Annotated in this window: 53 protein-coding genes and 8 pseudogenes (2 of these 61 only partly in view); 19 read left to right on the plus strand and 42 right to left on the minus strand. The window is 63.5% G+C overall.

All coding sequences use genetic code 11. The features are described from left to right. The 5 genes in view from OMK73_RS14460 to bcsB are tightly spaced (at most 46 nt apart) and all read right to left on the minus strand, a layout consistent with a single transcriptional unit that may run on beyond the window. A protein-coding gene (locus OMK73_RS14460) for a cellulose biosynthesis protein BcsC (protein ID WP_267606378.1) crosses the window boundary here: on the minus strand, positions 1 to 1,168 show its 5' portion. 1,502 nt of this gene lie to the left of the window's left edge; the window shows 1,168 of its 2,670 coding nt (coding positions 1-1,168); it begins with the start codon at positions 1,166 to 1,168; its stop codon lies off the left edge, out of view. After that, entirely contained in the window at positions 1,099 to 2,328 is a 1,230-nt protein-coding gene (locus OMK73_RS14465; RefSeq protein WP_267602660.1) for a tetratricopeptide repeat protein, read from the minus strand. Before OMK73_RS14465 ends, OMK73_RS14460 begins: the two co-directional genes overlap by 70 nt. After that, positions 2,307 to 3,428: a cellulose synthase complex periplasmic endoglucanase BcsZ gene (bcsZ, locus tag OMK73_RS14470; RefSeq protein WP_267602661.1), complete on the minus strand. Its 1,122-nt coding sequence runs from the start codon at positions 3,426 to 3,428 to the stop codon at positions 2,307 to 2,309. The genes OMK73_RS14465 and bcsZ overlap by 22 nt, the downstream gene beginning before the upstream one ends. Positions 3,429 to 3,474: 46 nt before the next feature. Further along, on the minus strand, positions 3,475 to 4,272 hold the full coding sequence (locus OMK73_RS14475) for a cellulose biosynthesis cyclic di-GMP-binding regulatory protein BcsB (protein ID WP_267606379.1): 798 nt from the start codon (positions 4,270 to 4,272) through the stop codon (positions 3,475 to 3,477). Further along, complete coding sequence (gene bcsB / locus OMK73_RS14480) at positions 4,161 to 5,756, minus strand: cellulose biosynthesis cyclic di-GMP-binding regulatory protein BcsB (RefSeq protein WP_267602662.1); 1,596 nt, start codon at positions 5,754 to 5,756, stop codon at positions 4,161 to 4,163. Before bcsB ends, OMK73_RS14475 begins: the two co-directional genes overlap by 112 nt. A 371-nt stretch (positions 5,757 to 6,127) precedes the next feature. Between bcsB and OMK73_RS14485 the strand changes: the two are divergent. From OMK73_RS14485 to OMK73_RS14520, 7 genes and pseudogenes are all read left to right on the plus strand, one after another. Next, positions 6,128 to 6,699: pseudogene (locus OMK73_RS14485) on the plus strand (DUF4337 domain-containing protein). 385 nt (positions 6,700 to 7,084) lie between these two features. After that, on the plus strand, positions 7,085 to 7,831 hold the full coding sequence (locus tag OMK73_RS14495) for an SDR family oxidoreductase (protein ID WP_267606380.1): 747 nt from the start codon (positions 7,085 to 7,087) through the stop codon (positions 7,829 to 7,831). A 47-nt stretch (positions 7,832 to 7,878) separates the two neighbouring features. After that, a complete protein-coding gene (locus tag OMK73_RS14500; RefSeq protein WP_267602663.1) occupies positions 7,879 to 8,223 on the plus strand; it encodes a TetR/AcrR family transcriptional regulator in 345 nt (114 codons plus the stop codon). Then, a complete protein-coding gene (locus OMK73_RS14505) occupies positions 8,147 to 8,452 on the plus strand; it encodes a TetR family transcriptional regulator C-terminal domain-containing protein (RefSeq protein WP_267602664.1) in 306 nt (101 codons plus the stop codon). The genes OMK73_RS14500 and OMK73_RS14505 overlap by 77 nt, the downstream gene beginning before the upstream one ends. 83 nt (positions 8,453 to 8,535) lie before the next feature. Then, on the plus strand, positions 8,536 to 9,369 hold the full coding sequence (locus OMK73_RS14510; RefSeq protein ID WP_267602665.1) for an MFS transporter: 834 nt from the start codon (positions 8,536 to 8,538) through the stop codon (positions 9,367 to 9,369). Further along, the gene (locus OMK73_RS14515; RefSeq protein ID WP_267602666.1) at positions 9,366 to 9,770 is read left to right on the plus strand and encodes a hypothetical protein; all 405 of its coding nucleotides are present in this window, start codon (positions 9,366 to 9,368) and stop codon (positions 9,768 to 9,770) included. The genes OMK73_RS14510 and OMK73_RS14515 overlap by 4 nt, the downstream gene beginning before the upstream one ends. Positions 9,771 to 10,401: 631 nt before the next feature. Then, the gene (locus tag OMK73_RS14520) at positions 10,402 to 11,427 is read left to right on the plus strand and encodes an AraC family transcriptional regulator (protein WP_267602667.1); all 1,026 of its coding nucleotides are present in this window, start codon (positions 10,402 to 10,404) and stop codon (positions 11,425 to 11,427) included. A 19-nt stretch (positions 11,428 to 11,446) separates the two neighbouring features. On the opposite strand, the gene OMK73_RS14525 is transcribed toward OMK73_RS14520, so the two are convergent. The 7 genes from OMK73_RS14525 to OMK73_RS14555 form a co-directional block, all read right to left on the minus strand. Continuing rightward, positions 11,447 to 12,328: a 3-hydroxyacyl-CoA dehydrogenase gene (locus tag OMK73_RS14525; RefSeq protein ID WP_267602668.1), complete on the minus strand. Its 882-nt coding sequence runs from the start codon at positions 12,326 to 12,328 to the stop codon at positions 11,447 to 11,449. 169 nt (positions 12,329 to 12,497) lie between these two features. Further along, positions 12,498 to 13,004, minus strand: a complete 507-nt coding sequence (locus tag OMK73_RS14530) for a 2,4'-dihydroxyacetophenone dioxygenase family protein (protein ID WP_267602669.1) — start codon at positions 13,002 to 13,004, stop codon at positions 12,498 to 12,500. A 154-nt stretch (positions 13,005 to 13,158) separates the two neighbouring features. Beyond that, a complete protein-coding gene (locus OMK73_RS14535; RefSeq protein ID WP_267602670.1) occupies positions 13,159 to 13,758 on the minus strand; it encodes a hypothetical protein in 600 nt (199 codons plus the stop codon). A 124-nt stretch (positions 13,759 to 13,882) separates the two neighbouring features. Continuing rightward, positions 13,883 to 16,051, minus strand: coding sequence for a molybdopterin cofactor-binding domain-containing protein (locus OMK73_RS14540; RefSeq protein WP_267602671.1), 2,169 nt, complete (start codon positions 16,049 to 16,051; stop codon positions 13,883 to 13,885). Position 16,052: 1 nt separating this feature from the next. After that, a complete protein-coding gene (locus OMK73_RS14545; protein WP_324291812.1) occupies positions 16,053 to 16,553 on the minus strand; it encodes a (2Fe-2S)-binding protein in 501 nt (166 codons plus the stop codon). 83 nt (positions 16,554 to 16,636) lie between these two features. Continuing rightward, positions 16,637 to 18,052, minus strand: a complete 1,416-nt coding sequence (locus OMK73_RS14550; RefSeq protein ID WP_267602672.1) for an aldehyde dehydrogenase family protein — start codon at positions 18,050 to 18,052, stop codon at positions 16,637 to 16,639. A 227-nt stretch (positions 18,053 to 18,279) separates the two neighbouring features. Further along, a complete protein-coding gene (locus OMK73_RS14555; RefSeq protein WP_267602673.1) occupies positions 18,280 to 18,582 on the minus strand; it encodes a helix-turn-helix domain-containing protein in 303 nt (100 codons plus the stop codon). 22 nt (positions 18,583 to 18,604) lie between these two features. Between OMK73_RS14555 and OMK73_RS14560 the strand changes: the two genes are divergently transcribed. Next, positions 18,605 to 20,353: a sigma-54 interaction domain-containing protein gene (locus OMK73_RS14560; RefSeq protein WP_267606382.1), complete on the plus strand. Its 1,749-nt coding sequence runs from the start codon at positions 18,605 to 18,607 to the stop codon at positions 20,351 to 20,353. Positions 20,354 to 20,700: 347 nt separating this feature from the next. Here the strand turns inward: OMK73_RS14560 and OMK73_RS14565 are convergent, their stop codons facing one another. The 4 genes and pseudogenes from OMK73_RS14565 to OMK73_RS14575 form a co-directional block, all read right to left on the minus strand. Further along, positions 20,701 to 21,186, minus strand: coding sequence for a SixA phosphatase family protein (locus tag OMK73_RS14565; RefSeq protein ID WP_267602674.1), 486 nt, complete (start codon positions 21,184 to 21,186; stop codon positions 20,701 to 20,703). A gap of 159 nt (positions 21,187 to 21,345) precedes the next feature. Beyond that, positions 21,346 to 21,828 (minus strand): hypothetical protein, encoded by a 483-nt coding sequence (locus OMK73_RS14570; RefSeq protein WP_267602675.1) that lies wholly within the window; start codon positions 21,826 to 21,828, stop codon positions 21,346 to 21,348. 96 nt (positions 21,829 to 21,924) lie between these two features. Continuing rightward, a pseudogene (locus OMK73_RS39170) lies at positions 21,925 to 22,035 on the minus strand (H-NS family nucleoid-associated regulatory protein); the annotation flags it as partial. 758 nt (positions 22,036 to 22,793) lie between these two features. Continuing rightward, a pseudogene (locus tag OMK73_RS14575) lies at positions 22,794 to 25,204 on the minus strand (acylase). A 182-nt stretch (positions 25,205 to 25,386) separates the two neighbouring features. On the opposite strand from OMK73_RS14575, the gene OMK73_RS14580 reads away from it, so the two are divergent. The 3 genes from OMK73_RS14580 (at position 25,387) to OMK73_RS14590 (ending at position 28,382) form a co-directional block, all read left to right on the plus strand. After that, positions 25,387 to 26,403: a GlxA family transcriptional regulator gene (locus OMK73_RS14580; protein ID WP_267602676.1), complete on the plus strand. Its 1,017-nt coding sequence runs from the start codon at positions 25,387 to 25,389 to the stop codon at positions 26,401 to 26,403. Positions 26,404 to 26,899: 496 nt separating this feature from the next. Then, entirely contained in the window at positions 26,900 to 27,295 is a 396-nt protein-coding gene (locus tag OMK73_RS14585) for a hypothetical protein (RefSeq protein ID WP_267602677.1), read from the plus strand. Between the two features lie 277 nt (positions 27,296 to 27,572). Then, the gene (locus tag OMK73_RS14590) at positions 27,573 to 28,382 is read left to right on the plus strand and encodes a hypothetical protein (protein ID WP_267606383.1); all 810 of its coding nucleotides are present in this window, start codon (positions 27,573 to 27,575) and stop codon (positions 28,380 to 28,382) included. A gap of 102 nt (positions 28,383 to 28,484) precedes the next feature. Here the strand turns inward: OMK73_RS14590 and OMK73_RS14595 are convergent, their stop codons facing one another. Next, entirely contained in the window at positions 28,485 to 28,745 is a 261-nt protein-coding gene (locus tag OMK73_RS14595) for a hypothetical protein (protein WP_267602678.1), read from the minus strand. Positions 28,746 to 29,014: 269 nt separating this feature from the next. On the opposite strand from OMK73_RS14595, the gene OMK73_RS14600 reads away from it, so the two are divergent. Beyond that, positions 29,015 to 29,341: a hypothetical protein gene (locus tag OMK73_RS14600; RefSeq protein ID WP_267602679.1), complete on the plus strand. Its 327-nt coding sequence runs from the start codon at positions 29,015 to 29,017 to the stop codon at positions 29,339 to 29,341. A gap of 267 nt (positions 29,342 to 29,608) precedes the next feature. Continuing rightward, positions 29,609 to 29,757: pseudogene (locus OMK73_RS38325) on the plus strand (DOPA 4,5-dioxygenase family protein); the annotation flags it as partial. Between the two features lie 147 nt (positions 29,758 to 29,904). On the opposite strand, the gene OMK73_RS14610 reads toward OMK73_RS38325, so the two are convergent. Continuing rightward, positions 29,905 to 30,483: an elongation factor P gene (locus tag OMK73_RS14610; RefSeq protein WP_267602680.1), complete on the minus strand. Its 579-nt coding sequence runs from the start codon at positions 30,481 to 30,483 to the stop codon at positions 29,905 to 29,907. 466 nt (positions 30,484 to 30,949) lie between these two features. Here OMK73_RS14610 and OMK73_RS14615 point away from each other — a divergent pair, with 466 nt between their 5' ends. Then, positions 30,950 to 31,870, plus strand: coding sequence for a M28 family peptidase (locus tag OMK73_RS14615; protein WP_267602681.1), 921 nt, complete (start codon positions 30,950 to 30,952; stop codon positions 31,868 to 31,870). 150 nt (positions 31,871 to 32,020) lie between these two features. Here the strand turns inward: OMK73_RS14615 and OMK73_RS14620 are convergent, their stop codons facing one another. From OMK73_RS14620 to OMK73_RS14630, 3 genes are read right to left on the minus strand one after another with little or no spacing between them, the layout of a single operon-like run. Further along, a complete protein-coding gene (locus OMK73_RS14620; protein ID WP_324291813.1) occupies positions 32,021 to 32,161 on the minus strand; it encodes a hypothetical protein in 141 nt (46 codons plus the stop codon). Then, positions 32,140 to 32,583 carry an adenylyl-sulfate kinase gene (cysC, locus tag OMK73_RS14625; protein WP_267602682.1) on the minus strand — a complete coding sequence of 148 codons (444 nt, stop codon included), beginning with the start codon at positions 32,581 to 32,583 and terminating at the stop codon, positions 32,140 to 32,142. The genes OMK73_RS14620 and cysC overlap by 22 nt, the downstream gene beginning before the upstream one ends. A 38-nt stretch (positions 32,584 to 32,621) precedes the next feature. Continuing rightward, complete coding sequence (locus OMK73_RS14630) at positions 32,622 to 33,173, minus strand: hypothetical protein (RefSeq protein ID WP_267606649.1); 552 nt, start codon at positions 33,171 to 33,173, stop codon at positions 32,622 to 32,624. Between the two features lie 467 nt (positions 33,174 to 33,640). Between OMK73_RS14630 and OMK73_RS14640 the strand changes: the two genes are divergently transcribed. Beyond that, positions 33,641 to 33,901, plus strand: coding sequence for a hypothetical protein (locus OMK73_RS14640; protein WP_267602683.1), 261 nt, complete (start codon positions 33,641 to 33,643; stop codon positions 33,899 to 33,901). A gap of 97 nt (positions 33,902 to 33,998) precedes the next feature. Further along, positions 33,999 to 34,262 carry a hypothetical protein gene (locus tag OMK73_RS14645; RefSeq protein ID WP_267602684.1) on the plus strand — a complete coding sequence of 88 codons (264 nt, stop codon included), beginning with the start codon at positions 33,999 to 34,001 and terminating at the stop codon, positions 34,260 to 34,262. A gap of 534 nt (positions 34,263 to 34,796) precedes the next feature. Here OMK73_RS14645 and OMK73_RS14650 read toward each other — a convergent pair. The 7 genes from OMK73_RS14650 to OMK73_RS14680 form a co-directional block, all read right to left on the minus strand. Next, on the minus strand, positions 34,797 to 35,210 hold the full coding sequence (locus OMK73_RS14650; protein ID WP_267602685.1) for an NINE protein: 414 nt from the start codon (positions 35,208 to 35,210) through the stop codon (positions 34,797 to 34,799). Between the two features lie 209 nt (positions 35,211 to 35,419). Then, positions 35,420 to 35,938, minus strand: coding sequence for a GGDEF domain-containing protein (locus OMK73_RS14655; RefSeq protein WP_267602686.1), 519 nt, complete (start codon positions 35,936 to 35,938; stop codon positions 35,420 to 35,422). Between the two features lie 2 nt (positions 35,939 to 35,940). Further along, positions 35,941 to 36,564, minus strand: a complete 624-nt coding sequence (locus tag OMK73_RS14660; RefSeq protein WP_267602687.1) for a hypothetical protein — start codon at positions 36,562 to 36,564, stop codon at positions 35,941 to 35,943. 561 nt (positions 36,565 to 37,125) lie between these two features. Continuing rightward, positions 37,126 to 37,914, minus strand: coding sequence for an alpha/beta fold hydrolase (locus OMK73_RS14665; RefSeq protein ID WP_267602688.1), 789 nt, complete (start codon positions 37,912 to 37,914; stop codon positions 37,126 to 37,128). 48 nt (positions 37,915 to 37,962) lie between these two features. Further along, the gene (locus tag OMK73_RS14670) at positions 37,963 to 38,109 is read right to left on the minus strand and encodes a hypothetical protein (RefSeq protein ID WP_267602689.1); all 147 of its coding nucleotides are present in this window, start codon (positions 38,107 to 38,109) and stop codon (positions 37,963 to 37,965) included. Further along, positions 38,109 to 38,918 (minus strand): VOC family protein, encoded by an 810-nt coding sequence (locus tag OMK73_RS14675; RefSeq protein WP_267602690.1) that lies wholly within the window; start codon positions 38,916 to 38,918, stop codon positions 38,109 to 38,111. The genes OMK73_RS14670 and OMK73_RS14675 overlap by 1 nt, the downstream gene beginning before the upstream one ends. A gap of 153 nt (positions 38,919 to 39,071) precedes the next feature. Then, positions 39,072 to 40,022, minus strand: coding sequence for a LysR family transcriptional regulator (locus tag OMK73_RS14680; protein ID WP_267602691.1), 951 nt, complete (start codon positions 40,020 to 40,022; stop codon positions 39,072 to 39,074). Positions 40,023 to 40,274: 252 nt separating this feature from the next. On the opposite strand from OMK73_RS14680, the gene OMK73_RS14685 reads away from it, so the two are divergent. Then, positions 40,275 to 41,483: an FAD-dependent oxidoreductase gene (locus OMK73_RS14685; protein ID WP_267602692.1), complete on the plus strand. Its 1,209-nt coding sequence runs from the start codon at positions 40,275 to 40,277 to the stop codon at positions 41,481 to 41,483. A gap of 162 nt (positions 41,484 to 41,645) precedes the next feature. Here the strand turns inward: OMK73_RS14685 and OMK73_RS14690 are convergent, their stop codons facing one another. Beyond that, a complete protein-coding gene (locus OMK73_RS14690; RefSeq protein WP_267602693.1) occupies positions 41,646 to 42,737 on the minus strand; it encodes a porin in 1,092 nt (363 codons plus the stop codon). Positions 42,738 to 42,963: 226 nt separating this feature from the next. Beyond that, positions 42,964 to 44,018: pseudogene (locus OMK73_RS39175) on the minus strand (tripartite tricarboxylate transporter substrate binding protein). Between the two features lie 125 nt (positions 44,019 to 44,143). Here OMK73_RS39175 and OMK73_RS14705 point away from each other — a divergent pair. Together OMK73_RS14705 and OMK73_RS14710 are read left to right on the plus strand one after the other, a co-directional pair. Then, positions 44,144 to 44,378, plus strand: a pseudogene (locus OMK73_RS14705) (transposase); the annotation flags it as partial. 221 nt (positions 44,379 to 44,599) lie between these two features. Beyond that, positions 44,600 to 45,703 (plus strand): porin, encoded by a 1,104-nt coding sequence (locus OMK73_RS14710; protein ID WP_267602696.1) that lies wholly within the window; start codon positions 44,600 to 44,602, stop codon positions 45,701 to 45,703. A gap of 95 nt (positions 45,704 to 45,798) precedes the next feature. Here OMK73_RS14710 and OMK73_RS14715 read toward each other — a convergent pair whose 3' ends face one another. The 12 genes and pseudogenes from OMK73_RS14715 to OMK73_RS14770 form a co-directional block, all read right to left on the minus strand. Continuing rightward, a complete protein-coding gene (locus OMK73_RS14715; RefSeq protein ID WP_267602697.1) occupies positions 45,799 to 46,002 on the minus strand; it encodes a hypothetical protein in 204 nt (67 codons plus the stop codon). A gap of 370 nt (positions 46,003 to 46,372) precedes the next feature. Beyond that, positions 46,373 to 46,849 carry a putative quinol monooxygenase gene (locus OMK73_RS14720; RefSeq protein ID WP_267602698.1) on the minus strand — a complete coding sequence of 159 codons (477 nt, stop codon included), beginning with the start codon at positions 46,847 to 46,849 and terminating at the stop codon, positions 46,373 to 46,375. Positions 46,850 to 46,878: 29 nt separating this feature from the next. After that, positions 46,879 to 47,858, minus strand: a pseudogene (locus OMK73_RS14725) (NAD(P)H-dependent flavin oxidoreductase). Positions 47,859 to 47,891: 33 nt separating this feature from the next. Then, entirely contained in the window at positions 47,892 to 49,703 is a 1,812-nt protein-coding gene (locus OMK73_RS14730; protein ID WP_267602699.1) for an acyl-CoA dehydrogenase C-terminal domain-containing protein, read from the minus strand. 153 nt (positions 49,704 to 49,856) lie between these two features. Further along, on the minus strand, positions 49,857 to 51,746 hold the full coding sequence (locus tag OMK73_RS14735; RefSeq protein ID WP_267602700.1) for an acyl-CoA synthetase: 1,890 nt from the start codon (positions 51,744 to 51,746) through the stop codon (positions 49,857 to 49,859). A gap of 120 nt (positions 51,747 to 51,866) precedes the next feature. Further along, positions 51,867 to 52,325 (minus strand): MaoC family dehydratase, encoded by a 459-nt coding sequence (locus tag OMK73_RS14740; RefSeq protein WP_267602701.1) that lies wholly within the window; start codon positions 52,323 to 52,325, stop codon positions 51,867 to 51,869. 40 nt (positions 52,326 to 52,365) lie between these two features. Further along, on the minus strand, positions 52,366 to 53,154 hold the full coding sequence (locus OMK73_RS14745; RefSeq protein WP_267602702.1) for a crotonase/enoyl-CoA hydratase family protein: 789 nt from the start codon (positions 53,152 to 53,154) through the stop codon (positions 52,366 to 52,368). A gap of 49 nt (positions 53,155 to 53,203) precedes the next feature. Next, positions 53,204 to 53,986, minus strand: a complete 783-nt coding sequence (locus OMK73_RS14750; RefSeq protein WP_267606385.1) for an SDR family oxidoreductase — start codon at positions 53,984 to 53,986, stop codon at positions 53,204 to 53,206. 29 nt (positions 53,987 to 54,015) lie between these two features. After that, positions 54,016 to 54,165, minus strand: a pseudogene (locus tag OMK73_RS14755) (acetyl-CoA C-acyltransferase); the annotation flags it as partial. Positions 54,166 to 54,220: 55 nt separating this feature from the next. Further along, positions 54,221 to 54,994, minus strand: coding sequence for an enoyl-CoA hydratase (locus tag OMK73_RS14760; RefSeq protein WP_267602703.1), 774 nt, complete (start codon positions 54,992 to 54,994; stop codon positions 54,221 to 54,223). A 127-nt stretch (positions 54,995 to 55,121) separates the two neighbouring features. Then, positions 55,122 to 55,754, minus strand: coding sequence for a response regulator transcription factor (locus OMK73_RS14765; RefSeq protein WP_267602704.1), 633 nt, complete (start codon positions 55,752 to 55,754; stop codon positions 55,122 to 55,124). Further along, positions 55,751 to 55,855, minus strand: the 3' end of a protein-coding gene (locus tag OMK73_RS14770) for a PAS domain-containing sensor histidine kinase (protein WP_267602705.1). 1,074 nt of this gene lie beyond the right edge of the window; the window shows 105 of its 1,179 coding nt (coding positions 1,075-1,179); its start codon lies off the right edge, out of view; its stop codon occupies positions 55,751 to 55,753. Before OMK73_RS14770 ends, OMK73_RS14765 begins: the two co-directional genes overlap by 4 nt.

A 55,855-nucleotide genomic window follows, 5' to 3' on the forward strand; every position in this document is an offset into this window, starting at 1 on the left:
CTAAGGTAAGGCGTGCGCCTGCGTCTTGCGGTTGCGAGGCAAGCACCGTGCTTGCGGCCTTGGCGGCAGCCGCATAGTCGCCCTGCGCGTCTCGCAGGTCCGCCAGGGTCAGCAGCCAGCGGCGGTCCTCCTGCTGCCTGGCCGGCACGGCAAGCAAAGCCTGCTGGGCGTGCGCCAGTTCGCCCTGTGCGATCAGGCGATCCGCTTCGCGCAACGCAAGCCGCAGGCGTTGCCCTTCGAACGCGGCGCGATCATCTTGCGAGAGACCGGGGCGCGTGCCCGCATCGTCCAGCCATGCTGCCAGTTCGCGGTCGCGTTGAGCCGCGGCGAGCAGCTCCCCGTAGCGCAGGCGCACGCCAATGGCGGGATCTTCGGGATGGGCGGCGAGCCAGTCCTGCACGAGCCGCAGCCCAACGTCCGGCTCGCGCAGGCCGATCCATTCGCGCCCGATCGTGGCGAGCATCTGCGGATCGGCGGCGGCCGCAAGCGTCGCGCGCTGCAATAACACGCGCGCCTGTGGCTCGTATCCGCGGGCAATCAGCTGGCGCGCATCACGCAACCGCTGCTGGGCGGCCAGGCTGCCAGCGAGCCTGAGCATGCCTTCGCTGCGTTCGCCCTGCAGTATGGGTGCGAGGACTTCGCTCGCACCGTCGATATCCTCCAGTGAATTGCGAAAGAGCGCATTGGCGTAACGCATTTCCGGCGCCTGCGATACCAAGAGTCCGTCGTCCAGCACGGAGCGCCCAAGCGCGGGCAGGCCGAGGTCGCGGTAGATGCGGGCCAGGGTAAAGCGGCTCCAGGGCGAATCCGGCTTCAGGCGGATGGCTTCTTCGAGCCGGGCCATCGCCGGGCTGTTCTTGCGTTGCGCTAGCAACTGATCCGCTTGCGTCGCCAGCATGTCGGCGCGCAGCGCGTTCAACTCGGCCTGGGCCCCCGTCAGGCGCTTCTCCGTGCCAGCGATCAAGGGAGCAATCTCTTCGTTGCGCTGGTTGTCGCGCAGGAGTGTCGCTAGCCGGCGCAGCGCGCCGAGATCCGGCTCGCGAGCAGAGAGCTGGTGACGCAACAACGCTTCGGCTTCCGGCAACTTCTGCTGCGCCATCAGCGCGTCGGCGAGGACCAGTTGAGCGCCGGGATTCTCCGGCTGTTGCGCCAGCGCCCGCCGGACAATCGCCTCCGCCTCGGCCGGCCTGCCTTGCGCGTTGGCGTCGCGCGCCCGTGCCACGGAACCCCAGAAGGCAGCGGTGGCGAGCAAGCCGCGCCATTTCCCCCTTGCTCGGGATCGAGCCGCAAAGCGCGTGCAAATAGCTCGCGCGCTTCATCGTGTCGGCCCTGGCGCATGCGGACCAGTCCCAGTGCTCCGATCAGCACGGCATCGCCCGCACGGGTACGGTAGGCGTCTTGCAGTGCGTTCTCAGCCTCAATCAGGTTGCCACGTTCAAGCTGTGCAAGGCCGCGCTGGCGAGCCTGGTAGGCGGGGTCGGCGAGCATGCGCCGGTGGGCATCGAGCTTTTCGGCAAGCGTGGCCAGCGTTGCCTGCGCGACCTGGTCGTCCGGTACTTCCTTCAGATAGAGCTCGAACGCGCGATAGTAGGCGGGGTCGTCGCGAACATTGTTCAGTGCACGGCGCCACGCTTCCAGCGCGGTCTTGCGATCCGCGTCGGGCCGCTGCGCGACACCATGGAGGATGCCCAGTCCCTCTTGGCGAGTGGCCTCACGCTCGGTGAGCAGGCTACCGAGTACACGTGCCAGCCGGGTGTCGCCCGGGTCTTGCCGGGTGGCAAGCCGCAACGCCGCGATGGCTTGCAGGCGTCCGGCGGAGGTGCCTGCCAGGATGCGATAGTATTCGCCCGCCAGCTCGCCGCTTGGCGCTCCGCGGGGAAATAGCGCCTGCAATCGGGCTGACGCCTCATCGGATTTCCCGCTGCGCGCCAGCAGGCGGATGCGGGCCATTTCCGGCTTGTCACGGGTTGCAATCCGATAGCTGTCCTCCAGCCCCCGTGTCGCCGGGTTGTCCGGATTGCCCTGGCGCATCTGGCGCAGGATCAGCTCGGCCTGGGCTGGGCGATTGGAGCGAATTTCGATCAGACCGAGCAGTTGCAGCGCGTCGGGCTGCCGGGGATCGAGCAGCAAGGCCTTTTCCAGCACCTCACGCGCGAGGTCGGCGCGGCCTTTCGCTTCCCACATCCGGGCCGCGGCCAGCAGTTGCGCCATTTCAGCCGAGAGCGCCGGACCGGGCGCGACCGCGGCGCTCTGGGCTTGGGCTGGTGCGCTTGCCGTGTTGGCCAGGAGCAGCGCCAAGGCTGAGACTAGCGCGCGGCGGCAGGGCATGTGGTTTTCCAGGCAGGGACGAGGGCGCCGTCGGCATCAAAACGATACATCCGGTCCAGGTAGCCGAGACCGAAAAGGGCAAGCACCTGGCTGTAGTATCCCAGTGGCGCCTGAGCAGCCAGAGCGCGTGTGCGTTGCGCCTGTGCATGGGCCAGGCCGGGCTTGCCCAGCGCTATGAGAAGCGGTACGACGGCGGCGGAGAAGCCGGCATTGCCAGCGTTGCGTCCGGGCATGCCCGTCTGTGTGTTCAAGCGTTCTGGCGGATAGCCGTTGGTGGCCACAAAATCGGCAAGCGGCTCGAACTTACGTAGCATGGCCGGGCGCAGCGGCTCCTGCGGCGCGAGCATGCCGGCCCAGAGGTACACCCGGATCGCGTTATATGCGCTCTCGGCCTGGGTTTTCGTATCCGGCTGGAAGCCGCGGACAGCGTGATACTCGACCCAGTCGGGGGAAAAGCCGAGCGGCGCAGTGGCCATCACCTGCCTGGCCGACGTCTCGACGAGGTGCGTCCATGCCGTTTGCTCAGGCAATGCCGTAGCGAGACGGCGCATGAGTTGCAGCGGCACATAGCTTGGATTCAGCCGCCACACATCGGGCTTGAGCTGGAATCCGACGGGGCCGGGAAGAAGCGTGCGGCCGAGGGCCGGCAACTGCGCGGTTTCCTCTTGCAGGATGCGGCCGGCCAAGACGGAGCCCAGCGCCGTGAAACGACGCTCCTGCCAAAGGCGGCCGGCCTCCAAAAGCGTGTAGGCGATCCAGAGGTCGGCGTCGCTGGCTGGGTTGGCATCGATCGTGCCCCATGTTCCACCGTCGCCGCCATCTGCGCGTTTGCCCCAGATCCATGCGGGAAGATGCGCGGTCAGGTCGCCGCGCGCGAGGTTGTCTTCGGTCCAGCCGAGCAGCTTGTCGAACATGGGGCGGTCGTTGGCAACCAGCGCAAAGAACAAGCCATAGGCCTGGCCTTCCGACACAGTAACGCTCTGCTCGCTGCTCGCATCGACGACGCGCCCCTCTACGCTGATCGTATTGCGCCTGAAGTCTTCCCAATCCGGCCAGGGACAGGTCGCCGCGCCACCGGCAACGGTGGCGGCGGCCATCATGCCGGCCAGGAGCCAGCGAGCAAGGCGAGCCCGCATCCGCGCCATGTCAGCCTCCCGCACGACGGGCTGCGATGCGGCTCAGCGCCAGAAAGGCGGCGAGCGCGAAGACCAGGCCGGCCAGGATCCCGGCGACCGCCATCAAGGCCGGATACGCGGAGACCTTGACCCAGATACGTGCATACCAGGGGAATTCGCCAACGTAATAGCGCTCGCCGATTCGCAGAGATTCGATCTCTTGCTGGCGGATGATGGTCAGGTCGCCTCGTACCTGGCTTACCTTGCCAGGGTCCTCCAGAGCGTCCAGCACATCGCCGATCCGGCCGGGATCGGCCGCGGTAATCGCTACCACACTCCTGCTCTTGGCGTAGGGCGACTCGAAGCCGATGAGCGCGACGATGGGGCCGCCGGCAGTCAGGATGGCCCTGCCGGCAGGCGCTGCAGCATCCTCTTCGAGGCCGTTCCACCAGTCCGGCCAGGCGCTGGAGCGCTGGTCACGCAGTGCTATCTCGGTCCTGCCTCGCTCGATCAGCAAAGGCAGGGACTTGCCCCATTGCGCGAGCCATTGTGCGGCCGAGCCTGTGCCAATGACCAGCAGGTTGTGGTCTGTGACACTGTCGATGGCCTTTACGGGCGTCACTGTCACACGCAGTGCCGGCAACCCGGTCCATTTTCCCATGTGGCCGAGCAGGGTCAGAAGCGTTTCCTTATCGCGGGCAGTGGGCGCGTCCGGAATCACGACCGCCGTATCCGCAAGGTCGGCAAGTCGTGTGAACGGATAGCCGCTATTGGCAAAGAATGCCAGATTGGGCAAGGCTGCGTAGTGATGGAAACCGCTGAAGTCGATGGTCGAGTCCGGGTCAATGGCGGCACGCGCCACGTCGCCCCCGTCGCCGCGCAAAGCCCGGTCTTCTGCGAGTCGATATGGAAGCGGAACTGAAGCTGATTGTTGCTGCCGACGCGGAAGGCTGGAATCTGGATCTCGTTGGTCACGCTGGCATTGCTGCCCGATAACAGTGGCACGCTCACGGCGCTCTCGTCGCTCTGGCTGCTTAGCGGCTTTAGCCGGTAGGATTTGACCAGTTGATCGTTGATGTCCACGCCCAGCACCGAATCGTTGTACGCGGACGGCGCCGTGTAGCGGTACTTTACATTGAGCGGGACGCTGCGTTGATTCCAGCCATACAGATCGGCGGGCACGCGCAGGTTGATGCGAATCGGCTCCGGACTATTGCCTGCCACCTGCAGTTGCTGCGGCTCCTTGACAAGTTCCTTGAACCATACCGGTCGATCCACCGGCGCCCAGTTTGGTGCATCGTACGGCTGGCGCGGTTGGCCCGGATCTACCGACTGCACCAGTGTGGCTGCGCCGGCCATCGCCGCCTTGCCCAGCACCAGCGCGTTGGCGGCGGTCTGCAGTTCCTGCGCGTTGCGCCCGGCAATCAGAAGCAGCTTGCGGCCAGGCGTGGCGGGGTTGTCGATGACGCTGATGGATGCGCCCCCGATCGCCGGTATATCCAGGCCAGCGGGCATCTCCGCTGGTGTCGCGAAGACAATGGCGTGCCTGTCCGCTGGCGGCGTGTCGGTCACAGGAAAGCGCGCCTCGCGGTAGCTCGCGAGCGCCCCCAGCCACGAAGCGACCACGCCTGCCGCGCGCAGCGTACTGCTGCTGGCCGTATTCGGTAGCACAAAAGGCAGCGTGACGCGGCCGTTGTCGCGGCGGTCGAAGAACGGCGCGGGTATCAGCGCAAGGCTATTCGGGAGACTGACGCTGGCCTTGGATAACGTCAGGGTAGTCGTCGGACTGATATCGGCCCACAGGCTGGAATGGGTGGGGTCCTCACACTGATCCACCGTATAGTGGGCAATGAGCTGGACGCCAATGCGGTTGAAATCGGTGAAGAAGCGCGGGTCGAGATCGAGTTCCCGCGTCACCGGCTGCCCTGCGTGCTCCTTGTCCAGCGGCAGCGTGGCGACCACTTCGTCGTTCAATGTGATCTTGATATGCGACAGAGAATGGATCAGCGAGGGCGAGTAAGTGAAGTTCAACGTCAGCTTTGCCGCTGTGACAATCTCATCGAGCCGTACCCCGACGTTCAGCGTCCGGCTGGCATTGACGCCGCGAAGCGCGATCGGACCGTATTCGCCCAGTTGGCGGAGTGCCAGGGTCTGCGCCTTGAGCGGCATCGCAGGTGCCGCCACGCTTTGCGTTGCGGGTCCAGGTGGAAGCGTGTCGTGCGCATTGGGCGCCGCCTGCGAGAGCGGCGACGCAAATAGCAGCCCTGCCGCAGCCATGCAGGCGCGCCGAATGGCTGACAACGGAAAAATCATGACGGAACGCTGGTTGTTTTGTAGGCGATATTGGACGAAGACCCCACTCCGGCGCTTCGCGTCGCGCTTCTTGCGAATATTCACGCGTGCGCATCGCCGATCAGGACGTCCTATTCCTATTCTCGAAATTGTCGGGTTGTCGCTCTCGCGCTAGGCAAGAGGACAGGCTCTCTATCGGCAGAATGGCAACATTCCTTTAGCCGGCTCTGTCACGTTACTGGCGCGGTCGCGTAAGATCACGGCGCGGTAGCGCTGCGTACTGAGAATGGGGTGATGTTCGCTCCCAGCCTCAACAGGTATGCCAAGCCATCGCCATGGTGCTCATCTTGGGCGTTTGGGCCGTCAAGCGGCTCTTTTGAAGCGGAATAGCAATGTCAGAGGGATTTCACGTACACGGTGCCCACGACCACGCGCTTGAGCACGCGGCGGAAATCGGTCATGCCGACAGTTTTTCGGGTCGCATTGCGGTGATGACAGCGATCCTGTCGACGGCTGGCGCGGTTTTCGGATATCAGGGCGGGGCGACCCAAAACGAAGCGCTGCTTCTGAAGAATGAAGCCGCTATTCACAAGACCGAGGCAGCCAACCAATGGGCCTACTACCAAGCGAAGGGACAGAAGCAAGCGATTGCTGAACTGACGGCACAGCTGCCCGGAGTGGATCAAGCCGCCGCCAAACGGAAGCGCTGCGCTACGGGTCGGAGAAGGAGCAAATCCGGCAGAAGGCAGAGGCGCAAGAGCGGGCGGCCAGGGACGCTGACGAGGCCAGTGAGAATGCCGTCCACCATCATCACCGCTGGGCACAAGCCGTCGTAGCTGTTCAGGTTTCTATCGCCTTGGCGGCAATCACGCTGCTCACGCGGCGCCGATGGTTGCAGGTGGCATCGTACGGGGTAGGCGCGATTGGCGGTGTTCTGGCTGTCCTTTCAATGCTCCACATCTAGGAAAAGATGAAAACGACAATCAGCCAGTTGCCAGTTGCCGGTTGAGCGTGTCGCGCTCCGTCTGCAGCCGCGCCCGTTCCTCGGCTCCGGCCGCAGCGGCGTCTTGCGCCCTTGCCTGCACGGCCGCCAGCTCGGTGCGCAGGTCCGCCCTTCTGGCGCAGCGTGCGCTCCCGGTCGATCTCGCGCAGCGCTCTGCGCTCGGTGGCGCTGGCCCGCTCCTGCGCCGCTGCGACCTGCTCGCGGGTGCTCTCCAGCTCCGTCGACAATTGAAGGGTCGGCCGCGCAGATCCGAAAAACCACCCAATCGTCATGGTTTTTTGCGAATTAAGATGACCGGTCATATACTGCTTCCACCAAACCGGATTTCGGTGTCATGGAGCACATCATGCAACTTAGCGGCAACACCATCTTCATTACGGGCGGCGGTTCCGGAATCGGGCGCGGCCTGGCAGAAGCCCTGCACAAGCAAGGCAATCAAGTCATCATTTCCGGGCGGCGCAAGAGCCACCTGGAAGCAACCGTCCGAGCGAACCCCGGTATGGCGTCGATCGAACTCGACGTCACTGATCCGGCCAATATTGCCGCGGTCGCCAGCCAACTGACGAGCGACTTCCCGAAGCTCAACATCCTCATCAACAACGCGGGCATCATGCAGATCGACGATGCGAGCGGCGCGGTCGACGAGGAACTGCTCGTGTCGACCGTGGCGACCAACCTGCTCGGCCCCATCCGCCTCACAGGCGCGCTCATCGAGCATCTGAAGAAGCAGCCTGACGCGACCATCATCAACGTGTCGTCGGTCCTCGGCTTCGTTCCGCTCGCCGTCACCGCGGTTTACTCGTCGACCAAGGCCGCCATTCACTCGTACTCGGAGTCACTTCGCTGGCGCCTGAAGAACACTTCGGTGAAGGTCCGCGAAATCGCACCGCCCTGGGTTCAGACCGACCTACTGAACAGCAACGACGAGCCGCGCGCCATGCCGCTTGCACCGTTCATCGCGGAGACGATGCAGGTGCTCGCGACGGACGCCAACGAAGTCCTGGTCGAGAACGCCAAGCAACTCCGCGCAGCGGTCGGGCCCGACAATGGCGCGTTCTCACTGCAGTTCAACGATATCTTCGTCGCTGGCTGAGCCCATCGGGACGATCGCGTCCCTGAACCAATTTAAAGGACAGAGCCATGGGCAGACCGAGCGTTCGTCCCCTGATCGTCGATGCAGGTCTGCGCGTCTTCCTGCGTGGCGGCTTCACCGCGAGCAGCGTCCAGGACATCACCGACGAGGCCGGCGTCCCAAAGGGGTCGTTCTACAACCACTTCGAAAGCAAGGAAGCCCTGGGCGCTGAAATCGTCGACCTCTACGCAGAGGGAGGCGAGCGGCGAGCGGCGCTGAAGGACAGGTCTCGCCCCCCTGGAAAGGCTACGCGCCCACTTCACGGGGCTGACCGAGATGTACAGGGCGGCGAACTTCTCCAAAGGCTGCCTACTGGGAAATTTCAGCGCCGAGGTCTCCGAGTCCAGCCCTGAGATTCGCGAGCGCCTCGCGGTGCTGTTTGCACGTTGGACTCGCGAGATGGAAGAGGCGATTTCCGAGGCGCAGCAGCGCGGCGAGGTACCGACGCAGACCTCGGCCGCCGACCTCGCGGCATTCCTGTTGGACGCCTACGAAGGCGCGATTCTCCGCTCAAGAGTGGAGAAGAGCTCACGCGCCTTCGAACGCTTCGAGACCCTCGTGTTCGAGAAGATCCTGCGTTAAGCCAGCACGTCGAGAGACGTGCCACCAACCAACCTCAAGACGGCAGACGCATATGGCGCATCGCCGTGTAGGAGCACGCCGGTATGAATACCGCAATCGCATCCGCAACAGTCCCGAAGCCACTGTACTGGTTGGCGCTAGGCGCCTTTGCCATCGGCACGGAAGGCTTCATGATCGCACCGCTGCTGCCCAGTATTGCAGCAGACTTGGGCGTGAGCGTCTCTATGGCCGGTCAGTTGGTCACCGCATTTGCGTTGGCCTATGCACTCAGCTCGCCGATTCTAACCGTCCTGACTGGGTCAGCAAACAGGCGACGGCTTCTGATACTGTGCTTGGGCGCGTTCGCCGTTGCGAACGTCATCGCCTTCAGCTCGTCGGGCTACTGGCAACTGCTAGGTGCGCGCCTATTGCTCGCGTTCTCCGCGGGCTTGTATGTGCCGAGCGCGAATGCGGTAGCCACAGCGCTCGTCCCACCCGAGCGTCGAGGACGCGCGTTGTCCATTGTCAATGGTGGCACGAGCCTCGCAATCGCACTCGGCGTACCGTTGGGCGCCATCGTCGGGCATGCAGCCGGATGGCGGATGACCTTCGCGGGCGTCGCGGTCTTGGCTGTCATCGCCACCATCGCGCTCCAACTGGGGCTACCGAGAGCATTCGGCGCCGGCATTCCTGTGGCATCCCTCAAGGCGCGGTACGCAGTGGCACGAAACCCGCAGGTTCTGCAGGCGCTGATGGTGACGACGTTGTGGGCCATGGGAGCCTATACGGTCTACACCTACATCGCGAGCTACATCGCCGGAGCGACCGGCATCGTCGGCGCAGGTCTCAGTGTGATTCTCTTCGTCTGGGGCCTGTCTGCGGCAGCCGGCGTCTTCCTGGGGGGAATCTCACGGACAAGCTCGGGGCAGAACAGGTGATCAAGCCGGCGCTCGCCGCCCTGGCGTTTGCCTTCGGCAGCTTGTCCTTGATCGCGCTTTCGCCGGGCCACTCGCTGTCTGTCGTGCCAGTGATCGTCGCTGTGGTTGTGTGGGGACTGTCGGCGTGGGCGTTCTTCCCTGCGCAACAAGCCCGGCTCATCGGTATCGCCGGCCTTCCCGTCGCCCCAGTCGTGCTGTCCCTGAACGCATCGTTCATGTTCGCGGGCTTCTCGCTCGGAGCCGCGCTCGGTGCTTTCACGCTCAATCACGCATCGTTCGCGGACCTTGGCTGGGTAGGCGCGACTTGCGAACTCGCCGCGCTGCTGCTCTTGTGGCTCAGCTTTGCCAAAGCGTCTGCAGTCACAAACTCTCTGCCCGCCACGTCCACGGCGAATGAGTAGTCCGCCTTCAACTCGAAGCGTATGTAGCACCCGTCCAAAGTCATTCTTCAATAAGGTAACTGCAATCAGGGGGATTCGTACTATCCGTGCGAAGACTGGCGCTTCAGGCTTGTAATCTATTGGTTTCATGGCAATTGCGGATTCCTCCGCTAATTGTGCCTCGACACTGGCACGGTGGCGTCCTGCGCCCTCGCCTGCACCGCCGCCAGTTCGGTGCGCAGGTCCGCGACGGTTCTCCTGCTCGGCCACGACCACCGCGGCCCGCGCTAGGTCGCACTGGGCTTCCGCCTCGCTCGCCTGCAACCGCGCTTCAGCCCGCAAGGCGGCCAGCTCGCCGGTGGCCGCCTCGTTGGCGGCCTGCCAGATCGACTGCACGGCATTGGCGGCGATCGCCTTGAGCGCATACGTCTCCAGGCCCGCTACCGCAGTGAGGCAAAATGGTCGCGAATGAGACCCCGCGTCGGAACGTGCGTACTCTTTCATTCGCCAACGCGATACCATCGGGTAGATTCCCTTGCGCAGCGTGTTTGCGCAGAATAGCGAGATCTTCGCGTTGACGAAGATTTGCTTGCTGCCTGCGACGCGCTTCGGGGCCCGCATGTGCACTACCTCCCGCAGTGAAGTACATAGAATGCAAGGATACCTACCCAGTGTTGTGTTGACCGGAGCTGCGCCTCTGCTCGAGGTACTCGGCGTTCAACCCGAGTTGGTTGCGACCGGAGCCGAGCTGCCGGAGCTTGCGCTCCGTTCCGCCGACGTGCCGATCCGGGGTGCGCAAGTGCTTCGATTCCTTTCGCTGGCTGCTGAAGTTGCGCAATGCCGGAACTTTGGACTAAGACTCGCCGAATATCAGGGCCTGGCGGTCCTGGGGCCGATCCTTGTGATGATGCATGGCGCGCGTACCCTCGGGGAGGCAATGGATACGCTTGCCGAGTTCTACGTGCTACATACATCGATGTCTTCTGTACGCGCAGTGCGTGACGAACAGGGTATGGTCTTGACTTACGACATTGAAAACGGTTCCGGTCCCGGAGAAGTTCAGGCAGTTGAACTGGGTCTCGCCAACGGTATGCAGTACTTGCGTACCATCTGTGGTACCGCCTGGCAGCCGGCCGTTGTGCAATTCCGTCATTCGGCGCCTGCGGACTGCGCGATGCACAGGCGCACGTTCGGACCGTCCCTCAACTTCGATCAGGACAGAAACGCGATTGTCCTCGATCGCGATACGGTGACGCGTCCGGTAACGCAACTGCGCCGTAACGCGCATCGTGTGCTCGAAGCACACTTGCGGCGAGAAAGGGCTCAGGTGGAGGCGCTATGGACGGTACGCACGCAAACGATGATTCGCACGCTCTTGCCGTTCACTGACAGTTCGCTCAACGCCATAGCGCGAGCGCTCGCAACGTCCCCGCGGTCCTTGCAACGTCGCCTCGCTGAGGCCCGCACGACGTTCGAAGAACTGCGGGAACAAGTTCGTGAAGATCTCGCCCTGAAGTATGTGCAGCAGTCAAATCTGCGTCTCGCCGAGATCTCTGAACTGCTCGGCTATTCGCAGCAAAGCGCGTTTAGCCGTGCGTTCAAGCGACTGCGGGGCGTCACGCCCCGGCAGTTTCGAGCCATGCGTCATGGGGACGACCCCGGACGTCCTGCCAGGTAGCAATCGCCTGCCTTGGGTTTCACGTGGCGACGAACGTGGGATTCAGGAACTCCGGATCAGGATATTGATAGAAGCCGCGTCCCACTGACTCGCCGATACACCCGGTATCGATGAAATGCGCTTTCACGTAATCTGCAATGCACCGATGCGTCGAATCGCCCGTACGTTCCGCGAGAGCGCGCGTGACATTATAGACGGTCGTCATGCCGATTCCGTCGAGAATGCCGAATGGGCCAATCCGATCGGCCTTCGCAATCATCCACGCCTTGTCGATCGTCTGCACGTCGGCGACGCCGTTGACCAGCAGACCCAGCGCGGCGATCAGCATCGGGACGAGCATGGTATTGAGCAGGTAGCCGGGCTGCTCCTTGCGCAGCGGTAAAGGCACCATGCCAATACGGTGTGCGAACTGAACCATGCGCGCGAATACGGCGGGGTCGGTGCCCGGATGGCCCATGATTTCGGCGATGTTGTGCTTCCACACTTCGTGCGCGAAATGCAGGCTCAGCACGTGCTCGGGCCGGTCAGTGAACATGGCAAACTGGCTTGGCACCAGCGTCGACGAGTTGCTCGCAAAGATGGTGCCGGCCGGCGCTACCGCTGACAGTGAACGGTAGAAAGACTGCTTGATTACCAGATCCTCAGGGATGGCTTCGATGACGAGGTCCATGTCGGCAACGGCCGAACCGAGGTCGGTATTGCCCTTGATGCGTGCCAGCGTGGCTTCGATCTGCTCGCGAGGGGCGCCCAAGTCGGCGGCGTAGACGCGCCCTAGCGCATCAAAACGGGCGTTCGCGCGATCCAGGCAGGCGGTGTCGACGTCGTAGGCTACGACGTCGACACCGGAAAACGCGCACTGAAAGGCGATCTGCGCGCCCAGCACGCCGGTGCCGGCCACCATGACGCGTGCGATCGGCTGATTGTCGTTTAGGGAATGAGAAGGCATGAGTGACGGGTGCGGTGCGTATCGTATATCGGATCCAGGGATGGAAGCGGTGCGCAGGGTGCAAGGTGGGTCATCGGCGTGACCTCCGTGAGCCAGATGCCTGGCTCACGGAGGTTGCCGTCGCTTAGCGTCCGCCCTGGCAGCCGATCAGGTCGATCTCGGGCAACTCATTGGCTTTGCAGTAGTCCTGGTAGCGGCTCAAAGCCGTCCGCCACGTCTCGACGAACGTGACCTTGCCGTTTTCGTCGAGGAAGTGCAGCTCACCAGTCGACACCACGAGCGCCATGCCATTGTCGTCGTCGGACAGATTCGTAAACGAGTGTGACGACTCCGACGGCTCAAAAACGAAATCGCCGGCTTGCGCGATCCAATCGTGCTGGTCGTATTTCCATCGACCGCTGAGTGTGTAGACCATCACCGTGCCCGTATGGCGATGAATATGCGCGCCTTCGCCTCTGGCAGCCTTCATGAGCAATACCACTTCGCCCGTGACCGGGTTGATTTTGAAGTATTTGAGTAGAATTTTGTCGTTAATAGGGGCGAAGGGAATCCACGGCGTGGCGCTTGCGCCGATATGGACCGTGTCGATCGCGGAAACATCGTTGAGGGCTTGCGTAGCTTCTGTGTTCATGGAATGTGTCTCCGATTGAGTTGAGGGCTGGGTGTGCGCAGCGCGAACCGTGCGCAATCTCCAGTCCCTATTCAATCGCAAGTCACCCGTGGGAACTTGACCTGTGCCGCCCTAATTTGTACTTTACGCGCCAAGTGTGTTTTGCAAGCTGATCTCATTCAGGACAAGGCTGACCCGCGGCACCCCACATCGCCACATCCTGCACATGCGACTCGAATGTGCCAGGCGGTGTGCTGCGCCCCCCACCCGGATTCCAGCTCCAGGGGATAAAGCCATGCATAAAGGCATCGTGACGCGGATGCTCTGCCAACCCCGCTGCGTCCCGACCACCATTGCGCTTGGGGTCGCGCAACTGCTGACAGATCTCCGCGCCGCTCTTACCGAGCCACTGGAATTGCACAGGGGCCAATTTCCAGGCAATGCCGACATGTGGTGGCGCATGCGGTACATCGTTCGGCGCGGTCGAAGTCACATGGCAAGTTGTGCACGTTTGTCCCGGGATACCCGCGCGACCGAAGCCGGCGTTGATGTTCATACCATGCAGTCGGGTCCTGCTCTCCCCGACAACATTCCACCTCGGAACATTGTCTGCACCAACGTGGCAATTGGCGCAGCGCGGATGGGTGACAACGGCCTGGATGCGCTGCCATGCCTTCAGGCCATCGTCCTTGCTGACGCTGCCCGAAGGCGGCATGTCGCTGGCGGTCTTCTGGTGGTCGGTGGCTGAGATCGCGAACGGGGCGGCAATGGCCACGGCGGCGGCAACCAGGCATCTCAACAGAATGCGTTTCACGTTTGCCCCCCTCAAACGAATTCGACGAACTTGTTGAACGGCATTTCGCGCAGGCGCTTGCCCGTGGCGGCGAAAATTGCATTGGCTAGCGCCGGCGCGGCTGGGGGCACAGGCGGCTCGCCAATCCCCGTATCGGGCCGGCTTCGATTCCGCGCACTTCTATCCTGGGGCACTGGAACATGCGCATGCCCTCATGCTGTTTGAAATTGCGCTGCTGCACCATGCCGTTCGCGTAGGTCAGTTCGCAATTCATGGCGTGACCCAGCGCCCAGACGACACCACCCTGCACCAGATTTTCAAAGCTGACCGGATCAATGACTTTGCCTACTGCGGCGGCCACCCACACTTTTTCGATACGAATGGCGCCGCTTTTCGTCACGGAAACCTCGACCACCTCGGCTACAGGAACGCCAAATGATTCCGTGAAAGCCACGCCTCGCCCTCGACCGTTGCCCGGCCGCGGCCCGTTCCAGCCGGACATTTCGCCGACGGCATCCAGTACCTTGCGGTGCAATTCATTCTTGCACAGGTCGATTCGCCCCTTGAGTGGATCGACCCCCGCGGCGAGCAGCAATTCATCAATAAAAGCGTCACCGAAGAAGCCACCAGTGGAAGCGCCAACCGAGCGCCACGACGAGCACGGCGAGGTGCCCTTGACCTGGTAGCTCGTCATTCTGAAGTTCGGGATGTGGTACTGGAGGTTGCCGGTCCCAAGCGGAATCTGATTGTCCGCCCCAGCCGCCTTCATTCCCATGCGGCTGAACTGCGACCGCACGGCAGAACTGGCGGCGACATGAAAATCCACCGCGACGATCTTGCCATCCTTGACCACGCCGCGGTTGCGCGCCATGCCGATATGGCGCGGGAAGTCTTGCAGGAAATCCTCCTCGCGCGAAAACACCAGCTTGACCGGCGTGCCGCGCATTTTGCTGGCGATCTGCACGACTGCCCGGATGTTCTCGAATTCCAGGCGATGACCGAAGCTGCCGCCAGCCCATTGGTTGTGCAGCACGACCTGCTCCGGCTTGTGCCCGGTGATGGAGGCGGCGATGCCCTGCACGGCGGCAGGCATCTGGTGACTGGTCCACAGCTCGATGCCGTCGTCGCGAACAATGGCGATCGCGTTGAGCGGTTCGAGCGGCTGATGCGCGACATACGGTGCGCGATACTCGGCCTCGACCACCCTGGCACCCTGCAACGCGCCTTTCACGTCGCCCTCGCTGCGCCAGACCTTGTCGACGTTGTCCGGCGCGAAAGCGGCAGCGACGGCAGCCCAGTGCTGGGCCTGCTCGGGCGGATAGTCGGTGGCCGCAGCCCACTTGCACTCCACCGCATCCGCGGCCTGCATTGCATACCAGGTATTGGTCGCGACGACGGCAAATCCGTTGGTGATCGGCAGGATCTTCTTCACCCCTGGCATGCGCTCGGCCTTGCTCGCGTCGAATGACTGCAACGGCGCGCCCTTGTTCGGATTCATCTTGACTGTGGCGAAGACCATGCCCGGCACAGACTGGTCGATGCCGAACCTGAGTTGGCCGGTGGTTTTCGATGCGATATCCAGACGCTGCACAGGCTTGCCGATCAGGCGCCACTGCGATGGATCGCGCAGCCTGACGTTCTGCACCGGCGGCGCTTTGGCTGCCTCGGAAGCGAGATCGACATAGCGAATCTTCTTGCCGTTGGGCAGGATCACCGCCCCAGATGCGGTACGCAGCTTATTGACGGAAATGCCGGTGCGCCTGGCCGCGGCGGCCTTCAAGGTCTCCCGCGCAATCGCGCCGGCCTCGCGTAGCTTGGTGTAGCCGTCCGGAATGGTGCTCGAGCCGCCGGTCAGCTGCATGCCGGCGTCCTTGAGCATCTTGTTCGCGCCCGCGCGCGCTGCCTCGGCTTCGGGGCTGTGGTCAATGCTGAGGAACGGAATCAATTCATCCGCCAGAGCGGTGTTGTAGTAGGCCTTGTCGGTCGGGCCGAAATCGGTTTCGAACTGACCAAGGTCGAGATCCATCTCCTCCGCGATCAGAATGGCCTGGCTCGCGACAGCGCCTTGTCCGACGTCGGCGTGCGGCGTGATCAGGGTGATCTTGTCGGGGCCGATCCTGACCCACGGACTGATCGAGACCGGCTTCGCTCCGGCCTGCGGCGCACTGGCAGCACCCTTGGCGAAGACATAGGGCCCGAACACGACGCCGCCGGCGACGGCAGCCGAGCCAATCAGGAAGGAGCGGCGACCGGGCTTGCTGACGATCTCGTCCATCTCACTTCTCCGACAGTTTCGTGGCGGCCGCATGGATCGCGGTGCGGATACGCTCATAGGTGCCGCAGCGGCAGAGGTTGCCAGACATGGCTGCGTTGATATCGTCGTCCGACGGCTTGGGATTGGCCGACAGCAGCGCAGCGGCCTGCATGATCTGTCCGGTCTGGCAGTAACCGCACTGCGGCACCTGATGTTCGATCCAGGCCCGTTGCACCGCGTGCAGAGACTTCGCACCCAGCCCTTCGATCGTGGTCACCGCCCGCTTCCCGAGATCACCGATGCGCATCTGGCAGGATCGCACCGCCTGGCCGTCGATATGCACCGTGCAGGCGCCGCATTGTGCAATGCCGCAGCCGTATTTCGGCCCCGTGATGCCCAACTCGTCCCGCAACACCCAGAGCAGGGGCATGTCGGGGACAACGTCCACTCGCCGCATTTTTCCATTGACTGTTAGCTCGATCACGGTCCGCCTCCGCGCTTGTTGGCGTTGAGTAAAACGCATCGAAACGATGACTCGCCAGGGTAAGTTCAGATCATGCTTGAAGATCGCCTTGCTCGACGCGCCTTCTGGCACGGCAGGAACGGTCACTCCAGGATGGCCCGTGGTTCGAGAAACGCCTCGATCCCATACGTGCCGAATTCCCGGCCAACGCCAGAGTGCTTGAATCCGCCCCAAGGCGCCTGTGGGTCATCACGCATACCGTTGATCGCGATGCGGCCGGCGCGGAGCTGAGAAGCCACGCGGCGTACGCGATCCAGGTTGGTCCCGCTCACGAAGGCGTGGAGGCCGTATCGTGATTCGTTGGCAATCCTGACCGCATCTTCATCAGTTTCGTAGGCGATGACACACAGGACGGGGCCGAAGATCTCCTCCTGGGCGATCGTCATGTCGTTCGTGACATTGACAAACACCGTCGGCTTCACAAAGCAGCCGTTCTCAAGACCCGGCGGATGGCCCTCGCCGCCGACCAGTACTTCACCGCCCTCGGCGATACCTTTGTGGATATAGGACTGCACACGCTCATACTGCTTCTGCGTCACCAAAGGTCCGACAGCAGTCTTCGGGTCGGCAGGATCGCCAACGGGAAAAGCCGGCATCGCATCCACAATGGCGCGCTTGACCTCATCGAGACGACGCTTCGGCACGAGGAGCCGCGTCCCTGCCGCACAGGCTTGACCGCTGTTCAGGAAGGCGATGCCCAGCGCAGTCGGAATCGCTTTGTCGAGCACAACGTCATCAAGAAGGATGTTGGGTGACTTGCCACCCAGTTCGAGGGTGACCCGCTTCATCGTCGCAGCACCGTCGCGCATGATCCTCTGGCCAACCGCAACCGAGCCTGTGAACGAAATCTTGGCCACGTCGGGATTGCGCACCAGCTCGGCCCCAACGTCATCCCCGCGGCCCGTGACGACATTGCACACGCCCGGCGGCAGGCGTGCCTCGTGCAGACACTTCAGCAACACATGCGTCTGCAACGCGCTGAGTTCGCTGGGCTTGACGACGACCGTGCATCCGGCGGCAATGGCCGAGGCCAGCTTGAGACAGATGAACAGCGCATTCGAGTTCCAGGCCGTGATCAGCCCTGCGACGCCGACCGGCTCCAAGGTCACCGTCGTCCGGCCCCAGGTCTGAACCAGCGGCAGTTGGTGGAGCGCCTTCTCTGCATGCGTGAACGAGTCGGCGGCCATCCGGACAATGAGCCTGGAGAATTCGACGGTGCCGCCATACTCATCGACCATGACGGCCGTCAGATCGTCGACGCGCGCGGAAACCGCCTCGTGCAGTCGGTGCAACAACGTCGCGCGCTCTTCCTTGGTCGTCCGGGCGAAGCCAGGGAACGCATGCTTGGCTGCGGCGATGGCGAGCCGCGCATCTTCGTCATCGCCCAGCATTGCGTAGGCGATCGCTGTGCCGTTGGCCGGGTTGACGCTGACCATGACCTCGCGGCCGTGGGATTCAACGAACGCCCCATCGATGTAGTGTCGAGTGATTGTTTTCATCGCGCCTCTCCGGGAGGACTGACGGTCGGGACGAAGACGGTGGCGCGGGTGAACAATTCGATGCCTCGCGATCGTCGGCTCAGGCCCTGCTGCGCTGGCACCAGGGTCATGACGATCTCTGAGGCAATTACTGAGCCAGCGGCAATATATTGAATTTACAAGGACTTTTCAGGTTGCGCATTGGCGATATTTCGCCAATGGCGAACTCCTGTACAACAACTGACTGCTTAACTGTTTGTCGGCGGCTGCCGAAAGCGGCACTTGTAGATTCCCAGCGCGCGGATCTTCGATTCGAGCGTCGAGCGCGGAATGCCAAGCCGTGTCGCCGCCCCGGATGGTCCATAGACTCGGCCGTCACAGGCGCGCAGCGCGTCCTCGATGATCGCCTTCTCATGTGCGGCAAGCGTGCCGGACAGGGCGAGCCGGCTGTCGACCGGTGGTCGTGTCGGCAGCCAGCTATCGTCGATCGTGAATTCTTCAGAGTCACACACAATCACTGACCGCTCGATGACGTTTTGCAGTTCGCGCACGTTCCCCGGCCATGGATAAGATATTCTCCATCCAGACGATCACGAGGCAGCACGCAACGTCTGGTCAGAGTGCGTCAGGTCGGGATCCGCAGGGGAAGTGACTTTTCGGGTGCGTAGCGCTGAAGGCGGGTATCGCTGGTTCCTCAGTCGCGCTGAACCTCGCCGGGCGAATGACGGAACGCTATGTGGCTGGATTGGCATCAACCTCGATATTGAAGAACGACAGCGGGCCGAGTTCTACCTGGCGGAAGGTCAGCGCCTTGCACACATCGGCAGCTGGGCTTTCAACGCTGCGGGTTTTGAATACTGGTCTGCCGAGTTGTTTCAGATCCACGGACTTGAGCCGGGCGGCAAGGCACCGAATATTCCGGAATATATTGCGCTCGTGCACCCCGAAGATCGAGACTTCGTGGCGCATGAAATGCGGAAGATGCTGGAAGACCACCGTGGCTTCGACTTCACGAAACGGATTGTGCGGCCAGACGGAGCCATTCGTCATATCCGTTGCGTCGGTAGGCCGGCGACCGCCGGCGGGACTTTCCGGGGGTTCGTCGGAACCGGGATGGATGTGACGGAGCAGGAGCAACTCACGCAGGCGCTGCGCAAGAGCGAGGAGGAACTCCGGCAGATTGTCGATCTCGCGCCGCAACACGTAGGGGTACTGGGCCCGAACGGCGAGCGCCTCTACGCCAACCGCACGGCGCTCGCCTATCTCGGCACCCGTCTGGACGATTGGTTGCGCGGAACCATTGGATCTCACGTACATCCTGACGATCGCGAACGGTTGATAGCGTTTGCAAGTCGCTTGTCGGTCGGTTCCATCCCTGAGCTGGAGTTGCGCCTGCGAAAGAACGACGGAAGCTATCGCTGGTTTCTGGCTCGTTATAACCCGGTCTGCGACGAGTACGGACGCCTGCTCCGCTGGTATGTTGCCTGTACGGATATCGAGGAGCGCAAGCGAGCTGAGGAGAGACTGCAACAGGAAAACGTGGCGCTTCGCGAGGAAATCGACAAAGCCTCCATCTTCGAAGAGATTGTCGGTACATCGCCCGCGCTGGCGGTTGTGCTTGCGCGAGTTTCCAAGGTCGCAGCCAGCGATTCGACAGTATTGATCACTGGAGAAACCGGGACCGGCAAGGAGCTCGTCGCCCGTGCGATTCACCGGCGGTCGCGCCGCTCGTCGAAGGCATTCGTCGCTGTCAACTGCGCCGCGATGCCTCGCGAGCTGATTGCCTCGGAACTGTTTGGGCATGAGAAGGGGGCCTTCACAGGTGCCACCCAGCGGCGACTCGGTCGCTTCGAACTCGCCGACGACGGAACAATCTTCCTGGATGAGGTCGGCGAACTGATGCCCGACACGCAGATCGCGTTGCTGAGGGTACTGCAGGAACGCGAGTTTGAGCGCGTTGGGGGAACGGAGGCTATCCGCGTCGACGTCCGCCTTATCGCGGCCACCAATCGAGACTTGAGCGAAGCCGTGGCCGACGGAAGCTTCCGGCGTGATCTCTTCTATCGTCTGAACGTTTTCCCTGTTGAGATGCCGCCGCTGCGGGAGCGGATACAGGACATTCCCCTGCTGGCGGAGTATTTCATCGATCACTACGCGCGCAAGGCGGGCAAAGCATTCAAGCGCGTTAACAAGCGGACACTGAATCGCCTGCAATCTTCGCGAGATGGGAGTCCCACGCCGCGCCTGTCTCGATGCCGAACCGAAGAGCATGGTCCTTCGCAAGGCCCAGGTAATCCGCGCTCCGTTCATTCAGGAACGTGAGGGCAACAGACGGATCCGCATACCAGATGTGCGCCGGGATCAGATTCAGAGTGAATTGCAGCGATTCCCTGGTGAAGTCATTCATGAGGCAGCCCTCGGCGAGAACCGGTGAAAGCGTTGACCGTTGCTCAGGCGCTCGTCATCCGGTTTCAGGGAGTCAGCAGCAATGACAGGACTCCCGCGTCCCGGTGACAGTGCGCTTGTTGTCCAGCATATCGTCACTGGCGAGATTTCGCCAATCACTAGTTGGTGCCAAGCCTTGTCGTGCGGCGTCGACGGGTGTGTTGGTGCGGCTGTCGAGGGGCAGGTGGCCATGTTTGGGCCAGCGCGCCGCGGCGAACTCCGCATTATTTCTTCGGCGCGTCCATCCTCACCTTCGCCGGGCCGATCTCCGCGACATCCGCCCACGCCTTTGCGTCGAAGCAGAACTCCGCAATGGCGCATGTGGGCATGTCTATGATCGTGCTCGATAGCCGGTGCGCGAGGTCGGTGAATTCGGGATTGTGGCCGAAGAGCATCACGCGGTCTAGCCTGTCGTCGAGTGCGCAGATTACGGCGAGCAAGTTGTCCGGGCTGCTGGCGTAGAGGCGTTCATCGACGACGATATCCTTGCGCTTGTAGCCGATCTCATCGGCGATGAGTTGTGCCGTGGTCAGCGCACGCAGCGCCGGGCTCGACACGAGTAGATCGGGCTCCACCCCGCGATCAGTCAGGCGCTTGCCCATCTTGGACGCATCATTGCGGCCGCGATCTTCTAACGGTCGCTGCTGATCGGGCAAGGACGGATCGTCGCGACTGGATTTGGCATGCCGCACAAGAAACAGGATTTTCATGATCAAACTGAGGAATGACCTGAATCGTCATTATTGCCCTCTTCGGCCGCTGCGGCGACTACTAGGGGTGCCAGCCTTTCATGTTTTCGATTGCCGTCGTTTTCAGCCTCGCATCGCTGCTGGGCTTGCGAACCGTCGTAAATCGCGTCGAAATCAAAGCTACCCCCAAAAGGACCACAGAAGCGGCACGTCCAAATTCGTGCCACCGATGTGGAGTTGCTCCGATCCGTACACCACGACTTTAGGCGGCGCGAACTCAAGGTGGTTCTCTTCCATCCACGCTGCGACCGCGGTTTGCAGCCGATTCATGAGATCCCGTTGAAGCTTCCATGGCTCTGGGGACTCGCGGTCGGGAAAGCCATCACCGATCGTTGCCGCGAGGATGGGGGCGAGCACATCCTGGGCTTGATCGCTGCCAATCAATTTGCCCTCCTGCTCGCCCAAGGCCATGCCAGCGAGCATTCGCTCGAGAATCCTGGTCGCCTCGAACCGCGCGAAGTAGGACGGAGGCTCAGGGCTAAAGCCCGCGGTAACCACCTGCGTCATGCCCACCTGCGCTGCCGCCGAGATGGCATCGCGACGGGAGCCAAACCCTGCGACCCATCGACCGGCCGCATCCTTGTACCCGAACTCTTCCTGCATGCTGCCTCCTGCATGGTTGATGTTGGGCCTTTGCCATGGTGCCGTTCTCCGCCCGGTATGCTGCCGGCCTTGGCGGCCGTGGCATACGTTTTCACACTAAGTCGTGGGCACGACCCGGAAATGTTCCACCGTCTGCCCGGCGTTGATCGCCCGCTGCAGCCAATCCGGCATGGCGCCGTGGCCGTCCCAGCCCTGCCCCTGTGTCGATTTCGATCGACATGGTGTAGGTGAATCGCTTTGGGGCGGCGCCGGATCCTGCGTTGTGCCGACTTGTGGGAGCGTTGGATTTCAGGGTTGCTCCAGGTGATGGCTGCGGTGGGAATCATTGCCGGCGGGAAGACGTGACCGCCCTCGTTGCTTAAATTTTAGTCAAATCTGCTGACGCCGTCGGCACTCGGCCCCCGCGCGGCTTGTCGACAGCCTTGTCCCCTCGTGCGGTGGACAAATCCCCGCCCTCGCCCCCTCAGGCTGGCCCGGGCTTGAAACGACTGCCAGCGCAGCGCGCGGCGTTCGGTGGCGCTGGCCCGCTCCTGTGCGGCCGCGTGGGCCTGGCGTTCGGCCTCCAGTTGAGGGTCGGCCGGATTCGAAAAAATCTGCCATATCCCTGGCAACCCATTGATTTATCGAGGGAATCCAGCTTTTTCAGCACCCGGATGGCAGCGCCTGCCTCCAGCGAAGAACTCAATTTGCACCGGATAGTGCCTAGAGCGGCATATTTACGCAGCCGCGCACGCGCAATATCAAGTACAACCAACTGGTCGCCAACATGGTCATCCTCCACGTAAGGGTCGGGACTTGCTCGGCAGTCGGCATTCGTCAGTTTGTTCTACGTCTCTGGCCGGTCAGCCGGCCTGTCCTGCCAGCGGGCAGGACAGGCATGGCCGTCTTACGTCAACAGACGGGGGGCGGACATCACCCATCGATGGCGGCGCGGGGCCGGCGGGCCCGCTCCCAGCGCCGCCGGCTTACTGGCTCAGCCGCGTCACCTTCAACTGCGGGTCGACCGCAATTGCCTGCTCGCTGAACGGCAGCCGCACCCACCGCTTGGCGGAGTACTCCGCCATCTGGTCAAAGGCGTGCGGCGACTGCTGGTCTACAGACTGGCCGTACACCAGCAGCGCCTCGGCGACCGGGCCTTGCTCGTCAAAGCCTACGGTCTGCACGTAGCTGGTCCCAAAGTAGACCTGCAGACCCTTGTCCGACACCGGGCGGCTTTGCAACTTGTTGAGCACGCCTTCGTATTCCTCACCGCCGTGCAGGGCGATGCGGCCAGCCGGCGCCGTGGCGGCCTGCACTTGGCCCAGCGGCGCATCCAGCGCAAAGCCGGCGCCCTGCATGGCTTGCACGGCGTCCTTCAGTGCCTTGAAGACCTCGGTGCGAACAGACTCATCGCGCATACGCAGTCCGCGCGGGGTGTTGACCGGATCGGTGGGGTTGAACTCGATGGCGTAGACCTTGGGGATCTTGCTGGCGCGCATCCAGAATTCGCGGAACAGCGGTGCGGCGCGGCTGTCGAGGTTGCTGTGGCGGTCCCACTTGCGCAGCGCCGCGCAGCCGTCGCTCAGGTCCGCGTCTTTGGTGCCGAGGCAGGCATTGAGCAGGTCATCCAGCACGAGTTCGCCTGAGAGGTTGCGGTCGCGGAACAGCACGGCCTGCAGGCCAGGCACGTCAAAGCGGTTACCGGGCAGGCCGTCCTCGCCCGAGAGGCGGCGGCCGATTTCCATCAGGCCAACGCGCGTGCGCAGGCGTTGCGCAACTTCGGTGGGACCAAGCACTGGTGAGAAGCCGGTCAGCTTCTGGCTGGGGTTAGACAGCCACGAGCTGTCATTGCTGTTGGCGACATAGTCATCGCGTACCAGCACGGGCATGGCGTTGGGGGCCACCAGCCCCGGTACTGGCGATGCCGCGTCCACCGTCCAGTTGCAGCTAGCCTGCGTGCCGTCCAGCAGGACCATGCCTGTGCCCTGCATCAGCTTGGTGGCCAGCGCGGCGCTGTCGCCGGCCGGCGCGCATTGCTTGAGCATGGCGGCCGATACGTTGGGCGCGACCGATACATCGGCAAACATGGCGCGGCCTTCGCGGTCGGTGGCAATGGTGTTGACCCACGGAATGCCCAGGCGGCCAATGGCGTTGCGGATGCCAGCCACGTCGCGCGCGCGGCCGATATCAAGCCAGGTGTCGACCGAACGCGTGTTGTTGCGATTGGCGTCGCGCAGCGTATAGGCCTTTTGCGCGGACCAGGGCAGGCCGGCCGCTGGCATGGACAGCACCGGGCCGTATTCGGTCATGTAGAAGGTGTGCGAGCGCTGCTCGGTACGGCCGTCAGGCAGCTTTGCCGCATAGCTGACGGTGCGCGGGGTCATCTTGCGCGGCGCGCCGTCCACCAGGTAGGTGGTGGGGTCGCCTTCGGCCAGTTTCAGTTCATACAGCGTGAAGCGGCGGGCGGTGGACACGGTGTGCGTCCAGGCCACGTCTTTGTTGAAGCCGATGCTGATGATGGGGAACGATGCAATGGACGCGCCCATGACGTCCAGCTTGCCCGGTATGGTCAGGTGCGCTTCAAAAAGCGATTGGTGGTGGTCCACGGAAAATGCGGATTTCCCAGCAGCAGGCCGCGCCCGTTAGTGGTGGCTTCCTTGCCAAAGGCCCAGCCGTTGCTGCCGATGGGCGGATCTAGCAGCTGCAGGTCGTTGTTGACGGCTTCGATGTCGATGCTGGCTACGTCCACCGCCCCCGCCTGCTGCGGGGTCTTGGCACTGCCCACGGCCTTGGGCGGCACAGCGGCGACAATACCCGCTGCCAGCGCGCCGGCGCTGGCTTGGATGCTTTTCTCCTCGGCCAGGCGGAACATGTCGATGGCGGTAACGGGCCGCACCCAGTCAGCGTTGCGGCAGCCAGCCGGGCGTTGGGCGGGCGGGGTATCGCGCAGGTAGCGGTTGTAGCCGGCGATATAGCCGCGCAGCAGTTCGCGCGCCTCTGGCGAGGCCTGCGCGTAGCCGGCGCGCAGGGCGTCGTCATCGATGATGGCGCGGAAGAATGCGTCGGATTCGCTGTTCTTGATGCGCTTGAATGACACCTCGGTACTTTCGTCGGGGCCGAACACGCGCGAGCGATCGCCGCTCACCGTGACGACCTGGTCGGCCATCAGGCAGACGTTATCCTGTGCGTATGCGTAGCCCATGCCAAAGGCCAGGCTGGCGTAGTCGTTGGCCTTGATATGGGGAATGCCATAGGCGGTGCGGCGGATCTCGGCATTGAGTCCGCTTTCGCTCCAGTTGGCGCTGTCGCTGCCTGCGGTGGCGCAGCCGCCCAGGGTGGCGGCCGCCAGCACGGCGCCACCAAGTGCGGTCGCGCCGCGCACGATGCGTTGCTTCATTGTGTTGTCTCCTCGTTCTTGTCTCTGTGGGCCCATGGAACGTTGCGCGCCAAGAGGCGACGCGCCATGGTGCCGCTGACATGGTCGGGCATCGGGGCCGTGACAGGTAGAGCGGATTCCGCCACAATTGGTGGCGTTCCCGCCATCCGGCAGGCACCTTCCCAACAACAACCCACCGCGCCATGTCGGACGTCTATCTGCTGTGCTACCCCTCGGCCGTTGTCTCCGCCCTTTCCACCGCGGTCGACATGCTGGACATGGCCAACACGCTGGCCTCTATGCAAAGCCGGCGGCGCGGCACGGCGGCGCCTTTTCGCTGGCGGCTGGCGGTGGCCGAGCCGCAACGCTGGCAGGCGCTGGCCAGCGTGCTGCGTTGCCCGTGCGTGCCGCTGGAAGAGCTGGCCGGCGCAGGCAAGGACGCCATGGTGGTGATCGCGCCACCGTTGTTTGACCACATCGCCGGACTCGAACATGTGCTGTCGCTACTGGACCGCGAACGCGCCGCCATTGCGGCAGTTGCTACGCGGGGCGCGCTGGTGTTGGCGCCGTTCACGGCAGTGGCACTTCTGGTAGCCATGGATTTGCCGGCGCAGCGCAAGCTGGCGGTGCCATGGCTGATCGCCAACTGGATGCGGCTGAGCGAGCCCGCGCGACGGTTGCAGGCCGACCAGCCAGTGGTCAAGAGTGGCAACCTGCTCAGTTCCCGCGCGCTGGATCGCATGCATGCGCTGTTGCTGCAGGCGGTGGCGCATATCGCCGGCAACGCCCTGGCCCGCACGCTGGGCAACGCCCTGCTGGACCAGCCCGAGCGCGGCGAGGCAGTCAACATCTGGCTGAAGACTGGCGATGCCCCGCGCCTCAGCGTGGTACTGCGCGCGCGCCGCTACCTGCAGCAACATCTGGCCGAACCCTATGACCTGTCCCGGCTGGCAGCGGTGGCGTCCACCAGCGAACGCACACTGCTGCGGCATTTCATGAAGAGTGTGGGCATGTCGCCGCTGCAGTTCCTGCACCGGTTGCGGGCTGAGCGCGCCTGCCATCTGCTGGAAGTCTCCACGCTCAGCCTGACCGCCATTGCCGAACAATGCGGCTACCAGGACATGTCCGCCTTCCGCAACCTGGTGCGCCGCCATACGGGCCAGACGCCGGGCGCGCATCGGCGGGCGCATTCGGTGCGGGCGGAATTGCGGGCGGGCTGAGGGGGCTGAGGTCGCGAACTTAATGAATGTGTCGCCCGGCTGTCGTTGGCGGATGGGCGAATCTGGCACTGCGCCGCTCGATGCAGCGGTGGCGGGCTGGGGCCAGCGCTCCCTTGCTGCGTAATGGATCCACCCGGCGGGCCGCCCCGCCGTGAGCCGGATGTTAGGCGGATTCGCCTACAGCGCGCCCCCGCTCGTTAGCCACAAAGTTGTTCGCATTCCTTCTGCGCTGCAGCCCGGCGCTCATCGATGTACTTCGCTAGATCTTGGACGTGGACGCCCTTGGAGGGGCCCGCGCAACGATGTCGATGGGCACCACGGCGGTTGCCCCATACTGCGCCAATAGAATGAATATTGTGGTCATTTCGCCTCTCGAGCTCTGCGGGTCAATTCGATGGTTCGTTGTGCTACTTCGTTGTGCTACTTCGTTGTGCTACTTCGGTGATGCTAGGATTCACTAAAGACGTACCTGCGGCGTCCTTCTCTGGAGACCGGCATGCCACGGTTCGAGGATCGGATCAGTTGGTTCGGCGCTGGCGTAGTACTTGGTGCTGCGCTCGCGGGGGCATGCTTCGCACTCGCGCGCCAGAGCCAGAAGCAGATCACTGGTGGGGCGCATGACGACTCCAGCATTCGGCAGGCTGACGAAGCGAGTAGCGCCGGCAAACGATCTGATGCCGTGGCAACCGACATCTTTGAGTTCAAGGGCCACGTGATCCACATTTTTTGTCACGTGGTCACTGGCGGTCTGTACAAAGCATCCTGCGATATTTGGGAGGACGGTGCCGTTGTCCTGGAGGCCGGCGCTGTAGGCACCACCTATCCCACGCCGGAGGAGGCTAAGGCAGCAGCTCATGGATGGGCTAAGCATTGGGTAGATAGCAACGGCTGAATACCCTGCCAATGTGTTCGCCGGACACATTTAGCGCACGCCGCCCGGTGTGCCGGCCGGCTCGGCCAGGAGTCGCCGCCGCACCTCGGTCGCCCCACGGATCTCAGTGAAGGCGCAACGCGGCGCTTTGATGGCCATGGCCGCAGGTGGCTGGCTATTAGTCATTAGTGCAACGTACGGTATTCTGGCGCGGCTTCCGAAGAATGCAGGATTGCCACACGGCTTGAAGAAGGCGGCAGCGTGTAAACTGCTGTGCTACCGCTTTTTTGTTTGGCCCATGACGATCACTATCAACGAAGACCTCCGTGCCTATATCGATCCACTGACAGAAGACGAATACGCGGCACTAGAACGCAGCTTACTCTCCGAAGGGTGCCGGGATGCACTGGTGTTGTGGGGCAATCTTCTTGTGGACGGACATAACCGCCACAGCATCTGCCAGAAGCACGGCATTCCCTTCAATACGGTACAGAACCAGACGTTCCAGTCCATCGACGATGTGCACCTGTGGATGATCGACAATCACCTCGGGCGGCGCAGCGTATCGGATTTCCAACGAGGCGTACTCGCTCTTCGGAAGAAAGAAATCGTATCCGCGCGTCTGGCACATGCGCGAGCCCAGCAATGCTCTGCAAAGCCTGCCGGGGCTGATGTCGCCACGCAATCCGGGGCCGATCCAGTGTGGACTCGCGAGGCGGTTGCGCGCGCGGCGCGGGTGAGCAGTGCGACGCTTGGTCAGATCGAGAGAATCCAGAAGACCGCTGCGCCCGAGCTGGTCAGCGCAGTAAAGGCGGGCGTGATTTCTATTAATGCTGCGGCTGCCGTAGCCTCCTTGCCTGGCGAGAAGCAGGTAGCGGCTGTTGCTGGGGGCAAGAAGGAACTGCGCCAGGTGGCGAGACAGGTGCGCGAGGCCCGACTGCCAGTCAAGCCTGAACCGGCGCCCCCACCCAGCGACGCCACACCCGATCAACTTGCAATTCACCGCCTGACGCTATTGGTTACGGAGCTCACAGAAGAGCGGGATCAGTTGAAAAAGAAGGTGCAGCACTTGACGATCGCACTTGCGGAGACCCGCGTTGGGCAATAATTTGCTGCGCGTAATTTCATGAATGGCCACGGTGACATGGTTCACCGTCGACCACCCTCAAAAAGGAGAGCGCGCCAAAGTGGGGTTAAGATCAGTTCAACCTCAAGAGGATAATGAAATCTCCATCCTGTAACCGCGAATCCCGAAGACGCACGCCACCTGATCGGCCCGGTGCCGGCGCTGATTCTGGATTAAAGGGTTTTCAACGGGAATCGCTATCAATTCACCAGCCGCCAATTCCGCGGCGATTGAGAACGGAGATAGCAGCGTGAAACCTGGCAGGCTGCTGAAGTACCTCCAGCAGAAGTCAGCCTGGAATGGGGCATAAGCGTTCGGCCGGTCATCATCAGCCTTTGCGGTCATTTGCACTTTTCCGGTAGCCGTCACGGCGAGTGACCGCTTCGTCGCGTCACATCCGCGAGACCTGATGGCTAGCGCCTCGGGTCACGTCGGAGCAGGCGAGCGATTATGACCTACACTAAAAGAACGTCTTTCGCGTGCTCGCGTGCCGCTTTGACGCAATGCAACGTCGCCGGCAGTCGATTGAAGCGGGCGAATGACGATGGCACGGGCAACACACCGTCATCTGCTGCCTGAATTCATCTGGAACTGATGTTCAAGAAGGGGGCATCATGTTGCAAGCCAGTGAAATCCAAAGGCGTTTTACTCATCTGCAGCAAACCATCAGCGAGGCATCACGGACCTGCCATGCCGACACGGCGATTCCAACAGACTTGATGAACTGGGTGGATGAGCTCGATAAGGAATGTCAATCGGCAAAGAAGGTCATGTCGTCCAAGGATGAGGATCGGATCCGGCAGTGCGTCGATGATCTCGAACGGATCGGTGATCGTGCAGAGCGCGCTTGCCAACAGGCCGGCGGTCTCGACGCCAGGATCAAGGATGCAGTCAGTTCGATGCATTCGGAACTTTCCGACCTGAAGCGTCAACTGCACTGACCTACCTGACAGCCCCGGTCCTACCCGCCGGGGCTATTTACACTTCGCCGCCGTCAAGACGCACAGCAATGCTTCCACTTGACGCGCGGCCGTTTTCGCGATCGGCTTCCTGCTTGCCGCCTCCCATTAAAATATGAAATCCCGCCCGTCTTGCCCAGGTGGGAACGCTTCTACGTCTTCGATGAGAAGAAGAACAGGCCGGTCGCTGTGCTCGACTGCCACGAGCGGATGCACTGGATGCCTGAGAACGAACTCATCTTCCGCATCGCTAGCATTGTCGAATGGCTGACGCTGAACCACGGCATGCTGGATATATTTCTCCATCCGAACACGGGCGACGCATGCGCGATCATCGCGACGCCGCCATGTGGATCGGTCACTCATATCCGTTGAACATGGCGGTGCTTGGCAGGTAGCCAAACCGACAGTTTGCCGTGTTCAACGTGCTGCGGACCAATTTGGCGCTGTGCCCTCCTGCAGCGGTCGTTTCACCCGCAGCTCGGCCTCTTCGAGAGCGGTCGTTCGATCAATGTCGTACAGAGCCTGGATCGAGGCCGTCGCGGTCAGGGCTTTCGTGCCTCACGTCTGACGCGCTCAAGGTATTTCCCTGATGCGGCGTCGATCCGCACGGTGTCGCCTTCCTTGATGAACTGGGGAACGAGAACTTCCATGCCGTTCTCGAGCGTGGCCGTCTTGAAGGTAGAGGTTTCATGCTCGCGCAACCCGGGCGGCGTGGCGACGACTGTCAAGTCGACAGCCGGGGGAAATGCGATAGTGACCGGCTCGCCCTCGTGAAGCTGCACCGGGATCCGCATATTGGGCTGGAGAAACCTCTCGTATGCGCCGATGGTTACCGTGGGCAGACTGATCTGGTCGAAGGTGTCGGGATTCATGAAGTAGAAGGCGACGCCGTCGGTGTATAGATATTCCATCTCCTTATGTTCGAGTGCGACGTCCTCGAGCTTGTCGCTCGGGTGTAACCGCAATGCCTTGGCATGATTGGTCTTCAGGTTCTTGACCTTGGCGAACACCGCGCCACCCTGCTGCCCGCCGCCGGCGTGGTGCTCGGCGCTGGCGACGCTGTGGAGTTCGCCGTCGAGCATGATGACCATGCCCGCCTTCAGTCCGGAAGCTTCGACCATTTGCTTGCCTCCGCCCGGTTGGGAGGATGACGCTATCAGCCTAGCACCGCGGCGGGGCTTCGGCAACCGGCCGCGGCAACGGCAATGGCCTCTGGACTTTGCGTCACACCAAGGCTGATGAATCGGTCCTGCGCCTGAACTCGCGTGGCGACCGGCGCGGCGAAATGCGCTGTCGGAGAACTCGGAAAAAGGGGTCATGAGACGCTTTCGACTTGTCCGTCAACTTGTATCCTGCATGTATCGCATTCAGTACCGCGGCAATGTCTCTCCCGTGGCTGGCACCGTTGCCGAAGTGCATAATGTTCCCGTTGCGGCCGGATTTGTCGGGCTCGTGTCTCTGCGGGCGAGGATGTTTTTTGCGCCAACCCGGCTCGCCGCGCAGTAGAAACGGCGATGCCCGGTGAGTTGGCAACGATCCCGCTAATGTGTTGATCACGGTGCATGGCCGGTCTCGGGAGCGAATTGCATGCTGACTGCGCACATCCCCGACCTGGCTGCGGCGTTGGAGCGCCATGTGAAAGTTCTTGCCCGAGACATCGGCGAACGCAACGTGTTCCGGCCGGACGCCCTGCAGGCGGCAGCCGACTATATCGCGCAGCAATGGACCAGGCGTGGCTGTGTGGTGACGCGTCAGGACTATCAGGTGCGAGGCGTCCCCTGCGCCAATATCGAGGTTGCGCTCGCGGGTTGCGTTCAGGCTGACGAATTCATTGTACTGGGCGCGCATTACGACACCGTGCGCAACAGCCCCGGGGCGGATGACAACGCCAGCGGCGTCGCCGCGCTGCTCGAGATCGTGGGCATGCTTCAGGCTCTCTCGCCCCGGTACACCGTGCGCTGCGTTGCGTTCGTGAACGAGGAAGCGCCGTTTTTCTTCCGCGGGGACATGGGCAGCCTGAGGTACGCTAGAGCCGCGCGGCTGCGCGGGGATCGCATTCGCCTGATGCTTTCGCTCGAGATGCTGGGCTACTACCAGGACGAACCTGGCACCCAAAGGTATCCGCCTCTACTACGTTACTTCTATCCCGCGCGCGGCAACTTTATCGCGTTCGTTTCCAATCTTCGCTCGGCGCGCCGGCTGCGATGGATCGTCGACGCGTTCCAGGCCTCGTCCAGTTTTCCGCTCGAAGCAGCGGCGCTACCGTGGTGGGTACCCGGAGTCGCGTTGAGCGATCACTCTTCCTTCTGGCGCCTCGGCTATCCGGCCGTCATGGTGACGGACACCGCCTACCTGCGCAATCCGCACTATCACACCGCGCACGATGTCCCCGCAACGCTCGACTATGGTCGCATGGCCGCGGTGACGCGCGGGTTGGCCGCGAGTGTCGCATCGCTGGGGCCGAGGGGCGCGAGCCTGGCAAGGCGTAGGCCGCAGGAAAAAGGGTGAACTGCGGCCGTGCGCGGCCGCGACAGCTGGTTGCCGCGGGCCACTACTGGGCCACGCCACACGCGCCCTTCCCGCTGGACGGTCCAAACGGCACCACTGAGGACCGCCTTCTGCAAGGCCTTGTGCAGATGATCAACGGCCGCTTTCAGCTCACGCCGGCGATGCCCGCAGCGCCAACGCCTCGCATATCCAATCCGCCGCCAGCTCCGGTCCAACGACCTCGGTATCGATCTCCACGTCAGGCGCAAGCGGTGCTTCGTACGGGGCGCTCAGGCCGGTGAACTGGCTGATCTGCCCGGGGCCTTGGCATAGAGCCCCTTGGCATCACGCTGCGAGCACACCGCGAAGCTGGCGCTGAGAAACACTTCAAGGAACGCGTCCCCGCCGATAATCTCTCGCGCCTGCTGGCGCTGGCTGCGCAGCGGCGAGATGAATGCCGCCACTACCCACAGGCCGCTGCGATTGGCGAGCCGGGCTACTTCGGCGGCACGGCGGATGTTCTCCGTGCGGTCCTCCGGCGAAAACCCGAGATCGCGATTGAGGCCGGCGCGCATTTCATCCCCATCGAGCAGCAGTACCGGGTGGCCTGCGGTCAGCATGCGCTTGTGCAGCGCGTGGCTGAGGGTGGTTTTGCCCGCTCCCGATAGCCCGGTGACCCAGACCGTGCCCGGCCGCTTCCTGGTTTCGTTCGATGCGTTCGGCGAGATGAGCATGCTGTGCGTGATCCGGTTTTCTGCGTCGGGCTGTGCGATCAAAGGCCGCGTTCGCGCTGCATCAAGCCTAGCAGCGCGGTCCAGGCACCGCCGGCCAGGCTATGGCGCTGGCGTGCCAGCAGCACGGTACCCGGCAATTCGCGCGTTAGCGGCAGCGAGTCGCAATGCGACAAACGCACGCGGAAGATAGCCGTGGTCGGCGCCAGTCCATTGTGCTGGCTGCGTGTGACCGCGATAGGGCCGCCGTAGAGGCTGGCCAGCGTGCGTTGCTCGAGGCCGGCTACGTTGACCTGGTCCGTCTCCGCGGTGGCACAGCGCACCGAGCCGAATTCCGGCAGGTTGGCGACGAAGACGCCGCTGCTGCAGGCGGTGAGCGCGGCATGGTTCTGCTCGCCGATGAAGGCTTCCGCCTTCAGCTCATTATCCTGGCCGACGATATGGTAGAGCGGCTCGCCGCGCGCCAGCCATGCGCCATCGGCGAGGAACAGGCAGCAAGAGCAGTTCCCGGTTGACCACCAGAGACGTGCGCAGCCGCGCTTGCTGGACTGCCACCGGCTCGCCCTTCTGGCGCAGCGTAGGCTCCTGGTCAAGCTCCCTCAGCGCACGGCGCGCGGTGACGCTGGCCCGCTCCCGCGCCACCGCGACCTGCTCGCGCGTTGATTCCAACGCCGTCGAGAACTGGGTACGCAACTCCGGCAACTGCCGCGCGAGTGCATCGATCTGACGCTTCCCCTCCTCCTGACGCGCCTGCGTGGCCGCGTGGGCCTGACGCTCGGCGCCCCGCTCTCCGATGTATGGGCCCAGCGTGTCGCGTAATAGCAAACACTCAGTGTTGTTGTGTTGGTTTACGCCCGCCAGATCCAGGACGGCGCGCGCTTGGTTTTGGCGCCATTTTCGCACTCGAAGGAAATCCGTCCCAAGCCCCGCCTAGGTTTGCGGGCGATTCGCGATGACACGGCCCGCCTTGGCACACTCCATGCGTTTGTACCTCCCGAGCGCAGAAACAATGCTCAAACTAACCGAACCCAAGTCCCAATCGCTCCCAAGGAGAACTGCCATGACTACCACCCTCGCCATCAAGGACCTGTCCGTCACCGAAGAACTCGACACCCGCGCCATGCGCGCCGTGCGCGGCGGCTTCGTGCCCTTCCTGCCCGTGTTCAGCGCGGTCAAGATCGACTCGACCTTCAACGCCTCGCAGCTGATCGGCCAGACGCAGAACGTCGTCAACATGAACGGCAACAACACGGCCTTCGCGGACGACATCAAGTCGCATGTCACCTCGACCCAGAACGCCCAAAACAACATCTATCGTTGAACGGCCCGGTAGATGTGGAGGTGGCCCCGCCACCTCCACTGGCAATCAGCCAATCAAGAGCATTTCAAGTCATCCAGTGAGGCCAAGGAGAACCAACATGTCATCCATCATCGTGCGCGACCTCGCCCTGCCCCAAGAACTCGACGGCAAGTCCATGACCGCGGTGCGCGGCGGCAATTCCTGGCTGCAAGGACTGGGCCCGGTGGCCAACGTCAATGTCAACGTCAACCAGAACATCGCCCAACTGCAAAGCATCAATGTGAATACGCTCAACAACGTTGGCGTGATCGACTCCGGCTTCGGCCCGCTGAGCATCGACGTCAACCCGTCGCAATGGGCCGCCACCCACGCCAAGGTATGAACGGCATGTGCCCCCGCACTGTGGAAACCCCGAGGGTTCCACGGCCAGCGCGGGTGCGAATGCACTATAACTCCGGCGTCGATGCAAGCCCCCTCTGCGCGAGTGGGCGGCTATTGTCTTGTAGTACCCCCCGGAAATGTTCCACCGTCTGCCCGGCATGGATCGTTCGCTGCAGCCAGTCCGGCATGGCGCGGGAGGACATGGCCGCCCTCGCTGCTTAAATTTTAGTCAACTCCGCTGACGCCGTCGGCACTCGGCCCCCGCGCGGCTTGTCCACAGGCTTGTCCCCTCGTGCGGTGGATAAATTCCATTCGGCACCTCTGGCGTCCCCCTCAGGCCGGCCCGGGCATGAACTTGGCTTTTGTCGCTGGCACCCGGCACCTGGGCGATACCAAGCGCCGCGCCGCGGTGACTTCCACTTCAGCGCGCTTGGCCCGCCACAGCGCCGCCCGCGTGAGAGCCGGCGGACCGCTTCGCACGCCCTGCAGCAGGCGAAAAAGCTCCGGGCAGAGTTGCGCGCGAGCGTCGCTCCCGTTAGGGATATATCCTGTTCCTCCGCGACACCTGTTCATTCAGCGTCCAGAGGTCATACAGCACGCCGATCAGGAACAGGCCGCCGCTCAACAGGTAGATCAGGCCACTGATCCATTTGCCGATATACATCCGGTGCACACCGAAGATGCCGAGGAAGGTCAGAAGGATCCATGCTACGTTGTAGTCGTACTTGCCGGGAGCAAACCGATAGTCCGCTTCCCGGTCCATGCCGGGGATCAGGAACAGGTCGATGAGCCAGCCGATCCCCAGCAGGCCCAACGTGAAAAACCAGATCGTCCCGGTCACCGGCTTGCCGTAGTAAAAGCGATGGGAACCGGTAAAGCCGAAGATCCACAACAGATAACCGATGACTTTGCTGTGCGTATCACTCCGGGGATTGCTCGATGGATGCATCGTTCGTCTCGTGCAGTGGTTTGGCGCGATGATGACATAGCCTGTAGCACCGAAGCTATAGCCAATACCATCCACCAGCACCACCGCCCAAGCAGACCAGCATCAACCCCTTTCCCCGCAAATCGGCGAAGCCCCCAAAAAAGCTCACTTCAGCGTGCAGGCAACCGCGGGCAAGCGACCGGCGCCCGCTGAAATGCGGGAACCCCGGCTCAGCCTGCCTCAACACGGTTGCGCCCATCAGCCTTGGCGCGATACAGCGCCAAATCGGCGCGCGCCAGCAATTCGTCAAGGGTCGCTTCCCCGGCCTCGATGCTGGCCAACCCCAGGCTTGCCGTGCAGGTGGGCTGCCCCGCGATGACCGATTGCTGCTCCACTGCCTGCCGCACGCGCTCGGCCATGGCAAGCGCGGCCTCCATGCCGGTATGCGGCAGCAGCACGACAAACTCTTCGCCGCCAAAACGGCCGAGATAATCCGTGTAGCGCAGCGCCTGGCCCACGGTTTGTGCGAAATGAGCCAGCACGCGGTCACCCACCAAGTGTCCGTGCTGATCATTGATGCGCTTGAAGTGGTCGATATCCATCAGCAGCAACGACAGTGGTTGGCCGCTGCCGCGCCGGTTCTTCAGTTCACTACTACCTGCGTGCAGCACAGCCCGGCGGTTCAGTACCCCTGTCAGGTCATCGCGCTGCGCCAGGTACTCGAACTCCGCGCGCAACCGCTCGCTCACGGTCAGCAGCAGGCCAAGGCAGACGAACAGCGACGCGAAGCAATACGCTGCAATGTACGTGGTCTGAATAGCCGAGGGGAAAACCGCGGAGTATTGACGGCATCCTGGAAAAGCGTCGTCGCTGCCCGCATCAGCAGGACCAGCCCCTGGAAAGCGAGGACAACTGCCATGAAGCGCGGCGCAAAACCCCGGCCGTGCTCCCAGGTCATCCGCGCATGGGTCACGCATATTGCCGCCAGCACCGTGGTAAGCAGCAACACGCGGATCCGGTAGTCGGGATGGACCAGCAGGAACCAGGTGATCCCAGCCAGGCAGCCAATGCCTAAGGTGAGCCAGAATTTCCAGGTGCAGGGCACCCCATAGAAGCGCTGGCTGCCGAAGTAGAACAGTGCACAGCCCGAAAGCAGCAGCACGTTACCGCCAAGCGCGACGAGCACGGCCGGCCACTGCCCGTCCATCGCATAGAAGGCGGTGGAAAGCGCGCAAAGCAGCGGTGCCAGCGCCCAGGGCAGCAACCCTTTGATGGAGGCAGGATAGGCGCGGCGAAAGGCCAGCAGGATGATGCCCAGGGCGATATTGATCATCCCCGTCATCGCCGACATGGAGCGCAGGTCCAGGTTTAGCATTGGTCAGCTGTAGAGATGCCGGATTGACCGTGGCCGGTGACCGGTCGGGATACTGTAGGAAATGCGGTCATGTGAGTGTGCCCATTCAAGCTGGCATTGCCCCCTGCAAGGCTAGCCGTGGCCCGTGGAGATCGGCAATGAAGCGCGTCGGGCAACTTACCAAGGGCCACGCAGTATTCCGTCCGGCGAGCCGTTAGGTCCGCGTCCAGATGGACATTCATTACACGACTCGGTTTCTCCACAAACGCTCCAGTTGGCTCTAGTTCGAATACAACGATTTGTGCACATGGCACTGTGCGCACATTGTACCGGCCACACCTCAGGCTGGCCCGGGCCTGAACTTGGTGCGCGTCGCCGGCACCCGCCGCCTCGTTGTCGCCAAGTGGGGCTGCCGAGGGGGCTGGTGGGGGCGGCACCTGAGCCGCGTTGCAGCGTAGTGCCAATATTTTTCCATACTCGATCCGGATTTTCAGCCAGACGGATGCCGGGAGGGCTCCGCCTGACAGCGGGACATTGCCTGCAGATATGGATCGAGCCGCGGACGACGGGCTTGCCGCCGAGCTAGGCTGGCCTGGCGGCGGCTTCGCCATCGCCCGGGTTGCGCAGCAGGAAGGCTTCGAGCGCAGCACTGGCCGCCGCCGGGGTTTCCTGCACCGGGTAATGACCGGCCCCCGCCAGCACCTGCAACGTCGCGTTTCGATACCACCTGAGCGTGGTGGCGCGCACGGCCTCGTCCATATTGCTGCCGTCATGCTGGCCGACCAGCACCAGGATCGGCTTGTCCGTGCCTTCCACCTGCTGGCTGATATCGGTACGGCTCGCATCGATCGCATAGCTGGCGAAAGCGGTGCCGTCGATGTTGTCCCAGCTGCTATCAACCACCGTCCGCGCAAAGGCGGACGAATAGCGGTGCGCAGTGCCGGCCGCCACCAGTTCTTCACGCCGTTGCCGCGACACCGCGGCCTCCTGCAGCATCCGAACGCGCTGCGGATCGCTGCTGCCGCCGCACGCGTCGAGGCCGGCGATGGACACAATCGCATCCACGCGCTGCGGCAGCGCCAGCGCCAGCATCTGCGCGGCCAGCGCGCCCAGAGAATGGCCGGCCACCGCGAAGCGGCTCCAGCCCAGGTAGTCCGCAAGCCGGGTGGCGTCGATCACCACCTCGCGCAGCGTCATCAGGCCGCGCTCCTTGCGCGCCTGGCCATAGCCGCGATACTCGACCGCAACATACTGGAACGCATCCAGATCAGCCCAGCGCATCAGGTCGTCGAACGCGTCGCGCGTGCCAAGCAACCCCGGGAACAGCATCACCTTGCGTGGGCCCGTGCCCACCAGCTTGAAAGACATCATGCTGCTACCTCCGCGGCCAGGGACCGCATCATCGGGAAGGATCGCGAATCAGACATGGATCGGATCCTCCTTCTGCATATGCTTGCGCAGGTCGTCGTGCGACACATTGAACTGCGGAGAGATCTTCAGCTCGGTGCCGAGCAGGGCTTCCTCCTCATCCATCTTGAAGCCGAGCGATTTGGTGGCTTCGAACATCACGCCCCCGGCGTGCGCACGTAGACCGATTCGAAGTAGCCACGATTCTTGCGGTCCGAGAAATCGGTAAAGCCCATGCCCTCGGTATCGAACTTCACGCGGGCCTGGGTATCGTAGTCGGCCACGTCGAAGGCGCCGTGGTGCACGATGCCCTCGGCCAGCGTCCAGGTACCCTGGCGCAGGTCCGGCTCGTAGCGCACGTCGATGCGGCGTCCCGCCCCGCCCTCGCCCGCTTCGTAACGGGTGAACCTGCCGTCTTCCACCGTCTTGCGGAAATACCAGGCGCTCTGCATGAACGTGTCCATGTCCTCCAGTTCACGCACGGTCACGGTCCAGTTGTGGAAGCCGCGCACGGCGTATTGCTCGGGCACATACTCGGAGCGCCAGGGCCTGCGCAAATCGATGGGATCCTCCACCACCTCGAAATCGATGCCGGCATGCACCACGCGCAGGTACTTCTCGCCGAAGCGCTCCGACTCCTGGACGATGGCAATGCCGTGCCGGCCGAAGTGCTCGCGCCAGAAATCCAGCGAGCCTGCCGGCACCGAGTAGGCGATGGCGGTGAACTGGCCGGAGCCCTTGCGTCCGCTCAACTCCGTGCGGCGCATCGGGAAGGTGGTCATCACCGTGCCGGGCGTGCCGTCCGCGTCGCTGAAATACAGGTGATAGATGGGAATGCGGCCATCGTAAAACAGAGTGCGCTTGATAAAGCGCTGCCCCATCACCTTGACGAAGAAATCCACGTCGCCCTGGGCCGTGCTGGTGCACAGCGTGATGTGATGCAGACCGCGAATGAGGTTGCCTTCCATATCGTCTCCTTAACTAGCTTAGGCTGTCCGCCCGGCCGCGCCGGATGCGGTGGCGCTGGCGGGCTTGGCTGGAGTATGGAAGCCGGGCCGGTGCGCGGCCATAGCCGGAAAGGAATACACCGAATGCCGATTCGGCATCCGGCATGCGCGGGGTCAGGCAGCGCAAGCCTCGTCGCCGCCCTCGCCCTGGTCGGCCAGCAGGGCGTGGATCAGGTCGCGGAACCATTTGTTGGCCGGGTCCTTGTGAAAGCGCTCATGCCAGAACTGGCGCACGACAAAGCCGGGAATCCGTACGGGCAACTCCATCACATTGGCACCGACCAGCCGCGCCACCTCCACGCCGGCACGCCTGGACACGGTAAACAGCGCATCGGAACTGGGCAGCGTGGTCAGCACCGTGAGGAAATTGGGCAGCGTGACGACAAAGCGCTCGGCGGGAATACTCTCCAGCAAGAAGCGCTCCAGCGCCTCGTAGCCGATCGGCAGCGGTGCCACCAGCGCGTGCGAGGCGTTCAGGTAAGCCTCCTCGCTCAGCACGCCCTGCGCCAACGGATGGCCGGCCCGTGCCAGGCAGACATAGTCCGATGCGTAGAGGCGGCGCTGGTAAAACGGCGAGCGCGAAATGGCGAAGCTGCCCATGGCCAGGTCCGCCTCGCCTTCTTCGAGCATCTCTTCCACGCCATGGCGCGGTGCGGCAATGGCCCGCACCCGGATGCCGGGCGCATGCTCCGCCAGGTGGCGCAGCAGCATGGGCAGCAGGAAGGCCGCGCCGAAATCCGTGGCGACAAAGCTGAAGCTGCGGCGCGAGACGGCGGGATCGAACTGGTCGGGACTCTCGATGGCCTCCTGCATCAGCTGGATCACGCTCGCGATGCGCGGCGCCAGTTCGCGCGCGCGCGGCGTGGGCGACATCCCGGCCGTGGTGCGCACGAACAGCGGGTCGCCGAAGTACTGGCGCAACTTGCTGAGCGACTGGCTCATCAGCGGCTGGCTGAGGCCGAGGCTGTCGCCGGCCTGGGTCAGGCTGCGCTTGCGCAGTACCGCGTCGAAGACGATCAGCAGCCGCAGGTCGAGCGAGGCGGCGAAACCGGCATTCCTTGCCATGACTGGATTCCCGTGTGGACTGTGGCGCACCGCCGGCAGCGGTCGGGCGGCGAGCGCTGCAGCAAGATCCTTTGTACCCGATCCGCGCGCACCGTGTGTGCCGCGCGCATTCAACTTCCGAATGGCACCGATGCGATTCAGCGTATCGACACCCGTATGACTGGCCGGTACCTTGCACACAGGATTCTAGCGACCTCGATGGCCGCACGGCAATCGCAAAGCGCGATGCCCATCCCATACAAGGAACCGAACATGTCATACGATGAAAGAATCGCGATCGTCGGGGCCGGCCCCGTTGGTTTGACCACCGCGCTGACGCTCGCGCGCCAGGGCGTGCCCTGCGCCGTGTTTGAGAGCGCCGATGAAATCGCCCGCGAGCAGCGCGGCGCCGCGTTTCACCCGCCTACGCTGGAGATCTTCCGCAAGCTGGGTATCGAGGCGGCCCTGACGAAGATGGGCATCCGTATTCCGGTCTGGCAGATGCGCGACCGTAGCGCGGGCGTCTATGCCGAATTCGATCTTGGCACTCTATCGACGCTAACTGACTTCCCGTTCCGCTTCCACTTGCCGCAGCACTATCTCTCCACCCTGCTGATCGAGGTGCTACGCACGCTGCCGCATGTCGATCTGCGCTTTGGCGAAAGCCTGGACTCGGTTTCCACCGACGGCGCGAGCGCTACATTGAACCTGCGCACCGCACAAGGCGCGCGCGAGGTGAAGATGCCCTGGGTGGTGGGCGCGGACGGCGCCCGCAGCACGGTGCGCAAGCGCGGCGGCTTCGGCTTCGAGGGCTTTACCTGGCGCGAGAAGTTCCTGGTCACCAATGTCGCCATGCCGATGGAAACGCTGGGCTACACAGGCACCGCCTATGTTTCCGACCCCGAACACTGGGCCGTGGTGCTCAAGCTGTACGACGATGCCCGCCCCGACCTCTGGCGCGTTGCCATGCCGGCAGATCCCGATGTCGACGACGCGGTGTTGTTGGCGCCGGCCAACGTACAAGCCCGTCTGCGCGAGACGCTGGGCGTGGACATGGACTTCCCGCTCGCCTACTCGGGCACCTACCGGGTGCACCAACGCGTGGCGGACACCTTCGTCAAGGGCCGCATCCTGCTGGCCGGCGACGCGGCCCATATCAACAACCCGATCGGCGGCTTCGGCCTGAACGGCGGCGTGCACGATGCGTTCAACCTCGGCACCAAGCTGGCCGAAGTCTGGCACGGCCGCGCCGGCGCCGAACTGCTCGACCTGTACTCGCGCCAGCGCCGCACCGTTGCCGTGGAGGTGGTGCAGAAGAACAGCATCCGCAACAAGAAGGCCATGGAAGAACGCGACCCGCAGGTACGCCGCCGGAACCAGCAGGCGATGCACGCCATCTCGCTCGATCCTGATAAGTCGCGCGAGTTTTTGCTCGACAGCTCGATGATTGCTTCAATCCGCCGCGCCGACGCCATCGCCTGAGACGCGGCGCGCTACCAGCCGGTGCCGGACGCAAGCGGCGGCACCGGCTACAACCACTTCATGGGAGACCCGCATGATGCAAGGCAGCTTTATCTACTCGCTCCCCCGCCCGCGCGCGTGGTGTTCGGCAAGGGCTCGCCGGCGCGGTCGTGCCGCATGGCATCAGAAGACGTGCTTGATACCCACCATCGCGCCGAACTGGTTCGCACCCGGTGCCGGGTTCGCGCCGGCCTGGCCATTGCTGACCGACATGCCGAGCTGGCCGCCGTTGTCGATAAAGCCGGCAGTGGCGTACACCGAGCTGCGTTTGGAGAAGGCATAGGTAGCCCGCGCCGCGTACAACCAGGCCTTGTTGCTGCTGTCGTGATAGCGCAGGTTGAAGACTTCAGCGTCCACGCTGAAGGCCGGCGTCACTGCGTAGGACACTCCGACATACCAGAGGTCGCTGCGCGGCGTGGGGCTGCCCCGGTTGTCGCGCCGCACCAAGCCAAGGCCAATCTTGGCGTCGCCCACCAGCGCATAGCCATTGAGCGAGAGCCGGTCGTCGCGCAGGCCGCTGCTGGTCAGCCCGGCGAACGCACCCGGCCCTCCGCGCAGCGAGTCATAGGCGGCGTTCACCGCCCAGCGCTTGGCGTCGTACTGGAGCAGCGCCGACCATTCGCGGCAGGCTCGCGCGTCGGCCGGGTTCTCGCCGGCGCAGTTGGTGCCAGCCGGGCTGGGACCGGCATTGGTGCCGTCGCGGCCGAAGCTGTAGGTGGCGCCCAGCGTAAAGCCGCCAAAGGTGCCCTTGTACGCAATGGCGTTATCGGCACGGGAGTTCGCCATATAGCTGTCCAACGAGGCAGAGCCGAAGGTGTTGGGGCCTAGCATGTCGGCTTCCAGGTTGGCCCAGAAGGTCATGGTGTATTGGCGGCCCAGCCCGAGCTGGCCCCACTTGCCTGCCAGGCCGACATACGCCTGGCGGCCGAACAAGCGGCCGCCCTGGTTCGAAGCGCCATTGTCGGTGCCGAAGCCTGACTCCAGCACGAACACCGCCTTCATGCCCTGCCCGAGGTCCTCGCTGCCGCGCAGGCCCCAACGCGACGGCACGGTGCCCGTCAGGCCCGGCATACGCGTCACACTGTTGCGCGCGGCGCCGATATGGTTGACGTACTCCACGCCTGTATCGACCACGCCGTACAGGGTGACCGCTTGCGCGGCGGCGAGGCCTGGCAATGCCATCAGGGCGGCTACCGTGAGCCCGGTGGTTCTCATAGTTCTCCTCCAGTCTTTGCTGTTGTGGTGATGTAACTCGAACCCGAACGCGACAACGAAAGGCAGCGCGCAACCGGTCACACGCCGTCATTGGACGGCAGAGAGCACAGGCAAACGCTGCCCCTTGGCGGCAATCCGATTTGTCGTGAATGACGGGTTAGCGGCGGGCCGGACCGCGCCAGAGGATCAGGAAGCAAGCCAGGACGTTACTGCTTGCGCGCGAGCCTCACTCCACCGAGGCCCCGGTCGAGCGTGCGATGTCCGACCACCTGGCCGTATCGCTGGCAATGAAGCGCTTGAATTCCTCGGGGCTGGTCGGCGCCAGGTCGACGTTGAGCGCTGCGAAGCGCGCCTTGACCTCGCTGGATCGCAAGGCCTTGAGCACTGCCTCGTTCAATCGGCCGATGACCTGGGGCGGCGTATTGGCCGGCGCCAGCAGGCCAAGCCAAGACGTGCTGGCGTAGCCCGGCAGGCCGGCCTGCGCGATGGTTTGCAGTTGCGGGCGAGACGGCGAAGGCCTGGCGCTGGTCAATCCCAGCGCGGTCAGCTTGCCCGCCTTGATGAACGCATCTGCGGCAGCCAGGTCGGCGAACATGACCTGGGCATGGCCGGCCACTACATCGTTCAATCCCTGCATGGTGCCTTTATAGGGCACGTGCTTCATGTGAATATGCGCCATCTGATTGAAGTGCTCAGCGCCCAGGTGGTTGGAGGTGCCGGCCCCGGACGAAGCGTAGTTGACCTGATCGGGATGGCGCCGCGCATAGTCGATCAGCTCGCCGACGCTCTTCACCGGCAGGCCAGGCGATGCCACCAGCACCTGTGGCACCTCCGCCACCAGTGTGACCGGCGCGAAATCGCGCACGGGATCGTACTTGACCCGGCCCTTGGGATAGACCGCGGGCGCAATGGTGAGGACGCCGCCGCCATCAGCAGCGTGTAGCCATCGGCATCGGCGCGCGCCACGTACTCGGAGGCAAGCATGGTGCCGGCACCCGGCCGGTTCTCCACCACCACCGCCTGGCCGAGCGAATCCTTGAGTTTTTCAGCCAGGACGCGGCTCATCACATCGGCGATCCCGCCGCTGGTGAACGGCACCACGAGCCGGATCGCATGGGTGGAAAGCGCTCGATATCGGACGGGGCGCCGAGCGACGCGCCGCACGCGAGCAGCGCGCAGGCGGACACCAGCACCAAGGCGGGACGCTTCATAGTACATTGTCTCCATCATCGTTATCGGCTGCGGCGTGAAACGGCGTGCCGCGCCTGTATGTGGAAGCATTAGACAATGTGCGGGGGCGTGCGACAGGCGCAATGGCTAATGGCCGGCATAAGCGGCTTGCATGCGCCTATAGTGACGGGCACTCCTGGCTACGGCACGTCCGGGCCGTTCGGCCGGTCCGCCGCAAGTTCTGGATGAAGGTGTTCAACGACCTGAAGACGCGAGGCACCCAAGACATCCAGATCGCGGTGTTCCCGAGTACGACACTGCAGACCTGTGTCGTGCATCTGATACGCGGCAGCCTGGACTACGCGAGCTGGAAGGACCGCCGCGTGGTGGCCCGCGCTCAAGCCGGTCTACACGGCTGCCACGGTTAAGGCCGCCGAGGCGGCGCTGTTGGCCTTCGAGCAAAGCGACTGGAGCCCAACCCAAAAAAGCACGATTGTTCGTTACTCCAGCACGGAACCATTTTGGTTGCTTTCTGCTCTCTCCTGGTTGTTTCATCCATAATAAAAAACCTGTTCTTAAGTATCGTTAACCGAGCGCTGGCACATAATACAAAATAGACGTGAAGGGAGAGCGTCGGCCAGGCAGCCGCGATAGCCCAGAGTTTCCAATCATCAGCTAACAAGGAAAGTGCCATGAAGATGACATGGATTGCGACCGTCGCTGCACTGGCCGCTGGTGGTGCGTATGCCCAGTCGAGCGTGACTCTGTACGGGATCGTTGATGCCGGTATCGAATATCAAAATAACCAACCTGGGGGCGGCCACAGCGTGACCCGCCTGACCTCGGGCAACTTGTCGGGCAGCCGTTGGGGCCTGCGTGGTGTGGAAGATCTGGGCGGTGGCCTGAAGGGCGTCTTCGTGCTGGAAAGCGGTTTCAACCTCGACACCGGCACCTCGGCCCAAGGCGGCCGTCTGTTCGGTCGTAACGCTTACGTCGGTCTGCAAAACCAATGGGGCGCCCTGACCCTGGGTCGTCAACAAACCCCGCTCTATGACTTCGGTTTGCAGTTCGACCCGATGGCCATCGCCACGAACTACTCGATCATCGGCCAGGACGCAGGCTTCACCAGTCGGGCTGACAACTCGGTCAAGTACGTCGGCACCTTCCGCAGCCTGACCGCCAGGGCCCTGTACAGCTTCGGCTCGAACACCGGTGCCGGCTCGTTTGGTGAAGTCCCGGGCAGCCCCAAGATTGGCCAAGAGTACAGCGCTGGCCTGACTTACGCAGCCGGCCCGTTAGCCATCGGAGGTGTCTACGACGAAACCAACCTCGGCCTGGCCGCGACCGGCGCGCTGACGGGTGCCAAGATCCGTCGCGCCACCCTGGCTGGTTCGTACGTTTTCGGCCCGGCCAAGGTGTACGCTGGTTATCGTTGGGCCAAGGCTCTCGACGGCGCCACGCTGCCGGGCAACCTCGGTGCTAACAACGTCTCGAATCTGTACTGGCTAGGCCTGGGCTATCAGCTAATCCCGGCGCTCTCGGTGACCGGCGTTGCCTACTACCAAGACTTCCGCGGTACCAAGGCTGATCCCTGGAGCTTCGTGGCATCGGTCGACTACAACCTATCCAAGCGCACCGATGCCTACGTGAACGTGGGTTACGCCAAAAACAAGGACGGTTCGAACCTGGGTCTGACCGCGGGCGGTTCCGGCGCGATCCAAGGCAGCGGCTTCGGCACGGTTAGCGGCTCGGAGAATCAGTTCGGCGCGGTCGTTGGTATCCGTCACAAATTTTAGACTGCCGCAAGCGCAAGCCCGCTTTTCGCTTCAACTTTGTTAGGACACGTAACGCCGGCATTCGCGCTGCACCAGGGCATTGTGCTGGTGCAGCATCACACGCTTCCTGCCGTACGACACCCTCGATCGCCGCGCCGGCCTGCGTGCAGCGCCAGGCCCAGCTTCATCGTTGGGCCGCGCCGGCGCCCGATCAGTTCGTGCTCGGCCTGGCTGTATGTGAAGAACGTCTGCAATTCGAAACTGCTGAGTTCACGCGGCACCTCGCGCGCGCCCAAATAGGTGCTCTGCCAGCCTTGCATCTCGTGCGCCTCCCATGCATTGGGCCAAACACGATACGCCAAGCAGAAGAGAACAGAAAAACCTCAAAAATCAACAACTTACGCATCAGCGTCTGCGCCGCCGCTGGGCTTGCGAATCGTCGCATATTGCACCGAAATCAAAGCTACCCCGATGTGCCATTCGTCCGTCGCGCCGGTCGGACGGTCAGACGTCGGCTTCGTCCAATAATGCGGCCATTCGACTGACGAGACGAACGTTCCCCCTCAGCGACTGAAGCGGAAATTGGCTCACCGGACGCCAAGCCGGTCATGGTGTTCATCACTCGACCGGCCGGCCGTGGCGAGCAGGGGTGGATTGTCATCCACGCCGCTGAACGAATGCAACTCCTCCCTAAGCAGCCTTTTCGGGCGGCCGCACGCCATTGGTGACGTATTGCCGGATCGCCTCAAGGATGCCCAGGTCCAACTCCTTCGCGTCAGCCACCCCGAAATGGCTGAGCCACTGTTCCACCAGCCTGGAGCGCTCAGGGTCAGATCTGTCGCTTCCAACAAGCTCTGGATCAGCCGAGCTCGGGCCGGCAGCAACTTCCACTGCGGCCAGTCGTAACACGGTCGACGCACCATCCATAAACGCGCCCATCTGGCGGCCGATCCGGCGATAGTGATCGGATTTGACGTGCGCCTGAGCAGCCGCCTCGTCGGCATAGCGCTCGACAAACACGTATTCACGTGCTTCCTCCGAACGCCACAGGTCGTACGACAGGCACCCGGCTTCCGCGCACGACTCGACGACCAGGCTGGCCGCCAGCGCTTCAAACTCGGCCTCCCGGCCCTCCTTCACCTTGATCTTCGCTATGACTCCACGCATTTCCTTGCCCCCTGATTGTTCCCGAATGTTTAGCCACGCGACAACATTCCCTGAAGTCGCGTCGCGACGATCTCCTCCGCCTGGTGCATGATCCTGTCGATCAGGTCTCCGACCCGGGGAATATCGTGGATGAGCCCGGCGACCATGCCGCAGGACCAGGCGCCCGCGTCGAGGTTGCCGTCCCGCATCACGCGCGGATAAACACCGCCGACCTCTTCGAGGATATCTGAGAAGGTGATGTCCGCCCCCAGGCGCCTTTCCTTCTCCAGTAGGCGCTCGACCCCCGCATTGTTCAGCACACGCTCGGTATTGCGCAGCGGGCGCATGACAAGCCGCGTATCGAGTTCCGTTGCCGCAATGATGGCTTGCTTGACCTTTCGATGTACCGGCGCCTCTTCCGTCGCGACGAAGCGGGTTCCCATGTTGATGCCGGCCGCGCCCATCGCCAGCGCGGCGACCAGCGAGCGGCCGTCTGCCATCCCCCCGAAGCGACAAACGGCACCCTGAGTTCGTCCGCGGCACGGGGTAGCAGAATGAAGTTTGGGACGTCGTCCTCGCCCGGATGTCCGCCGCATTCGAAGCCGTCGACGCTGACCGCATCGCAGCCGATGCTCTCGGCCTTCAGTGCATGCCGCACCGACGTGCATTTGTGGATGACCCGGATGCCCGCCTCGTGCAGCGTCGGCAGCCATTGCTGGGGATTGTTGCCGGCCGTCTCGACAATGTGGACCCCGCCTTCGATGATCGCCCGCACATAGCCCGCGTAGTCCGGCGGATTGCGCGACGGCAAAAAGGTGAGATTGACACCGAACGGCTTGTCGGTCATTTCCCGGCATCGCCCGATCTCACGGGCCAAGGCGTCCGAACTTGGCTGCGTCAGTGCCGTAATGATGCCCAGGCCGCCAGCATTCGACACCGCGGCGGCCAGTTCCGCGAACCCGACGTAGTGCATGCCACCCTGAATGATGGGATGCTCGATGCCGAACAACTCAGTGATCTGCGTCTTCATCGACGAAGTTCCTTGTAGAAAGATATTGATTGGTTAGAACTGGTCGGCCGGCAGCGCCATCAGGCAGGCTGCGCCCGTCTCCACACGCTGCCGCAAGGTCGGGACCAGCGGCAGTTCACGCGCGAACCAGAAGCGGGCGAGTTCCAGCTTGCGGCGTAGGAAAGCCCCGTTCTCCGCGTCGGGCAACAGGCCAAGCGCGACGTCCGACATCCGCAGCCACATCCAGGCGCAGGCGACGATACCCATCATGGCCAGGAAATCGCTGGAAGCGGCGCCGGCGTCGTAAGGGTTGCGCGACGGGTCAGCAAGCCACTTCGCGCAGGCACGGATATCCTGCGCGGCTTGCCGTAGCGTATCAGCGTGCGCGCGCAACGGCTCGCGCTGTGCCGCCTCCCATGCGGTGGCATCCACCATGTCGAGAAACCCGGCCAGCGCCCGGCCGCCGCCCGCGGGCAGCTTGCGCAGCACGAGATCCAGCGCTTGCACGCCGTTGGCCCCCTCATAGAGCTGGAAGATGCGACAGTCGCGCACGAGGTGCTCGACGCCATTGTCGCGGATATAGCCGTGCCCGCCCATCAGTTGCATGGCGTCGTTGGCCGACTCGAAGGAGCGGTCGCTGAAGAATGCCTTGACGACCGGCGTCAGCAGGCTGCCGATCGCGTTCCGGTTGGCGCGCAGTGTTTCGTCGGGTTCGTCGAGCAGCGCTGTCACGTGAAGCGCGAGGGCACGAGCGGCTTCGAGGAAGGACGCCTGCTTCAGCAGCAGCCGGCGCACGTCTGGGTGAACCACGATCGGGTCCGCCGTGCCGCCTGTGCGATCCTCCGCCTTGGCGGCCCGGCCGGCCAGCCGCTCGCGGGCGTAGTTGGCCGCATGACCACAGGCGCGGCTTGCCGACGACAGCGCCTGCAGTCCGGTGACGAGGCGCGCCGAATTCATCATGTCAAACATGCCGCTCATGCCAGCCGACGACTTGCGTTGCGTGCCGCCCGGCTGGCTCGACTCCCGCAGCGGATAGGCCAGCGCATGCTCGAATGACAACGTGCAGGTCGCGCTACCCTTCAGGCCCATTTTGTGCTCGATCCCGGCCACGACGACGCCGTTCGATCCGCCCAGTGTGCCGCTATCGGGGTCCACCACACGCTTGGGCACCAGGAAAAGCCGGACCGTCGACAGGTCGTCGCGGATGCGTCCATCCTCGCCCGGGACCTTCGCCAGCACGAGGTGGATGACATTCTCGGTCAGATCCTGGTCGCCGCCGGAAATGAAGATCTTGGTGCCGCTGAGGCGCCAGCTACCGTCAGGCTGCGACACCGCACGCGTCTTCATCAGCCGCAGGTCGGTCCCGCAATGCGGTTCGGTCAGGCACATCGTGCCGGCCCAGCGGCCCTCCACCATCGCTGGGACGACGTGCTCCAGCATCCACGGCTCGCCGATGCGGCGGACCGTCGCATGCGCGCCGGCGGTCAGTATCGCGTAGAGGCCGAGCGAATTGCAGGCCGACGCGGAGAACTCACGCACGGCCTGGTCGATCCCCTCCGGCAGGCCAGCTCCGCCAGATTCCTCTGGGACCGAGACCCGGTTCCAGCCTGCCTCGCACAGCGCGGCGTATCCGGCCAAGTAGCCGGACGGCGTCCTGACCGCGCCGTTGTCGAAATGGCAGCCTTCTTCGTCCCCGGGGCCGTCCAGGGGCGCCCAGACCTTCTCGAAAAAGCGCGCGGCCTGTTCGAGCACCTGCCGCGTGTCATCGCGCGCCATGCCACCCAGCGCGTGTGGCACCGTGGGCGCGATCACATCGTGCAACAGGAAGATATAGTCGTCGACGGGCGCCTTGTAGTTTGTAGACACGGCGATTCCTTTTGATGAATGCGATCGATGGTCGGACGTCGGCCGGTCAGGCGTCACCCCGGCGATAGCCGATGCCGCGGGCGAACTTTGCCCAGGTGGCGCTGGCGAACGGCCACTTGCCGGCAGTTCTTCGGTCGATGGGTCGGCTCATGGTCAAGCTCCTTCGATATGTCGGACCGCATAGGGAATGGTGAAGCAGCGCAGCGCGCCGGCCAGGGCCGCATCGTCGGCGTCACGCGTCGGCACTCGGATCTCCACGAAGAAGCCGCGGCTGCCCCGGTCCGTGGCCTGAACCTCTGCGTCCCGGCCGATGCCGTCGAGCGCGGCGCGGAACATCCGCTCGATGGCATCGACGCGCAGCAGGTTCTTCTGGATCTTGCCGACTGACGTCTTCGGCATTTCTGGCAGCACGAAGCAGTGCTTTGGAATTGCCGCGCGTTCTGGCATGTGCTCGGCGGCGTACCGTAGGACGCTATCCGCCGAGGCGCTCGCTCCCGGCTTCAGCACCACGTAGGCGACCGGTACCTCGCCGGCATGCGCATCGGGCGCGCCGACCACGGCGGCATCCTGGACCGCCGGATGGCCGAACAGCACCTCCTCCACCATTTTCGGATCGATGTTGTGTCCGCCGCGGATGATCAGGTCCTTGGCGCGGCCAGTGATCCACAGCCAGCCGTCCGCGTCGAGGTAGCCGAGATCGCCGGTGTCCAGCCAGTCGCCGTCGAACCAGCGTGCAGCCTGCTCCTGGCCCAGGTAGCTGGGGAAGACCGAAGGCCCGCGCACGATAACGAGGCCCGGCTCGCCCGGCGCGCAGTCCCGGGCCACGCTCCCGGTGCCGTCCGGCAGCACCACGCGGACCCGCTGGTACGGCAGCCGCACGCCAGAACTGCCAACCTTGACCTGCTCGACCAGGGGCGTGATGCAGGTGACCGCCGTGGTTTCGGTCATGCCCCAGCTTTCACGGATACGGACGCTGGTCATACGATGGAAGGCGTCGGCGACGGTAGTCGAGAGGGGCGCGGTCGACGAGGCGACGTAGGTCAGCGTCGAGATGTCAGCGCCATCCAGCGGAATCGACAGCACCTGGTTCACCAACGTCGGCACGAGGATCAGCATGTTGGCCCGAAAAGCCTCGACGATGCGCCAGAGGTTCGGCAGCACGGACGGATGGCGGAATCCGGCCGACGTCATCAACACGACTGTCGCCCCCTTCGCCAGCGGGCTGAAACAGCCGACCACCGCGCCGGCGACGTGGAAAACCGGGACACCGACCACTTGCACCTCGGTCGAGTCGAGTCCCCACAGGTACTTTGACGCCCACACCCAGAACACCTGGTTGCGGTGCAGGTTGCGTGCCAGCTTCGGGGCGCCGGTCGTGCCGCCGGTGTGGAAGAGCGAGGCGGTGTCGTCGGACGAGAAGATCCGCCCAGAGACCAGGCGGTCGGAGGGATAGCGTTCGACGGCTTCGGCGAAATCGATGACGCGCACGCCAGCGACCGTCGCCGGACCCGCTCCACCGACACGAATCACCGCCGCCAGCGATGGGAGGCCGCGCGCTACGGCCTCGGCCTTGGCCCAGATCTCGGCGTGCTCGTCGCCACCAAACGCGACCAGTACCTTGGTGCCGGCCGAGCGGAACATCTGGACGAGGATGTCCGGCTCCAGCATCGAGTTGGCCGGATTGACGATCCCGGCCGCCTGAGCACCCCACAGGACGAACTGCGATTCGGGAATCGCTGGCATCAGCACCGAGACGACATCGTCCTTGCCGACGCCGAGGTCGTCCAGCAGATTTGCCGTCTGGTGGACCTTGGCGCGCAACTCGGCATAGGTCACCTGCCGCGCAGTCTCGAAGGGACGGGCGCCGTCGGTGAAGAAGCGGATGGCAACCTTCGAGGGGTCGATGGCGCAGCCGTCCATCAGCATTTCGTAGGTGGAGGCCGGCAGTTTGCGGTCCGCAAGCGGGACGCGCTCGAAGTGGGCAACGTCGGCTTCGCTCAACAGGAGGTCGGGGGTCCAGTAGTCTGGCATCGGGGCGTTCATCTTGTTGTCTCCAGTTTCTATATTTTTTGGGCGGGCTGCACCCCAAGGGCGCAGCCCCCTCCGCGCGATGACGTTCGTCGCACGGCGCCGGTTGGTGTCGGCAATCGACGGGGAATGCGCCTAGTAGTACAGCTTGGCCAGCGACTCCGCGACGCATACCGGCGTAGCCGATCCTTCCATCTCGAAGGTGACTGTCCACCCCACCTTCACGCCGCCCTGCCCTTCGTCAGCCACGTTCTCCAGGACGGTGCGGACGCGTACCTTCGCGCCGACAGGCACGGGGCCGGTAAAGCGGACGCGGTTCAGGCCGTAGTTGACGCGCGCACGTACGCCCTCGAAGCCAGTTATCTGCGCCATCAGCATCGGCAGCAGCGACAGCGTCAGGAATCCATGTACGACGGGACCGCCGAACGGCGACTCCCGCCTCGCCCGCTCGGGATCGACATGGATCCACTGGCGGTCGCCAGTTGCCTCGGCAAACAGATTTACCTCCTGCTGCGTAACCAGATGCCAGTCGCTCGGACCGGCCTCCTTGCCCTGGAACGCCTTCAGTGCTTCGATTGACGTGAAGGTCTGCATAGTGGCTCCCGTATCAGCGGTCATGGAGGTCAGCCGCACCTCAGCGCCCCTGGAATCGCGCCTCGCGGCGCTCGACGAAGGACTGGATTCCTTCCTTGAAGTCTTCCGTGGCGAAGACCTGCTCGCTCACCCGCGGGATGACGTCGATGGCCGCCTTTTCGCCGTGCTCGATGTAAGTCAGCGCCGCCGCTTTGGTCGCGCGCAGGCCGATAGGGGCGACCTTGCAGATCAGCCGGGCGATCTCCATCGCGCGCTCACGGTGCCTGCCATAGGGATGGACCTCCTGGACGAAGCCGCAGCGATACGCCTCCTCTGCCGAGAACTCGTCGCACAGGAACAGGTGGTACATCGCGTTGCCCCAACCGGTGCGCGTCAGGTAGCGGAAGTGAGCGCCGCCGAGCGGGGCGATGCCGCGCTTCGATTCGAGTTGGCAGAAGCGCGCGGTATCGGCGGAAATCACGATGTCGGAGGCGAGCATCTGCTCGATGCCGATGGTATAGGTGATGCCGTGGACGACCGAGATCAGCGGCTTGCGGCAGCGCTTTTTGAGGCCGAACGGGTCGACCTGGTCGTCTGGAATCGGCTTGGCCGTGGCAGTCGGGCCGAAGAACTTCGGCATATCGAGGCCGGCCGTTGTGTGCTCGCCTGCCGGGTCCAGCACCGCCACCCACAGGTTGTCGTCGTTGTCGAACTCGGTCAGCCGCTGCGAGAGCTGCTGCATCAGATCCGGCGTGATGGCGTTCTTCTTGGCGACGTTGTCCAGCGAAATAATCGCGATATGGTCCTCGATCGTCATGCGGACTTCGGGCGTGCCTGCTGCGTTGCTCATGGTGTTCTCCTTTTGAATCGGGATGGTTTGGATTCGGGTTCGAACGTCTTCAGACCGCGGTCAGGCCGCCGTCGACGGCGAGGATCTGGCCGGTGATGTGCTTGCCCGCGTCGCTCGCGAACAGCAGGGCCGCGCCCTTGAGGTCGTCGTCGTCACCAATGCGCTGCAGAGGCGCCCACTCCGACAGCTTCTCGACGCCCACTTTCTCGATCGTCCCCCTGGTCATCTTTGACGGGAAAAAGCCCGGCGCGATGGCATTGACAGTGACGCCATGCGGGCCCCATTCGCCGGCCAGCGCGCGCGTAAAGTTGACGATGGCGCCTTTGCTGGTGTTGTAAGCAATGGTCGGCTGCCCCTTAGGGCCGTTGCCCTTGAGGCCGGCAATCGAGGCGAGATTGATCACGCGCCCGAATCGGTTGGGAAGCATCGACAGCCTGCCGATCTTCTGCGTCAGCAGGAAGATTGAGCGCACGTTCAGGTTCATGACCTTGTCCCAGGCGGCCAGCGGGTGGTCGACGGTGGTCGCGCCCCACGTGGCGCCGGCGTTGTTGACGAGGATGTCGACCTTCCCGAGGCGTTCCATCGCTTCGTTGGCGAGGCGTTCAAGGTCGTCCTCCACGGCGTTGTCAGCGGCGATCCAGCTTGCGTCGACGCCCAGGCCGGCCAGATGCGCCTGCGCGGATTGAAGCGCGTCCGCCTTGCGCGCCGAGATCACCACGCGGGCGCCCTGCGTGCCGAGCGCCTCGGCGATCTGCAGGCCCAGCCCGCTGGACCCCCCGGTAACGAGAGCCGTGCGGCCCTTCAGGTCGAAAAGATTTGTCACAGCAGTCATTGCGTCTCCTTGATTGTGGGTGGAACTCGTCACAGCACTTCGATCAGCCCGGCGGCGCCTTGTCCGCCACCGATGCACATGGTCACCACGACGTACTTCGCGCTGAGCGGCGTGCCCTCGATCAGCGCGTGGCCGGTCAGCCGCGCGCCGCTGACGCCGTAGGGATGGCTCACTGGAAGTCCTCTCTGGGTTTGATGCTCTGGTGGTTCTGATTGGCTGTCATCGGCCCCGGGCTCAGGCGGGGGCAGCGGTCCGGACGGGCGCCCGTTGCAGGAAGCGCCGGAAAATTTCCTGTGCCTCGGGCGACTGCCGCAGGGTGTCGAACACGACCGTCTCACGCTGGAGACTGTCCCTGACCAGCATCTCGGTCGCCTCGCGCACCAGTCCGCGCGTCGCCATCAGCGCCTGGCGCGGCTTGGTGGCGAGGCACTTGGCGATCGACAGCGCTTCCGCCGCGACTGTCTCCAGCGGCATCACGCGATTGACGAGTCCAGCCCGATGGGCTTCGGCGGCTGGAATGGTGGTGGCCAGCAGCAGCCATTCGGTCGCCTTGTTGCGGCCCACTACCTGCTGCAGCAGCAGCGTGGAGGCGAATTCTGGGCACAGCCCGAGGTCGACGAACGGGAAGCGGATGCGGGCGTCGTCAGAGGCGACGACGTAGTCGCAATGCAGCAGCACGGTCGCCCCGATGCCGACCGCATGCCCGCAGACGCAGGCCACCATCGGCTTGCGCAGCGCGATGACCGCGCGCAGGAACGACATGGCGGGCGACTCCTTTTGTTCGGTGGCCTGTCCATTGACGAACAAGCCGATGTCGTTGCCGCTGCTGAAGTTGCCGCCCTCGCCACGGAGCAACACGACGCGGACGTCATCGCGACGGTCCGCCTCGGCGACCGCGTCGGCGAGCGCCGAATACATCTGCGCGGTGAGCGCGTTCTTCTTCGCCGGCCGGTTGATCGTCACGACCAGCACGCCGTCGTCCAGGTGCAGCAGCACGTCTGCCGTCATCGTTCTCTCCTTCGTTCCGTCTCGTGTGGAATCGTGTCGTTGAAGAGAGTTTGGACGTCCGGCACGAATCCGGCTGTCGGAACTTGCCCTACGCCTTGTCAGCGTTTTCTGAAGATGAGGGATGCGATCAGTCGATCAGCCGATGTTCGACGGCATAGCGCGCCAGCTCGGCGTTGCTGCAGACGCCGATCTTCTTCAGGATGCGTGAGCGATAGGTGCTCACAGTCTTCACGCTCAGGAACATCTGCTGGCCGATATCGGTCAGGCGGATACCGCGCACGATCAGAAGCATGATCTCGTACTCGCGCGACGACAGTTGCCGGTGTGCCGCCACGTCGCTGACCCGGTCAAAGCCGTCGAGCAGGCAGCTCGCGACGGCGGGCGTCATGTAGCGCTTGCCCTTCTCCACTTTGCGGATCGAATCAACCAGCTCCATTGCGTCCATGTCCTTGGTGACATAGCCGGAGGCCCCCGCCTGGAACGCACGCAGTGCGTACTGCTCGGCCGGGTACATGCTCAGCACGACCACCGGCATCGTGGGGCGCTCGGCGCGCAGCGAGGGCAGCATATCCAGGCCACTGCGTCCCGGCATGTTGACATCGAGGAGCGCCACGTCAAAGGGCTGTTCGCGCAGGCGGCCAAGGGCTTCGTTCGCATCGCTGGCTTCGGCCACGACATCGAATCCGTCCTGCTCGGCAAGCAAGCGCTTTAGGCCCTGGCGGAAGATCGTGTGGTCGTCGATCAGCAGCAGGCGAATCATGGCTGTCCTCCGTCGATGCGAGCGCCGGGATTGGCGCATTTGTTGGTGTCTTCATTGACGCCGGACGCGACCGGCACGCCGAGTCGCACGCGCGCGCCGGA

This window comes from Cupriavidus sp. D39 (genome assembly GCF_026627925.1).
Taxonomy (GTDB): domain Bacteria; phylum Pseudomonadota; class Gammaproteobacteria; order Burkholderiales; family Burkholderiaceae; genus Cupriavidus; species Cupriavidus ulmosensis.

Coding starts and splice junctions, on each gene's coding strand:
- OMK73_RS14565 (WP_267602674.1), bottom strand. CDS start 21,186: ATGAAAATCCTGTTTCTTGTGCGGCATGCCAAATCCAGTCGCGACGAT.
- OMK73_RS14505 (WP_267602664.1), top strand. CDS start 8,147: ATGTACAGGGCGGCGAACTTCTCCAAAGGCTGCCTACTGGGAAATTTC.
- cysC (WP_267602682.1), bottom strand. CDS start 32,583: ATGCTCATCTCGCCGAACGCATCGAACGAAACCAGGAAGCGGCCGGGC.
- OMK73_RS14510 (WP_267602665.1), top strand. CDS start 8,536: ATGAATACCGCAATCGCATCCGCAACAGTCCCGAAGCCACTGTACTGG.
- OMK73_RS14765 (WP_267602704.1), bottom strand. CDS start 55,754: ATGATTCGCCTGCTGCTGATCGACGACCACACGATCTTCCGCCAGGGC.
- OMK73_RS14650 (WP_267602685.1), bottom strand. CDS start 35,210: ATGCATCCATCGAGCAATCCCCGGAGTGATACGCACAGCAAAGTCATC.
- OMK73_RS14670 (WP_267602689.1), bottom strand. CDS start 38,109: ATGTTCGAAGCCACCAAATCGCTCGGCTTCAAGATGGATGAGGAGGAA.
- OMK73_RS14645 (WP_267602684.1), top strand. CDS start 33,999: ATGTCATCCATCATCGTGCGCGACCTCGCCCTGCCCCAAGAACTCGAC.
- OMK73_RS14690 (WP_267602693.1), bottom strand. CDS start 42,737: ATGAGAACCACCGGGCTCACGGTAGCCGCCCTGATGGCATTGCCAGGC.
- OMK73_RS14715 (WP_267602697.1), bottom strand. CDS start 46,002: ATGCAAGGCTGGCAGAGCACCTATTTGGGCGCGCGCGAGGTGCCGCGT.
- OMK73_RS14610 (WP_267602680.1), bottom strand. CDS start 30,483: ATGGTCGAAGCTTCCGGACTGAAGGCGGGCATGGTCATCATGCTCGAC.
- bcsZ (WP_267602661.1), bottom strand. CDS start 3,428: ATGATGGCCGCCGCCACCGTTGCCGGTGGCGCGGCGACCTGTCCCTGG.
- OMK73_RS14665 (WP_267602688.1), bottom strand. CDS start 37,914: ATGATGTCTTTCAAGCTGGTGGGCACGGGCCCACGCAAGGTGATGCTG.
- OMK73_RS14495 (WP_267606380.1), top strand. CDS start 7,085: ATGCAACTTAGCGGCAACACCATCTTCATTACGGGCGGCGGTTCCGGA.
- OMK73_RS14720 (WP_267602698.1), bottom strand. CDS start 46,849: ATGCGTGGAGTCATAGCGAAGATCAAGGTGAAGGAGGGCCGGGAGGCC.
- OMK73_RS14585 (WP_267602677.1), top strand. CDS start 26,900: ATGCCACGGTTCGAGGATCGGATCAGTTGGTTCGGCGCTGGCGTAGTA.
- OMK73_RS14545 (WP_324291812.1), bottom strand. CDS start 16,553: ATGCGTTTTACTCAACGCCAACAAGCGCGGAGGCGGACCGTGATCGAG.
- OMK73_RS14735 (WP_267602700.1), bottom strand. CDS start 51,746: ATGAACGCCCCGATGCCAGACTACTGGACCCCCGACCTCCTGTTGAGC.
- OMK73_RS14540 (WP_267602671.1), bottom strand. CDS start 16,051: ATGGACGAGATCGTCAGCAAGCCCGGTCGCCGCTCCTTCCTGATTGGC.
- OMK73_RS14590 (WP_267606383.1), top strand. CDS start 27,573: ATGACGATCACTATCAACGAAGACCTCCGTGCCTATATCGATCCACTG.
- OMK73_RS14530 (WP_267602669.1), bottom strand. CDS start 13,004: ATGAACACAGAAGCTACGCAAGCCCTCAACGATGTTTCCGCGATCGAC.
- OMK73_RS14600 (WP_267602679.1), top strand. CDS start 29,015: ATGTTGCAAGCCAGTGAAATCCAAAGGCGTTTTACTCATCTGCAGCAA.
- OMK73_RS14680 (WP_267602691.1), bottom strand. CDS start 40,022: ATGGCAAGGAATGCCGGTTTCGCCGCCTCGCTCGACCTGCGGCTGCTG.
- OMK73_RS14525 (WP_267602668.1), bottom strand. CDS start 12,328: ATGGTGGCCGGCACCGGCGTGCTGGGCGCGCAGATCGCCTTTCAGTGC.
- OMK73_RS14745 (WP_267602702.1), bottom strand. CDS start 53,154: ATGAGCAACGCAGCAGGCACGCCCGAAGTCCGCATGACGATCGAGGAC.
- OMK73_RS14675 (WP_267602690.1), bottom strand. CDS start 38,918: ATGGAAGGCAACCTCATTCGCGGTCTGCATCACATCACGCTGTGCACC.
- OMK73_RS14660 (WP_267602687.1), bottom strand. CDS start 36,564: ATGCTAAACCTGGACCTGCGCTCCATGTCGGCGATGACGGGGATGATC.
- bcsB (WP_267602662.1), bottom strand. CDS start 5,756: ATGATTTTTCCGTTGTCAGCCATTCGGCGCGCCTGCATGGCTGCGGCA.
- OMK73_RS14615 (WP_267602681.1), top strand. CDS start 30,950: ATGCTGACTGCGCACATCCCCGACCTGGCTGCGGCGTTGGAGCGCCAT.
- OMK73_RS14640 (WP_267602683.1), top strand. CDS start 33,641: ATGACTACCACCCTCGCCATCAAGGACCTGTCCGTCACCGAAGAACTC.
- OMK73_RS14500 (WP_267602663.1), top strand. CDS start 7,879: ATGGGCAGACCGAGCGTTCGTCCCCTGATCGTCGATGCAGGTCTGCGC.
- OMK73_RS14685 (WP_267602692.1), top strand. CDS start 40,275: ATGTCATACGATGAAAGAATCGCGATCGTCGGGGCCGGCCCCGTTGGT.
- OMK73_RS14760 (WP_267602703.1), bottom strand. CDS start 54,994: ATGACGGCAGACGTGCTGCTGCACCTGGACGACGGCGTGCTGGTCGTG.
- OMK73_RS14750 (WP_267606385.1), bottom strand. CDS start 53,986: ATGACTGCTGTGACAAATCTTTTCGACCTGAAGGGCCGCACGGCTCTC.
- OMK73_RS14520 (WP_267602667.1), top strand. CDS start 10,402: ATGCAAGGATACCTACCCAGTGTTGTGTTGACCGGAGCTGCGCCTCTG.
- OMK73_RS14550 (WP_267602672.1), bottom strand. CDS start 18,052: ATGAAAACAATCACTCGACACTACATCGATGGGGCGTTCGTTGAATCC.
- OMK73_RS14710 (WP_267602696.1), top strand. CDS start 44,600: ATGAAGATGACATGGATTGCGACCGTCGCTGCACTGGCCGCTGGTGGT.
- OMK73_RS14740 (WP_267602701.1), bottom strand. CDS start 52,325: ATGCAGACCTTCACGTCAATCGAAGCACTGAAGGCGTTCCAGGGCAAG.
- OMK73_RS14580 (WP_267602676.1), top strand. CDS start 25,387: ATGTCGGACGTCTATCTGCTGTGCTACCCCTCGGCCGTTGTCTCCGCC.
- OMK73_RS14595 (WP_267602678.1), bottom strand. CDS start 28,745: ATGACCGCAAAGGCTGATGATGACCGGCCGAACGCTTATGCCCCATTC.
- OMK73_RS14465 (WP_267602660.1), bottom strand. CDS start 2,328: ATGCCCTGCCGCCGCGCGCTAGTCTCAGCCTTGGCGCTGCTCCTGGCC.
- OMK73_RS14570 (WP_267602675.1), bottom strand. CDS start 21,828: ATGCAGGAAGAGTTCGGGTACAAGGATGCGGCCGGTCGATGGGTCGCA.